The 57,671-nt window shown below is 26.8% G+C and carries 53 protein-coding genes and 1 pseudogene (1 of these 54 running past the window's edge); 35 read left to right on the top strand and 19 right to left on the bottom strand.

The window, feature by feature from the left end; genetic code table 11:
* Positions 1-166, top strand: the 3' portion of a protein-coding gene (locus tag H5J23_RS00270) for a Rid family hydrolase (protein WP_185890260.1). 200 nt of this gene lie to the left of the window's left edge; 166 of the gene's 366 nt are visible here — the last part of the coding sequence; its start codon lies off the left edge, out of view; the stop codon is at positions 164-166.
* A gap of 117 nt (positions 167-283) precedes the next feature.
* Here the strand turns inward: H5J23_RS00270 and H5J23_RS00265 are convergent, their stop codons facing one another.
* Positions 284-952 (bottom strand): hypothetical protein, encoded by a 669-nt coding sequence (locus H5J23_RS00265; protein WP_023051455.1) that lies wholly within the window; start codon positions 950-952, stop codon positions 284-286.
* Positions 953-960: 8 nt separating this feature from the next.
* Positions 961-1,125, bottom strand: a complete 165-nt coding sequence (locus tag H5J23_RS00260) for a hypothetical protein (protein WP_023051456.1) — start codon at positions 1,123-1,125, stop codon at positions 961-963.
* 191 nt (positions 1,126-1,316) lie between these two features.
* On the opposite strand from H5J23_RS00260, the gene H5J23_RS00255 reads away from it, so the two are divergent.
* Together H5J23_RS00255 and H5J23_RS00250 are read left to right on the top strand one after the other, a co-directional pair.
* Positions 1,317-1,859: an HdeD family acid-resistance protein gene (locus H5J23_RS00255; RefSeq protein WP_023051457.1), complete on the top strand. Its 543-nt coding sequence runs from the start codon at positions 1,317-1,319 to the stop codon at positions 1,857-1,859.
* A gap of 235 nt (positions 1,860-2,094) precedes the next feature.
* Entirely contained in the window at positions 2,095-4,314 is a 2,220-nt protein-coding gene (locus tag H5J23_RS00250) for a MobA/MobL family protein (protein WP_185890258.1), read from the top strand.
* A gap of 61 nt (positions 4,315-4,375) precedes the next feature.
* Here the strand turns inward: H5J23_RS00250 and H5J23_RS00245 are convergent, their stop codons facing one another.
* The 3 genes from H5J23_RS00245 to H5J23_RS00235 are packed head-to-tail and all read right to left on the bottom strand — an operon-like array spanning position 4,376 to position 10,833.
* Positions 4,376-7,552: an efflux RND transporter permease subunit gene (locus H5J23_RS00245; RefSeq protein WP_185890255.1), complete on the bottom strand. Its 3,177-nt coding sequence runs from the start codon at positions 7,550-7,552 to the stop codon at positions 4,376-4,378.
* Between the two features lies 1 nt (position 7,553).
* Positions 7,554-8,651 carry an efflux RND transporter periplasmic adaptor subunit gene (locus H5J23_RS00240; RefSeq protein WP_185890253.1) on the bottom strand — a complete coding sequence of 366 codons (1,098 nt, stop codon included), beginning with the start codon at positions 8,649-8,651 and terminating at the stop codon, positions 7,554-7,556.
* 10 nt (positions 8,652-8,661) lie between these two features.
* Positions 8,662-10,833, bottom strand: a complete 2,172-nt coding sequence (locus H5J23_RS00235) for a TolC family protein (RefSeq protein WP_185890250.1) — start codon at positions 10,831-10,833, stop codon at positions 8,662-8,664.
* A gap of 334 nt (positions 10,834-11,167) precedes the next feature.
* On the opposite strand from H5J23_RS00235, the gene H5J23_RS00230 reads away from it, so the two are divergent.
* From H5J23_RS00230 to H5J23_RS00205, 6 genes are all read left to right on the top strand, one after another.
* On the top strand, positions 11,168-12,595 hold the full coding sequence (locus H5J23_RS00230; protein ID WP_023052417.1) for a helix-turn-helix domain-containing protein: 1,428 nt from the start codon (positions 11,168-11,170) through the stop codon (positions 12,593-12,595).
* 103 nt (positions 12,596-12,698) lie between these two features.
* Positions 12,699-13,100: a hypothetical protein gene (locus H5J23_RS00225; protein ID WP_185890247.1), complete on the top strand. Its 402-nt coding sequence runs from the start codon at positions 12,699-12,701 to the stop codon at positions 13,098-13,100.
* Between the two features lie 80 nt (positions 13,101-13,180).
* A complete protein-coding gene (locus H5J23_RS00220; RefSeq protein WP_185890244.1) occupies positions 13,181-13,840 on the top strand; it encodes a response regulator transcription factor in 660 nt (219 codons plus the stop codon).
* Entirely contained in the window at positions 13,821-15,167 is a 1,347-nt protein-coding gene (locus tag H5J23_RS00215; RefSeq protein WP_023051609.1) for a HAMP domain-containing sensor histidine kinase, read from the top strand. The genes H5J23_RS00220 and H5J23_RS00215 overlap by 20 nt, the downstream gene beginning before the upstream one ends.
* Positions 15,168-15,206: 39 nt before the next feature.
* Positions 15,207-16,022: a nitroreductase family protein gene (locus H5J23_RS00210; protein ID WP_185890241.1), complete on the top strand. Its 816-nt coding sequence runs from the start codon at positions 15,207-15,209 to the stop codon at positions 16,020-16,022.
* A 115-nt stretch (positions 16,023-16,137) separates the two neighbouring features.
* The gene (locus H5J23_RS00205; RefSeq protein WP_185890239.1) at positions 16,138-17,040 is read left to right on the top strand and encodes a multidrug resistance efflux transporter family protein; all 903 of its coding nucleotides are present in this window, start codon (positions 16,138-16,140) and stop codon (positions 17,038-17,040) included.
* Positions 17,041-17,077: 37 nt separating this feature from the next.
* Here H5J23_RS00205 and H5J23_RS00200 read toward each other — a convergent pair whose 3' ends face one another.
* Together H5J23_RS00200 and H5J23_RS00195 are read right to left on the bottom strand one after the other, a co-directional pair.
* Entirely contained in the window at positions 17,078-17,254 is a 177-nt protein-coding gene (locus H5J23_RS00200; protein WP_156898026.1) for a hypothetical protein, read from the bottom strand.
* A 148-nt stretch (positions 17,255-17,402) separates the two neighbouring features.
* A complete protein-coding gene (locus H5J23_RS00195; protein WP_023051612.1) occupies positions 17,403-18,956 on the bottom strand; it encodes an ABC-F family ATP-binding cassette domain-containing protein in 1,554 nt (517 codons plus the stop codon).
* A 187-nt stretch (positions 18,957-19,143) separates the two neighbouring features.
* On the opposite strand from H5J23_RS00195, the gene H5J23_RS00190 reads away from it, so the two are divergent.
* From H5J23_RS00190 to H5J23_RS00180, 3 genes are all read left to right on the top strand, one after another.
* Positions 19,144-21,117, top strand: coding sequence for an LTA synthase family protein (locus tag H5J23_RS00190; RefSeq protein WP_185890237.1), 1,974 nt, complete (start codon positions 19,144-19,146; stop codon positions 21,115-21,117).
* An 83-nt stretch (positions 21,118-21,200) separates the two neighbouring features.
* Entirely contained in the window at positions 21,201-21,956 is a 756-nt protein-coding gene (locus H5J23_RS00185) for an SDR family oxidoreductase (RefSeq protein WP_185890236.1), read from the top strand.
* A 59-nt stretch (positions 21,957-22,015) separates the two neighbouring features.
* Positions 22,016-22,570: a YqaA family protein gene (locus tag H5J23_RS00180; protein ID WP_023051615.1), complete on the top strand. Its 555-nt coding sequence runs from the start codon at positions 22,016-22,018 to the stop codon at positions 22,568-22,570.
* A gap of 16 nt (positions 22,571-22,586) precedes the next feature.
* Here H5J23_RS00180 and H5J23_RS00175 read toward each other — a convergent pair whose 3' ends face one another.
* Positions 22,587-23,723 (bottom strand): ROK family protein, encoded by a 1,137-nt coding sequence (locus H5J23_RS00175; protein WP_040406015.1) that lies wholly within the window; start codon positions 23,721-23,723, stop codon positions 22,587-22,589.
* Between the two features lie 301 nt (positions 23,724-24,024).
* Here H5J23_RS00175 and H5J23_RS00170 point away from each other — a divergent pair, with 301 nt between their 5' ends.
* The 3 genes from H5J23_RS00170 to H5J23_RS00160 are packed head-to-tail and all read left to right on the top strand — an operon-like array spanning position 24,025 to position 27,854.
* Positions 24,025-26,040, top strand: a complete 2,016-nt coding sequence (locus tag H5J23_RS00170; protein WP_221892768.1) for a urocanate hydratase — start codon at positions 24,025-24,027, stop codon at positions 26,038-26,040.
* Positions 26,041-26,073: 33 nt separating this feature from the next.
* Positions 26,074-27,018 (top strand): formimidoylglutamase, encoded by a 945-nt coding sequence (gene hutG / locus H5J23_RS00165; protein ID WP_185890234.1) that lies wholly within the window; start codon positions 26,074-26,076, stop codon positions 27,016-27,018.
* A gap of 47 nt (positions 27,019-27,065) precedes the next feature.
* Positions 27,066-27,854, top strand: a complete 789-nt coding sequence (locus H5J23_RS00160; protein ID WP_185890232.1) for a diaminopimelate epimerase — start codon at positions 27,066-27,068, stop codon at positions 27,852-27,854.
* A 32-nt stretch (positions 27,855-27,886) separates the two neighbouring features.
* On the opposite strand, the gene H5J23_RS00155 is transcribed toward H5J23_RS00160, so the two are convergent.
* Both H5J23_RS00155 and H5J23_RS00150 read right to left on the bottom strand, forming a co-directional pair.
* A complete protein-coding gene (locus H5J23_RS00155) occupies positions 27,887-28,783 on the bottom strand; it encodes an alpha/beta hydrolase (protein WP_185890229.1) in 897 nt (298 codons plus the stop codon).
* Between the two features lie 61 nt (positions 28,784-28,844).
* A complete protein-coding gene (locus H5J23_RS00150; protein WP_185890227.1) occupies positions 28,845-29,471 on the bottom strand; it encodes an HAD family hydrolase in 627 nt (208 codons plus the stop codon).
* A gap of 151 nt (positions 29,472-29,622) precedes the next feature.
* Between H5J23_RS00150 and H5J23_RS00145 the strand changes: the two genes are divergently transcribed.
* The 5 genes and pseudogenes from H5J23_RS00145 to H5J23_RS00125 all read left to right on the top strand — a co-directional run.
* Positions 29,623-30,144, top strand: a complete 522-nt coding sequence (locus H5J23_RS00145; RefSeq protein WP_040406683.1) for a GNAT family N-acetyltransferase — start codon at positions 29,623-29,625, stop codon at positions 30,142-30,144.
* A gap of 22 nt (positions 30,145-30,166) precedes the next feature.
* Positions 30,167-30,340 carry a hypothetical protein gene (locus tag H5J23_RS00140; RefSeq protein WP_185890225.1) on the top strand — a complete coding sequence of 58 codons (174 nt, stop codon included), beginning with the start codon at positions 30,167-30,169 and terminating at the stop codon, positions 30,338-30,340.
* 709 nt (positions 30,341-31,049) lie between these two features.
* Positions 31,050-32,660 (top strand): group II intron reverse transcriptase/maturase, encoded by a 1,611-nt coding sequence (ltrA, locus tag H5J23_RS00135; RefSeq protein WP_185890222.1) that lies wholly within the window; start codon positions 31,050-31,052, stop codon positions 32,658-32,660.
* Between the two features lie 829 nt (positions 32,661-33,489).
* Positions 33,490-35,100, top strand: a complete 1,611-nt coding sequence (ltrA, locus tag H5J23_RS00130; protein WP_185890222.1) for a group II intron reverse transcriptase/maturase — start codon at positions 33,490-33,492, stop codon at positions 35,098-35,100.
* A gap of 108 nt (positions 35,101-35,208) precedes the next feature.
* Positions 35,209-36,282 (top strand): annotated as a pseudogene (locus H5J23_RS00125) (hydantoinase/carbamoylase family amidase); the annotation flags it as partial.
* 31 nt (positions 36,283-36,313) lie between these two features.
* Here the strand turns inward: H5J23_RS00125 and H5J23_RS00120 are convergent.
* Entirely contained in the window at positions 36,314-37,471 is a 1,158-nt protein-coding gene (locus H5J23_RS00120) for a M20 family metallopeptidase (protein WP_185890220.1), read from the bottom strand.
* A 12-nt stretch (positions 37,472-37,483) separates the two neighbouring features.
* Positions 37,484-38,656: a hypothetical protein gene (locus H5J23_RS00115; protein ID WP_185890218.1), complete on the bottom strand. Its 1,173-nt coding sequence runs from the start codon at positions 38,654-38,656 to the stop codon at positions 37,484-37,486.
* 244 nt (positions 38,657-38,900) lie between these two features.
* On the opposite strand from H5J23_RS00115, the gene H5J23_RS00110 reads away from it, so the two are divergent.
* The gene (locus tag H5J23_RS00110) at positions 38,901-39,596 is read left to right on the top strand and encodes a polysaccharide deacetylase family protein (protein ID WP_185890216.1); all 696 of its coding nucleotides are present in this window, start codon (positions 38,901-38,903) and stop codon (positions 39,594-39,596) included.
* Between the two features lie 37 nt (positions 39,597-39,633).
* Here H5J23_RS00110 and H5J23_RS00105 read toward each other — a convergent pair whose 3' ends face one another.
* A complete protein-coding gene (locus H5J23_RS00105; RefSeq protein WP_185890215.1) occupies positions 39,634-39,840 on the bottom strand; it encodes a hypothetical protein in 207 nt (68 codons plus the stop codon).
* Between the two features lie 172 nt (positions 39,841-40,012).
* Positions 40,013-40,267: a hypothetical protein gene (locus H5J23_RS00100; RefSeq protein WP_185890212.1), complete on the bottom strand. Its 255-nt coding sequence runs from the start codon at positions 40,265-40,267 to the stop codon at positions 40,013-40,015.
* 242 nt (positions 40,268-40,509) lie between these two features.
* Here H5J23_RS00100 and H5J23_RS00095 point away from each other — a divergent pair, with 242 nt between their 5' ends.
* Positions 40,510-41,418, top strand: coding sequence for a GGDEF domain-containing protein (locus tag H5J23_RS00095; protein ID WP_023050195.1), 909 nt, complete (start codon positions 40,510-40,512; stop codon positions 41,416-41,418).
* Between the two features lie 73 nt (positions 41,419-41,491).
* The gene (locus H5J23_RS00090; protein WP_023050196.1) at positions 41,492-42,730 is read left to right on the top strand and encodes a DEAD/DEAH box helicase; all 1,239 of its coding nucleotides are present in this window, start codon (positions 41,492-41,494) and stop codon (positions 42,728-42,730) included.
* A 276-nt stretch (positions 42,731-43,006) separates the two neighbouring features.
* On the opposite strand, the gene H5J23_RS00085 is transcribed toward H5J23_RS00090, so the two are convergent.
* Positions 43,007-43,600, bottom strand: a complete 594-nt coding sequence (locus tag H5J23_RS00085; protein ID WP_023050883.1) for a LysE family translocator — start codon at positions 43,598-43,600, stop codon at positions 43,007-43,009.
* A gap of 174 nt (positions 43,601-43,774) precedes the next feature.
* On the opposite strand from H5J23_RS00085, the gene H5J23_RS00080 reads away from it, so the two are divergent.
* Both H5J23_RS00080 and H5J23_RS00075 read left to right on the top strand, forming a co-directional pair.
* Positions 43,775-44,311: a helix-turn-helix domain-containing protein gene (locus H5J23_RS00080; RefSeq protein ID WP_023050882.1), complete on the top strand. Its 537-nt coding sequence runs from the start codon at positions 43,775-43,777 to the stop codon at positions 44,309-44,311.
* A 13-nt stretch (positions 44,312-44,324) separates the two neighbouring features.
* Positions 44,325-44,960 (top strand): class I SAM-dependent methyltransferase, encoded by a 636-nt coding sequence (locus H5J23_RS00075; protein ID WP_185890211.1) that lies wholly within the window; start codon positions 44,325-44,327, stop codon positions 44,958-44,960.
* A gap of 21 nt (positions 44,961-44,981) precedes the next feature.
* Here the strand turns inward: H5J23_RS00075 and H5J23_RS00070 are convergent, their stop codons facing one another.
* The 3 genes from H5J23_RS00070 to H5J23_RS00060 form a co-directional block, all read right to left on the bottom strand.
* Positions 44,982-45,335 carry a cupin domain-containing protein gene (locus H5J23_RS00070; RefSeq protein ID WP_023049864.1) on the bottom strand — a complete coding sequence of 118 codons (354 nt, stop codon included), beginning with the start codon at positions 45,333-45,335 and terminating at the stop codon, positions 44,982-44,984.
* A 70-nt stretch (positions 45,336-45,405) separates the two neighbouring features.
* The gene (locus tag H5J23_RS00065) at positions 45,406-45,642 is read right to left on the bottom strand and encodes a hypothetical protein (protein WP_023049865.1); all 237 of its coding nucleotides are present in this window, start codon (positions 45,640-45,642) and stop codon (positions 45,406-45,408) included.
* Between the two features lie 172 nt (positions 45,643-45,814).
* Entirely contained in the window at positions 45,815-46,573 is a 759-nt protein-coding gene (locus tag H5J23_RS00060; RefSeq protein WP_185890210.1) for an acyl-CoA dehydratase activase, read from the bottom strand.
* A gap of 177 nt (positions 46,574-46,750) precedes the next feature.
* On the opposite strand from H5J23_RS00060, the gene H5J23_RS00055 reads away from it, so the two are divergent.
* The 10 genes from H5J23_RS00055 (at position 46,751) to H5J23_RS00010 (ending at position 57,221) form a co-directional block, all read left to right on the top strand.
* Positions 46,751-47,899: a double-cubane-cluster-containing anaerobic reductase gene (locus H5J23_RS00055; RefSeq protein WP_023049867.1), complete on the top strand. Its 1,149-nt coding sequence runs from the start codon at positions 46,751-46,753 to the stop codon at positions 47,897-47,899.
* 45 nt (positions 47,900-47,944) lie between these two features.
* The gene (locus tag H5J23_RS00050; RefSeq protein WP_185890209.1) at positions 47,945-49,204 is read left to right on the top strand and encodes a sugar ABC transporter substrate-binding protein; all 1,260 of its coding nucleotides are present in this window, start codon (positions 47,945-47,947) and stop codon (positions 49,202-49,204) included.
* A complete protein-coding gene (locus H5J23_RS00045) occupies positions 49,204-50,082 on the top strand; it encodes a carbohydrate ABC transporter permease (RefSeq protein WP_185890208.1) in 879 nt (292 codons plus the stop codon). Before H5J23_RS00050 ends, H5J23_RS00045 begins: the two co-directional genes overlap by 1 nt.
* 1 nt (position 50,083) lies before the next feature.
* The gene (locus tag H5J23_RS00040) at positions 50,084-50,920 is read left to right on the top strand and encodes a carbohydrate ABC transporter permease (protein WP_185890207.1); all 837 of its coding nucleotides are present in this window, start codon (positions 50,084-50,086) and stop codon (positions 50,918-50,920) included.
* Positions 50,921-51,057: 137 nt separating this feature from the next.
* Positions 51,058-51,732 (top strand): response regulator transcription factor, encoded by a 675-nt coding sequence (locus H5J23_RS00035; protein WP_185890206.1) that lies wholly within the window; start codon positions 51,058-51,060, stop codon positions 51,730-51,732.
* The gene (locus tag H5J23_RS00030) at positions 51,713-53,017 is read left to right on the top strand and encodes a cell wall metabolism sensor histidine kinase WalK (RefSeq protein WP_185890205.1); all 1,305 of its coding nucleotides are present in this window, start codon (positions 51,713-51,715) and stop codon (positions 53,015-53,017) included. The genes H5J23_RS00035 and H5J23_RS00030 overlap by 20 nt, the downstream gene beginning before the upstream one ends.
* Positions 52,980-54,224, top strand: coding sequence for a TolC family protein (locus tag H5J23_RS00025; RefSeq protein WP_185890204.1), 1,245 nt, complete (start codon positions 52,980-52,982; stop codon positions 54,222-54,224). The genes H5J23_RS00030 and H5J23_RS00025 overlap by 38 nt, the downstream gene beginning before the upstream one ends.
* Positions 54,224-55,327 carry an efflux RND transporter periplasmic adaptor subunit gene (locus tag H5J23_RS00020; protein ID WP_185890203.1) on the top strand — a complete coding sequence of 368 codons (1,104 nt, stop codon included), beginning with the start codon at positions 54,224-54,226 and terminating at the stop codon, positions 55,325-55,327. Before H5J23_RS00025 ends, H5J23_RS00020 begins: the two co-directional genes overlap by 1 nt.
* On the top strand, positions 55,324-56,001 hold the full coding sequence (locus H5J23_RS00015) for an ABC transporter ATP-binding protein (protein WP_185890202.1): 678 nt from the start codon (positions 55,324-55,326) through the stop codon (positions 55,999-56,001). The genes H5J23_RS00020 and H5J23_RS00015 overlap by 4 nt, the downstream gene beginning before the upstream one ends.
* Entirely contained in the window at positions 55,998-57,221 is a 1,224-nt protein-coding gene (locus H5J23_RS00010) for an ABC transporter permease (RefSeq protein ID WP_185890201.1), read from the top strand. Before H5J23_RS00015 ends, H5J23_RS00010 begins: the two co-directional genes overlap by 4 nt.
* Positions 57,222-57,330: 109 nt before the next feature.
* Here the strand turns inward: H5J23_RS00010 and msrB are convergent.
* Positions 57,331-57,671, bottom strand: a 341-nt coding sequence (msrB, locus tag H5J23_RS00005) for a peptide-methionine (R)-S-oxide reductase MsrB (protein WP_185890200.1), incomplete at its 5' end; no start/stop codon positions are given.

The following is a 57,671-nucleotide window of genomic DNA, read 5'->3' as shown; positions in this document are numbered from 1 at the left end:
TATAGTAAAAGTTTCAATTTATATGAAAAATATGAATGATTTTATAAAAGTAAAAAAAGTTTATAGGAAATATTTAGAAAATATTAATCCCGCGAGAACATTATTAGAAGTTTCTCATTTACCAAAAAATTCTAAAATTATGATGGATTTAGTTGCAGCAAAATAAAAAAGAAAAGGAGACTAAAAATGAAAAAATTGTATAACCTACTTGGAATTGTGGTATTAGCAAATATAGGAATAATTTTTCTAAAGAGTATATAAAAAGCTAGATTAATCTAGCTTTTTATAATTCATCTAAAAATGATTTGTTATTAAAGATAAAATCACGTACTATAATAGATGTTTTAGGATGTTTTAGCATCTTTTGAAATATTTGTATATTGAGTTTAATGTTATTTAAAGTATTTAGATTTAAATTATTATTAAATTTAATTCCATAATATTTTGATATTTCAAAAAGCTTTGGCCATCTATTTCTACCATGAGAATTTTTTATTCCTACAGTGCTAACATTTGTCAGCATAGTACAGAATTGAATTTTAGCTCCTAAATTTAATAAATGGTTATAAAGTTTAGTGTTGTATGAAACAAAATGTGATGTATCTTTAGAAAAATTTTTAAATTCTTGTAAATTATTAGTATTTTTAAGTTCTTCTAAATAGATTATCTCTCCTGTTTTTAAATTAAACCCAATCTTAATAGCACTGATATAAAGAATATCTGAGGTTATATCTATATTATTACTCAAAGAAAAAAATATTATTTTTTTATAGTTTTTAGAAAGTTCTAATTCTTCTTGTTTTGTAGAAGATAAAGTTTTACTAGTCACTTTTTTTGATGTTGATATAGTTTTTTGATTATTTTGACTTTTAATATTTGATTTAAATTTTGAATTTTTTATATGAAAGAAAACTACTACTATGATAATAATTATAAAAATAATATACAGCATTTATAATCTTAAACTCTAGTTAGCTTTAATTTTAATAAGCTATCAGTAGAATTTTCAAAATTTATAGATTTTAATTTAAAATCTAATGCTTCTAATTTTGGTAGTAGTTCTTTTGTTATTTTTTCACATAATTCACTTTCTGATAAATACTCTCTTTTATTTAAGTCGTTCAAATAAATCCCTCCCGAAAAAATTATATATGTATATTTTATACTAATTTGTAGAAAAAATGAAGTTAAAATTTAAAAAAATTATATTTGCAAATTACGAAAGAAAAATAGGTAACAAGTTTCAAATAGTTAAAAAATAAAAAAATGATACAATTAATTTATCAGAATAATAATATATAAGGGTGGTTTTAAAAATGAATAATTTATCAAAAAATATTTACCTCACATTATTAGTAATTGGAATAATTTTTAGTTTAATTGGAGTGTTTGGTGTCTTTAATCCTTTAATGTTTTCTATTTATTTAATTGAAATTTTAGCTATATTTTTCTTTATGAATGGAGTTAAAAATTTAGTAAAAGGAATTCAGTTAATCAAAAATCCAAATGTTCATTGGAGTTTATTTATACTTTTAAGTATTTTAGAAATTATAGCAGCACTATCGCTTTTAATAACTCCATTTTCAAGTCAAATTTTTATAATAATTTACATTGGATTCATTATGCTATTAAAAGGAATATTTGTTGTATTTAATAGTTTGTTTCATAAAAATATTTTTCCGGGATTATCTAGTGTAACTTTTAGTAATGGATTGATAGATATCTTATTTGGAATTTTATTAATAGTAGTTCCATTTATATCACAACAGTTCATTTTTTTATGTGTAGCTTGGTATATTTTATTTAGCGGCATAAATTTAGTTATGATGAGTTTTTCAATAAAAAGAAATATTTTATAATAAATAAAAAATTAAAAAGTAGAATTTCTTATATATAGAGATTCTATTTTTTTAAATAGAATTAAAATAAAAATAAAGAAATTGATCATTAACCTTGTATAAATACTCAACAAAAGTCACCAGAGTGCACGCTTAATAGTTTCTAGTTTTTGCCAAGGCAAAATTCTAGAAACTGCGTGTCTTAATGATAGGTTTGACCTTTCAGGTGTCTTCGACTTTTTTAGGAGGTGAAATCATGGCAAATTATCATTTGAATATATCCTATGGTACAATTGGAAAAGGTGGACCACATATTGACTATATTCTAGGACAAAATAAATATGTTAATAAAGAAAATGAGGTTAAATATACTAATCACAATTTGCCTAATTGGTGCAAATCTCCTAAAGAATTTTGGATAGCTGGTGATGATAAAGAAAGAATAAATGGTACAGTGTATAAAGAGATTAGAATATCTCTTCCTAATGAATTATCTCATGAGAAGAATATTGAGCTTTTAAATGAATTTATAGCTACTATTCTAGAGGGAAAATATCACTATTCTGTATCTATTCATAGTAAAGAAAGTTCATACAAAAAAGATATTTTAAATACTCACGCTCATATAATGTTTTCTCCAAGAGAACTCGATGGAATTGAGCGAAATAAAGATATTTTTTTTAAAAGAGCTAATGCTAAATCTCCTGAGCTTGGAGGTTGTAAGAAAAATACAAGCTGGAATAATATAGAAAAGTTATTAGAGATAAGAAAACTTTGGGAAGATATACAAAATAAATATTTAGAAAATGAAAAAAGTAATGAGAGAGTTTCATGTGAAACTTTAGAAAAACAAAGAGCAATTGCTTTAGAAAAAGGAGATATTTTTTTAGCTAAATCCTTAGATAGAGACCCAGTTCAAATAGATGGTTATCTATTAAAAAAATCTAAAGATAAATTAAATGAAATAGATAAAGATAAAATAGAATATTTTAAAATAATTAGAGAAATAAAAGAATTAAAAGATGAAATTCTAAAATTAGAAAGATTAGAAGCTGAAAAATCTTTGAAAAAAGATACAATAAAAGAGATTGATTTAGAGTTAAATAGTTTTAGCGATAGTAAATACCAAGATATTTTAGATACCCATGAGAAGTTAGAAGGAACAAATGTGCAAATCTTAAAAGTTGAATATGAGCTTTTAAGCAGTTTTAATATGGAAAAAAATAGATTAGATTCTTTAAATCTATTATTGAAAAATTTAAACAATGATAAACTTAATTTAGAAAAGTATTTGGATCAATTTGAAGAAACAATACAAGAGAATGAATTTAAAGTTTATGCAGAGGAAAAATTAAAAAATAGTTTCAATACTATGTTTAATATATTTAATCAAAGCAACTATGAAATAAAAAAAGCTGAAAAGATCTTAAAAAATATTCCAAGACAGTTGGAAAACTTAGAAACTACAAGTTTAAATATTCTGACTAAAGGTGAGTATTCTAAGTTAAAGAAACAATTGGATTCCAATGAATTAAACTTAATGATATATAAAGCTGGTTATAAGTATAGAGATGGTAGCGAGAAGGAGCTAAATTTCTTTAAAAAAGAGATTGAGAGATTAAACGAGTCAAATAAAGTTATTTTATCTCAAATTGAGAAAATAAAAAGTGATTATTCCACTCCTGAAATGAAAAATAAAAAGATTAGAATAGAAAAAAGTATAGAGTCAAAATTGCTAAAAGAAAAAGAGTTGCAAGAATCTATTCTGTTAGATAGAAAAATAACAGTGCTTATGCTCCGTAAAAAACTCATTAAGGTTAATGGAAGTGATTTCGAGTGTTATTTATCTAAAGTTGAGTCAGAACGCTTTAAATCGCATTTAAAAGCCTCTAAGTCATCTAAAATTTATAATTATTTTAAAAATATGAAATTTGAAGATATAGAACAACTAGCTTTAAACAGTTTAAGTAAGGGAAGATACTTTAAAGCTATGAAAGAATATGAAATTTTAGATAAGAAAAGAATTGAGTTAGAAATAAAAAAAGATTCATATACAACATTCTCTAAAAAGTTATTGCATTTAGGATCTTTATCTAGAGTAAATAGAGAACTTAAAAGTGTTAATGAGTCTCTTTTAAAATTAGAAAAAGAGTTTAGAGAGATTCAAACATCAATTGGTGATAAAAAACTTCATGAAGAAATATTTAGAATTAATGATTTAAGAGATAGTATAGGTAATAGATATTATAAACAGAGAAATATGTTTAGAGAGAAATCTGAACTTAACGAATTTTTTATTAAAGAGACAAATAAGCTAAAAAGAGATTTAGATTCTGAAAAAGATATATCTAATAGATTTACTAAAGCATCTTTAAAAACAAATTATATTAATTTAAGAGGAAAAATCTTAGGTAACTATTTAGTTGATTTTGAAATAGAAAAAAAGAAAAGAAAAAGTTTTGGAATGGATTTTTAAAATATATAAAAATAAATCCACCTCAGAATAAATATGCTTAGAGGTGGATTTAAAATTAGTTTTATTTTATAATTAATTTATTTTCATCATATTCATAATTTTTAAAATTAACTTTATAGAAAGTTGCATAAATAACTGGAATAACTCCTAGAGCTAAAACTGTGTCTGTTGCTAAACCAAAGATTAATACAACGGCTAATGGTTGAAAAAGTGGACCTCCAAAAAAGTACAGAGGCATAAGCCCAACTAAAGTAGTTGCAACAGTTAGGAATATAGGTCTAAGTCTAGATTGACATCCAAATACGATTGCATCTTGATCACTTCTTTTTAACTCTTCTTTTTCAATTGTCATTTTATCAACTAAAATAATTGCATGATTTAAAACGACCCCAGCTAAGGATATAATTCCAATCATAGCCATAAATCCTAGTTGCGTATTTGTAATTAGAAGACCAATAGCAATTCCTAAAAGAGATAATGGAATAACAAGCATTATAGTTAATCCTTTTTTCATAGAATTAAATTGTCCTACAACTAAAACAAACATCATAAGTATCGCAAAAGGAACTTGTGCAAATAATGCATCTTGATTTTCTTTAGATGTTTTCATTATTCCAGATGGATAATACTTTATATTAGGACCCCATTCTTTTAGTTTTTCTTCTAGCCATGGTTCTACGAGTTTATTAACCTCTAAAGGGGTAGTATCATCTTTAACAGCTGCATCAATTTCGATAGAGTAAGCCATATTTCTTGTAGAAATATAATTTTGTCTAAAATCTAATTTTATATTAGCAATCTGTTTTAAAGGAACAGCTTTTCCAGAAGAGTTTATTAACTCAATAGATTCAATAGATTTAATATCATTTTTATAAGTATTTTTTCCTCTTAATACAACAGGAATGATTGTACTTTGAGGAGGAGCATTGAAATCTCTAAAAACAGTAGCATTATAACCTTGTAGAACAAATTGTAAATCTTTTCCAATTGTATCGTTATTAAATCCAGCTGCTTGAGCTTTTTCTTGATTTATTTCTATACTAATATCAGGTACTTCATTACCCCAAGCATCTGAGATAGAGTATGCACCAGGAGTATTATTAAGTTTATTTTTAAGTTCGTTAGCACATTTTTTAAGAAGTGTAATATCATTTGATGTTAAAACATATCCTAAATCTTTTTCTAAAGTAACTCCACTTCCTAAACCTTTGGTAACAATATCAATACTTGGATATTTATTTTTTAAGTAAGTGTTTATTTCAGTACTTATTTTAGGAATTAGAGTATAATCAGTTAAATTATACATTATATAAGCATATTCAGTTAAACGAGTTTCAGGAGTATATCCTGTAGAGAATCTTGGAGCTCCACCTCCTATAAAAGACCCCCAACTTAAAACTCCAGGTTTTTTATAAACTAAAGTTGTTCCACCAGTTGTTATGTAGTCCCAAAGTGTTGGAGGTAGTGGTTCTTGATCTCCAGTCGAATAATTTTTAGATATAAAATTATTGGCATCTTTAACCACTTCTCTTGTAAAGTTTATGTCAGTACCTTTAGGTAATCTTATGTATGTTGACATAACAGGGTCAGTTGAAGCTGGCATAAAATTGTTTGGAACAAGCCCAAGTAGCCAAAGTCCTAAAATAAATGAAATAGCAGTTCCAATAAGAGTTATCTTTTTATTTTTTAGAACTGTTAAAAGAATATTTCTATATATTAGATATGGTTTACTATTTAAGTCTTGTTTTTCTCCAGCTTTTATTTTAATAAAATCATAGCAAAGCAATGGAATCAAAGTTTGATTTATAAGCCATGATCCAATTAAAGCTAACATAACAACTATTGTTAATGGTCCAACATATTGTCCCATGTCCTCTTTATTCAAAATAATAGGAGAAAATGCCATTATTGTTGTTATAGAACTTACAAGTAAAGGAATAGCAAGAGTTTTAGCAGATTCTAAGCAAGCTTCCATTCTTCCTTTTCCATTTTCTAAAAGAACAATAATATTTTCAGACATAACAACAGCATTATCTACTAACATTCCAAGAGCAATTATAAGACCAGCCAAGGTAATTTGATTAATACCATAATCCATATAGTATAAACCAATTAAAGTAAATGCGATTGATGTTGGAGTAAGAGCAGCAACTATAAGACCAGATCTAATTCCTAAAAATGCTAGCATAACAAGAACTATTGTAATTACAGCTTGAAAAAGATTAGCAATAAAAGAGGTAACTTTTACTTGCACTAAATCAGGTTGATAATAAATTTCACCTATTTCTAAACCTATAGGAAGATTTTTTTTGAACTCTTTTAAAGTATTTTGAATTCCATTACTCATAACTAAAATATCTTCACCAGATCCTAAAGAAACTCCCAAAGTAATTGCATTATTCCCATTGAAATCTATTGAATATGGTGATGGTTCTTGATATCCTTTATAGATATTAGCAATTTCTTTAAGGTAAATACTTTCTTTTCCATCATTACTTGTAATAACGGTATTTTTAATATCTTCTATACTTTCAAAATTACCAGTTGGATTTATTTTTAATCTATCTTCATTGATAACAATATCCCCCCCCTTGATAATAATATTAGAATTATTTAAAGTTGTAAGAATAGTTTGTAAGGTAATTCCAGTTTGTGAAAGGAGTTTATTGTCGATATCAACATATATAGTTTGACTTTGAACTCCACTTATATCAATTCTTCCAATTTGTGGAACAGCAAATAAAAGTGTTTCTTTTAATTTTGTTGCAGTTTCATAAAGCTCTTCATATGTATACCCATCTCCACCCAATGCTAAAAGAGTTCCATACACATCACCAAAATATGTATTTATTTGTGGTGTTTGGACTCCAGTTGGCAAATAAGGAACAACGAAAGTATTAATTCTATCTCTTAACTCTTGCCAAACAGGCTGTAAATCTTTATATTCACTTTTTATATTTACATATACATTTGATTGTCCATCAACATTTTTGGATTCGACATAGTCAAGAGCATCCATATTTTGAACTTGATCAGCAATTCTCTTACTAACTAAATCACCAACTTGTTTCGCGTTTGCTCCAGGCCAATTAGTTGTAATTAATGCTACTTTAATTGTGAAACCAGGATCTTCAGCTTTTTCTGACTTATCGTAAGATACGTATCCAACTATTAAAAGAAGAATAAATAATAGATAAGCTGTAATTTTGTTCTTTATAGTTAATTCTGTTAAACTCATATTACATCTCACCTTTTATTAAAGAAACTTTTTGGTTTTCTAACACTTGATTACTTCCTTTTGTTATTACAAAGTCCCCGTGACTTAAGCCAGATGTTATAATAATTCCATTTGATGTTGGAGTATTTAAAACTTCTACTTTTTGTTTTTTAGAAATACCAATATTATTTACAACATCTGTAACAACATAAACATATTTTTCGTTACTAGGGCCTGTAATGATAGAACTTAAAGGAAGAGAGATTATATTTTCATCCTCTTCTAATGTATTTAAAGATATATTAGCAATCATTCCAACTTTTATATCTGAGGAATTAGCATCGTTTAATTTAGCTTTAACAGGGTATGTACTTCCATAACCAGTTGAAAGAGTTCCAATATTAGTTATAACTCCATCTATTTTTTTATTATTTAGAGATGATATAGTAATATTAACAATTTGTCCTTGTTTTAATTTCCCAACGATAGATTGTGAAACATTAAATTCAACACTTCTATCACCATCACTATTTAAGATAAAAATAGTAGTCTCAGGACTAACAATTTGATTAACTTCACTTTTAACTTGTCCAATAGTTCCATTTTCTGGTGCTTTTAATTGTGTGTAACTAAGTTTTAACTTAGCTAAATTTAAAGCTTCTTTTAAGGCATTTACAGTAGAAAAAGCAGATTTATATTGAGCTATAGCGCTATCATAAGATGCTTTAGAAATACTATTTTCCAAATAAAGAATCTGAGACCTTTTATAATTAGCTTCTGTTTCTGCAAAAGAAGCTTGTCCTTTGGCTAAATCTGCTAAAGCTTTTTCGTAGTTTAGCACATACTCAGTATTATCTAATGTTGCTAAAATTTCACCTTTTTTTACAGTATCTCCTAAATCAGCAATTCTTTTATTTATAGTTCCAGAAACTCTAAAACTTAGATTTGACAGAGCTTCTGATCTAATAGTTCCAGAGTATGTTCTTTTAACTGAATTTTCTTTCGAACCTACAACTTCATAAACAACTGGTTTTATATTTTCATTTTTATTATTACTTTCTTTTTTACCACAAGCTAAAACTGATAGTGTTAGTAAAAAAATTAAAAATTTATTTTTCAATGTGAGCCTCCTATTTTTCTAGTACTTCGTTTAAATTATTTAATATTTGTAATTTTTCATCAGAAGTCATTGTAATTGACGATTTACCATAAAGATTTTCTAATTTTAATGCTGAATTAATTAGATTAAAATTTTGAATAACATTATTTAATTCTTGAGAAAGTGCATTATTTTGTGCCGAAAGTAAATCTGTAACAGTAATTGTACCTTCAGAGTAAAGATTTCGTACTATATCTAAATTTTTCTTAGCTACAGTTGCAGAAGTTGAAGTTGAATAATTTTGAACATAATTACTTAAAAGTTCAGTATAAGTTTGTAAAACTTGCTGAACTAAATTATTTTTTGAATCTGCCCAAGAATATTCTAAAGATTGAATTTCACTTTCTATTTTTTTAGAGTTATAATATATTTCACCACCAGAAATAAGGGGTAATGTTGCAACTATTCCAGCTTCCCAATATTCATCTGGGAATTTTTTATTAGAATTTTCTCCCCATGGTGTAATCATATTGTCTTTATAATATTTTCCTGCTGCAGAAACTTTTGGTAAAAATCGTTCTCTTTTATTAGCGGATAGTTCTCTTTCTTTAGCTTTTATATTATTATTTAAAGATGCTAAAGAGTTAGAATTTGAAATAGCTCCTTGAACAAGAAAAGTTTCTATCTTTTTAGATCTATCAGATCCATATGAAAAATTTTTATTGAATGAATCACTTAAAACAAAATAAGTAGATACATCTTTTAATGACTCATAATTATAACTATTATCTGGTGGTAAGTTTAAAAGAGTGTTTAGATAAATCTCTTGATTTTTGATTTCACTTCCGATATTAGCTATATTAGCTAGGGAACTTGCAACATCAGATTCAAGTCTATAGACATCTTGAAGACCGCCAGCACCTACTTTATAATTTAATTTAGCAACTTCTAAACTTTCTTTTAAAAGAGCATAGTTGCTTTTTTGAATATCTAGTTGAGCATTTAATTGAAGTATATTGACATAAGTAGATGCTGTATAATATAAAATATTTAACTTTGTCTGTTCATATTGTTTTCTACTAGAATCAAGTGCAAGTTTTTCAATTTGAACAGAAGCATTAAGTTGATCATTGAAAATAACTTGAGAAAGTTCTAAATATGAGTTTACACTATTTGTAGGAGCTCCCATCTTAAAATTACTTGTTCTTTTATCAATAGCATTATATTGCACATTTGCATTTAACTGAGGTAATCTTGAACTATTAGAAATTTTCACATTATAAGAACTAGTTTCTAAATCTTGTTTAGATTTTAAAAGTGAAAAATTTGAATTTAATGCTCTTTCAACTGCATTTTTTAATGTAAGTTTAATTCTATCTTTTTCAGATATTTTCAAATTCGAAATATTTTGTAAAAAAATAAGATTTGGATATAGTCCAAGTTTGTTAGCTACATCTCCATTAAAAAAGATATTTTCTCTGGGTTCATTGACTTCAACTACTTTACCCAATCTATTGTTAGTTTTATAAAGCATATAATTTAATGATGCAGCTCTAATACGTTTTGAAAACTCTTTTTTCATATCAATACCAACATAAGCATATTTATTAAAATTTTCATTGAACGATATTAAAAATATAGGATTTTTACTTTCTTTTATTTTCTTTTCGTCAGTTTTATATATATTAATTTTTAAATTGTTTATATTAATATTTTTAGATAAGTTAGTAATGTTTGCTTCACTTATATTTGAAATAAAAATATCGATTTCATTTACTCCATTTACATTATTAAAGATTTGAAGATAGTTTTTTAAATCTAAATCACTGTAGACATAATTTAAATTATTTGATAATTTTTCTAAATTTTTTCCAAAACCTAAAGGTGCAGAATAAAATTTATTTTTGCTTAAATTTTTTATTTTATCGATAGAAGTATCAGTTAAAATAAAAAGACTATCAATTTTATTATCTAAATTAATAGAATTTAGTTGATTTTCTAGATTTTGATTATCAACATATAGAACTTTTAATATATTCGGCTGAAAATTAGTACCAGCAAAATTTTTAGTTAGTTCATCTTTTAGAATATTTAAGTAAGTATTTGACATTTCATCATTATTTTCTAAAATAACTGCAGTATTGAGTGTTTTAGAAAAAATAGAAATATTCATTATAAGTAATAAAAATAAAACTTTGATCACAGTATCCTCCTAAATTTAAATTTGACTAAATATTATATACTTTAAATTTAATGTTTGTATATTTGCAAAGAAATACTAAAAAAAATGTACTGTATTGCATAATTAAAAGTTCTTCTATTTATATGAGAAAAATGATATACTATTAAGACATATATATTATTAAAATTTTAAATATGATAAATTTGATAAGATATGTTTTGAAGAATTCTTTTCTTTAAGCATATCTTTATTTAATTATCATTAAGTAAGAGTAAAAAAATTAAAGAAGAGGGGTGAAAGGATTTACTTTTAGCAATTTAATATAGAAAAATAAAGCTAAAAGTGTTATCTAAAAATGTTTTTAAATAAAAAATCATTGAATATTTTAAATCTGTTTTTAAGTTTAAAGAGATACAGTTATTCAGAGTTAGAAACAGTTCTAAAAATAAAGAAAAGATCAATAACAATGAATATAAATACAGTAAATAGTTTTTTACACAACCATAATATAAATGGAATACTGAAAGAGGATGAAATTTTTTATATCGACGAGAAAGAAATTTTAAAAATAAAAGATTTATTATCACATGCACCTTTTAGTCCTATTGAAAGAAGAGACTATATTTTATTAAAACTTTTTTTTACTAATAAAGTGATATTAAGTAATAGTTTTATTGAATTAGATATCACAAGAAGAACGTTAAACTATGATTTAGAAAGAATAAAAGAATATTTAATAAAGTATAACCTTAAATTAGAAAGTTTACCTTCAAAAGGAGTTTTTCTTATTGGAAATGAAATAGATATAAGATTTTTATTTGCAAGTTATTTAACTAAGTATTTTGTAGAAAGAGATAGTTGTCATAATTTATTTATTAATTTGATTAACAGCATTTTTTCTAAAAAAGAGGTAAGTCTAGCTAAAAAGATAGTTTTAAATCTAATAAATAAAATGAATATTTCCCTTCCACCAGAAGATTTTTTTAAAATTGTTTCAATAATTTTGATTCATTCATTTAGAGAGATTAATTTTCCATGTTCATACGAGAAATATAGAACTTCTCAGGTTTTATTAGAAAATAAATATTATAATAAAGTTATAAATTTTTTAAAAACTCATGGATTAGAGGAATTAAAAATATACGAATTAGATACAATAGCGGAACTTCTTTTATCATTAGATATTGAAAGATATACAATGAATATTGAGAATGAAGTAAATTTATTTCTAAAAAACCTTGAATTTAAATTAAATATAACTATTCCAAAAGAACAAGATTTTTTAATGCAAGTTTCTAATGCGATAAGAATAGGAAAGTTTAAAGCAGAATTAAATTTTTTAGAGCATAAAGAGCTACATAAATTAGATAGAGAATATAAAAAATACTATGTAGAAATAAATAATGTAATCAAAGAAATTATTCCTAAATTTTATTTAGAGGATATCATATATCTAACTATACTTATAAAAAATAGCGTAGATATGAGTGATTTAGAACATAAAAAACCAAAAAATATAGCAATAATAGATAACTCTTTTAATCATATCTATGGAAAAATGTTATTAAAATATATAAAAGGAAATTATTATGTAAACATTTTAAAGATATTGGATAATTATCAATTAAAAGATTTTTTAAAAAATGAAAATGAAATAGATTTCATATTAACTTTAAATGACATAAATATAAAAAAGACAAAAGTTCCAACAATAAAGATGGATTTTAAGTATATATTAAATAATGTTTGCGAACTGGAGAAACATGGATTTTTAAAAAAATAATAGAGTTTTAATAATATATTTATTTTGACATATTTCTGTAACAAATCTTTGGTAATATTAATTTATAAAATAAAAAATAAATTAAAAAAGAGGAGTTAAGATTATGAAAAAAATATTATTAGTAGGAGCTTTTGTAATATCAGCAGTTTCATTTGCAAACGGACATACATCAATGGAGAATATGAATCATGGATTTATGAAAAATAATATGAATATTTCAAATATGGAAATGACTAATAAAGATATGAGTTGCAAAATGATGGATAAACAAAATGGAGGAAATCATATGATGGGAAAAATGGGTATGATGAATATGACTCCAGAATTAAAAAAGCAGATGCAAGATGATATGATAAAAATTCAAGAGAAACAATTAGAAATTAGTAAAATAATGAATACAACAAATCCAGATATGAAAAAAGTAGAAAAATTAAATAATGAGATTTATCAAATAAAAGCTAATCACATGACAAAAATGCAACAGAATATAATGAAAACAAATTAATTTATTATAAAAGACGGGAATTCCCGTCTTTTTATTGTATAATAAAATAAATTTTAAGGACTGTGTTAAAAGGAGTTTTTATGAGAAAAAAAGTTTTAATAATAGAAGATGAACACAATTTAGCAAATATAATAGGAAAAAGTTTAGGAAATGAAGGATTTGAAATAAAAATAGTAACTCAAGGAGATTTAGCTTTAGATGAATTTTATTCTTTTTCTCCGGCATTGGTTCTTCTTGATATAAATTTGCCTAAAAAAAACGGTTGGGATATTTGTAAAGAAATTCGCCAATACTCAAAAACACCTATAATTATAATGACTGCTAGAGATACAGAGTTAGATGAGATTCACGGGTTAGAACTAGGGGCTGATGATTATGTAACTAAACCAATTAGTACAAAAGTAATTATATTAAAAATAAAAAAACTTTTGAAAATGGAGGATAATAGTTTTTTTTATTTAGATAAGTTAAGTTTTGACTATAATACTTTTAAAATTATGGTAGAAGATAACGAAATAGTATTGTCAAAAAGAGAAACGTTACTTTTAGAATATTTTTTTAGAAATCAAGATATAATTTTATCAAGAGAAACACTGTTAAATGAAGTTTGGGGTTTTGAATTTAGTGGAGAAGAGAGAGCGGTAGATACATTAGTAACTCGTCTTAGAAAAAAAATGGGAGTGTATGGAGAACATATAAAATCAATAAGAGGTGTAGGATATGTATTTAGCAAAAATTAGACTTAACCTCTTTACTAAAATATTTGGATTTTCACTCTTTATAGTGTTGATAACAATTTTAATAAATTATTCTTTTAATGCTATTTTCTTAGAGAAGTTTTATATTTATAGAAAAAAAGAGTTAATGTTAAAAGTTATACAAAATGCAAAAATTGTTTACGAAACACAGTCTGAAAATAATTTTGAAAATTATGTCTATGATATAAAAGAATCTAAAGGAATAGATATAGATATAAAAAATTCTAAGAAGAGTCGTATGATGGGAAGTCATATGATGAGAAGAAGTGATAGTATAGATAATATTCCGTATAATAAATTTGTAGATAAAGAGTTATTAGGAAATGATGCTAAGATTTTATATTATGGTGAGGAGTTATCAAGAGATAGTGGAATATTTGTAAGTACTTCTTTATCGGTTATTCAAGCGCATAGTCATGAAAGTAACATATTTAATATTATGACAGCATTAGTAGCATTAGCTATATCTTTAGGAACAGGATTAATATTTTCTAAAAGAATTACAAAAGATATAGGATGTTTAAATGAAAAGGCTAGAAAAATTTCAAAATTAGATTTTTCTGAAAATATTGAAATTAATAGAAATGATGAGATTGGAGATTTAAGTAAAAATTTAGAAAAAATGTCAAAAGAGCTTTCGACATCAGTATCTAATTTAAAATCATTTGTATCAAATGCCTCTCATGAATTAAGAACTCCAATTGCTGTTATTTGTACTCATGCAACAGCACTCCTTGAGCATAAAGAAATTAAAGAAGACGAGAAAAGAAAGTATTATGAAATAATTTTAAAAGTTGGAAATGAAATGAAAGAATTAATTGAAAATTTATTAATATTATCTAAATTAGATAGTACAGTTTTTAGATTAAGAAATGAGAGTGTGAATTTAAAAAAAATTATAGAGGAAGCTTTGGAAAGATACGATATAATTGAATTAGAAAGAGATATAAATATAAATCTAAATTTAGATACAGAGAATGTACTTGGAGATTCAAGAATTATAAAATTAGTTTTAAATAATTTAATCCAAAATGCTTTAAAATATAGTATTATTGGTGGTGATGTAAAGATTTTCCAAAAATTTAATTACTTAGTTATAGAGAATACTTTTCAAGGAAAACTTGGAAATGAGATTGAAAAACTTCTTCAACCTTTTTCAAGAGGCAAAAATGCCGAAGATTTTAAATTTGATGGAATGGGTTTAGGCTTATCTATAGTATCCAAAGCTTTAAATTTAGCATCAATAAAATATGAGATAAAAGTAGATCAGAATAGATTTATAGTAAAATTAAAAATATTAGATAATTAGTTTAATAAAAAATAGATTTATGAAAGGAGCGTTTTTAAAATGTTTAAAGTAAATGATAAAATATGTATAGGTTGTGGAATGTGTGTAAAAGATTGTTTTGTACGAGATATTGAATTAGTTGAAGGAAAGGCAGTAATAAAAAATGTGACATGCTTTAAGTGTGGACATTGTGTAGCCGTATGCCCGGTAGCAGCGGTGTCTACAGATGAATATAGTATGGATGATGTAGTTGAATATAATAAAGAAAAATTTACTATTGAGCCTGATAATCTTTTAAATTTTATAAAATTTGAGAGAACAATAAGACAATTTAAGGAGAAGGATGTAGAGAACGAAAAGCTTTTAAAGATAATTGAAGCTGGAAGATTCACACAAACAGCTAGTAATGCACAAAATGTAAACTATATAGTAGTAAAAGAAGAGATTCAAGAGGTTAGAAAAATAACTTTAGAAGTTTTGAATAGTTTAGGAGGATATATTTTAGAGAATTCAATAAATCCTTTATATAAGAGATATGCCAAAATGTGGATAAAAATGTATAATGATTTTATAACAAATCCTTTAGGAGAAGATAATTTATTTTTTAAAGCACCAGCTTTAATAGTAGTTACTTCAGAGCATCCTTTAAATGCTGGATTAGCTTCAGCAAATATGAAGCTTATGGTTGATGCCTTAGGATTAGGAACTGTTTTTAGTGGATTTTTTACAAGAGCTTGTGAAGGTAATTCTAGAATAAAAGATTTTTTAGGAATCGAAGAGAAACAAACTGTAGTCACATGCATGGTTATTGGATATCCAAATGTAAAGTATTCAAGAACTGCTCCGAGAAAAGCTCCAAACATTATTTGGAAATAAAAAAATATTTTTTAGATAAAACTGTCGACTTAATTGTTGACAGTTTTATTATTTTAATAAAAATTCGATATATTGAAATAAAATATGTTATAATGAAAATAAAAAGGAGAGTTTTATGAGAGGATTTATACTAGGTATTATTTCAGCTTTATTTTTTTCATTAACATTTATTTTAAATGAGGTCATTAGTTCAACTCAAGGAAATTTTTTATGGACAGCTTCTCTTAGATATATTTTTATGTTAATAATTTTATTTATAATATTACTAACTAAAAAGCAGGTTAGTGAAGTATACAAACATATTTTAGAATTTCCAAAAGAATGGATATTTTGGAGTACAATAGGATTTGGATTTTTTTATTTACCTTTATGCTTTGCATCAACTTATGGTGAAGGATGGTTAGTTGCTTCAACATGGCAAATAACAATAGTAGCAGGAGCTTTAATGACTCCCATTATTTCTAAAAATCGACTTCCAATAAAATTTTTAAAACTATCATTAATAATTCTTTTGGGAATATTTATTATACAGTTTGAAAATTTTAAAATAATTCCTTTTAAAAATGGACTTTTGGGAATTATTCCAGTTTTTATAGGTGCTTTTGCATATCCTTTGGGAAATAGAAAGATGATGAATCTTGTAGGAGAAAGATTGACAGCTTTACAAAGGGTTTTTGGAATGACCCTTTGTAGTCTTCCTTTTTGGATTATAGTATCAATTTATGGTTTTTTTTCAAGCGGATATCCAAAATATAACCAAATTTTAAGTTCAATATTAGTTGCACTTTTTTCTGGAGTTATAGCGACAACATTATTTTTTAAAGCTACAGATTTAAGTAAAAATTGTCCGAATAGATTGGCTGTAATTGAAGCAACTCAAGCTACGGAAATAGTATTTACGATTATAGGAGGATTATTGCTAGGTAATAATTTACCTTCAATATTATCTATGGTAGGTATTATTTTAATAGTTGTTGGAATTATTTTTGGAAGTTTTTTAAAAGAAAAAGCCCATTGAATAGTTAATCTATTCAATGGGCTTTTTTGCGTAAGTATTAATTATTTGAGTAAATAAACATTGTTCCAGTAGCTGAAACAGGTTTAAAATTTGTTTTTGTATCTTGCGAAGTATATTTCATTAAAGTTCCAGTGGCAGGAACTAATAAATTTTTTTCAGTAGAATAAGCCATTAAAGATAGAGATAATATTGAACTTATTATTAATAATTTCATGATTTTCCTCCTTTTATAAAATTGTAATTATTACAAATTTAAATTAATTATAAACTAAAAGGCGAAAAAATGCAAGTTATTTTTAATTTTTTAAATAAAAAAACTGCTAATAAAAACTTTATTAGCAGTTTCGAAATTAAATCTAATATTAAATTATTTTTGTTGTCCAATCTTCAACATTCCAAATTTCAGTAGCAACATCCATATAGAAATCAGGTTCATGGCTTACCATTAATACTGTTCCGTTAAATTCTTTAATTGCTCTTTTCAACTCTTCTTTTGCATCTACATCTAAGTGATTTGTAGGCTCGTCTAGAATTAAGAAATTAATTTCACGATTCATAATTTTAGCAAGTCTAACTTTTGCATTTTCTCCTCCAGATAAAACACGCATCTGACTTGTAATATGATCTGTAGTTAAACCACATCTAGCAAGAGCTGCTCTAACTTCAGCATTAGTTAATCCAGGGAATTCATTCCAAAATTCATCTAAAGCAGTTATAGAAGAACTTTCTTCTTCTTGTTTAAAATAACCAATTTCTAAGAATTGTCCGTGTTCAATTTCTCCAGATAAAGATTTTATTCTTTTTAAAATTGTATTTAAAAGTGTAGATTTACCTAAACCATTAACACCTTTTATAGCAATTTTTTGGTTACGTTCTATTGTAAAATTAAGTGGTTTTGTTAAAGGTTCGTTATATCCAATAACAAGATCTTTTACAGTAATAATCTCTCTAGATGGTGTACGTGCAGTTTTAAATCCAAAAATTGGTTTTGGTTTTTCTCTAGCAATTTCGATAATTTCCATACGGTCTAACTTTTTTTGTCTATCTTTAGCTAGGTTTGTTGTAGCAACTCTAGCTTTATTTCTAGCTATAAAATCTTCTAGATGAGCAATTTCTTTTTGCTGTTTCTTATAAGCTGCTTCTATTTGTCTTTTTTTCAGTTCATACATCTCTCTAAAATAATAGTAATCACCAGTATATCTAGTTAAAACTGCATTTTCAATATGATAGATAACATTAGTAACTTCATTTAAAAATGGAATATCATGTGAAACTAAAATAAAAGCATTTTCATAACTTTTTAAGAAATTTTTTAGCCAAGTTATATGATCTTCATCTAGGAAGTTTGTAGGCTCGTCTAAAATTAGAATCATAGGATTTTCTAATAAAACTTTAGCTAAAAGTATTTTAGCTCTTTGACCACCAGAAAGTTCAGAAACATCTCTTTCTAAACCAATATCAAGTAAACCTAATCCAGCAGCGTACTCTTCAATTTTAGAATCTAAATTATAAAAATCTGCTCCTTCAAGGATACTTTGTATTTCTCCAACTTCTTCTAAAATTATGTCCATTTCTTCAGGAGTACAGTCTCCCATTTTTGTGTAAAGATCCATAATTTCTTGTTCTAACTCAAACATATGAGCAAAAGCAGATTTTAAGATATCTCTAATTGTTTTTCCTTTTTCTAAAGTACTATACTGATCAAGATATCCTGTAGTGATGTGATTACACCAAGAGACTTGCCCTTCATCAGGCATAAGTTTACCAGTAATAATATTTAAAAATGTAGATTTTCCTTCTCCGTTGGCTCCTACTAATCCAACATGTTCACCTTTTAAAAGTCTGAAAGAGGCATTTTCTAAAATAACTCTAGAACCAAATCCATGACTTACGTTTTTAACATCTAAAATACTCATAAAATTTAACTCCTAATATATTTAATTAATATTTTTTTTACGATACGCAATGCTCTAATTTTATCATGATTTTCAAATAAATGATACATACTTTTTTACAAGAGTTCAAGAAAGACTAGAAAACTTGTATTAATATAAAAAAAATGTTAAAATTTATACTCAATTAATTACGAGCGAGGTTTATTTTATGTTAAAAAACAATCAAAATAACTGTTTTATAATTTTAAAATTTTTTATAAAGCAGTATATCTATCTTTATTTTATGATGGTAATCAGTAGAATTTATTTTTTGTATAGAACTTTTCCGAAAGAAATAAAAATTCCAAAAGAAATAATTTATGAAGGATTTAAAGTTGGATGGATTTTCGATAACTCTATTATTGGTAGTTTCACCGTGATTACATCACTTTTATTTATAATTTTTTATATTCTAAATAAAAAAAATTATAGAGTAGCAAAGAATATCTACATAATCCCAACTAGTATTTTATTTTTAATCATTTGTTCTTTAAGTTTTGGAAATGTTGAATATTTTAGAGAATTTGGATTTAATGTTAATTCATCTATTTTAAACTACTTTGGAGACACGAATGAAATAGTAGCTACATTTTTTTCAGGAAACGACTATAACCCTATAACAAATTTATCAATTATTTTAATTTTAACAATAGGCTTTATAAAGCTAACTAAAAAAAATTTAGAAAAAATAAATTTAAGATTTGATTTCTTTGGGAATTTAAAGACTATGGTATCTATTTTAGTCATTATAACATTAGGAGTATTTTCATCAAGAGGTGGATTTTCAGAGGCAGTTTTAGACTGGGGAAGAGGATATTATTCAGAATATTCATATATGAACCAATTTGCTATAAATCCTATTTTTTCTTTAGGTAGATCTTATTACAATTTAAAAAAAGAGCAAAGAAAAGGACGAGCATTAGAAAGAACTTTTTCAATAGATGAACTTAAATATAATATAAGAGAAATAGTAAAAGATCAACAAGCACAATATATTTCTGATAAAAATCCATTACTAAGAATAACAGATACAAAAAAAAATCAGGAAAATTATAATGTTGTAATTGTATTGATGGAAAGTTTTATGTCAAAATATATTGGAGCTCAAGGAGCTGAAATAGATTTAACACCTAATTTTAATAAACTAGCAAAAGAGGGAGTTTTATTTAATAATTTTTATGCTACTGGAACTAGGTCTAATAGAGGTGTAGCTTCTGTTACAGTTTCATACCCGTCGCCTAAAGTAATTTCTGTAACTAAAGAATTTACAGCAGGTCAAAAGGCATTTTATTCGTTACCAAAAATTTTAAAAGAAAGAGGTTATGAAACATCATTTATATATGGTGGTGATGCTGAATTTGATAATATGGCTGGTTTTTTAAAGCTAAACGGCGTGGATAACATAATAGACGAAAAAAATTTTTCAAAAGATGATAAAACTATTAAATGGGGAGTGCCAGATAATAAATTATTTGAAAAAACTATCGATTATTTAAATAATTTAAAAAAGCCATTTTTTGCAACAATTTTTACTTTAAGCAATCATGCACCATATGATATAGATTCAAATTACAAACTTTTTAAAAATAATGAGTTTGGAGAATTGACTAACAGATTAAATGCCTTTCATTTTGCAGATATAGCTTTAGGAGAGTTTATAGAAAAAGTAAAGAAACAAGAGTGGGCTAAAAATACAATTTTTGTTTTTGTAGCTGATCATGGATTTAAAACAGATTCAAATTTTGATTTAAATTGGGAAAATTTTAAAATTCCACTTCTTTTATGGTCACCAGGAAATATATTTAATCCTGAAATTAAAGACATCACATCATCTCAAGTAGATATTCTTCCTACTGTAATGGGAGTTTTAGGAGGAGCCTATAAAAATTCAAGTTGGGGAAAAAATCTTTTTACTGTTTCTCAAGAGAGTTCATATGCTTATATAGTGCAAAATAATTTCTATGGAGTAATAAAAGACAATCTTCTTCTTATTGATGGTGATGGAGTTAAGCCAAAACTTGTTGATATGAAAAAAGGGGAATATTTAGAAGAAGGAGACCTTTTAAATAAATTACATCAAGTTACTAGAACTTATTTAGAGCTAGAAACATATCAATTAAAAAATGGAACTTTTGCAGATTAAAAAAATATTAATTCTTGATTTTTAAAAGGGAAATTTCTAAAAAATTAGAATAATAAAATAAACAACTAATTGGAGGTAGAAATATGAGTTTTAAAAATCAAATTGTTGTTATTACAGGTGGAGCAAAAGGTATAGGAAGAGGACTTGTAGAATCTTTTGCTAAGGAAAATGCAGATGTATATTTTTTAGATATGGATTTTGAAAGTGGTAATAAATTAGAGAATGAGCTTAATGATAAGGGATATCGTGTTCATTTTAGATTAGTAGATATAACTAAAGAGATAGAGCTAGCAGAAGTTATAGATAAAATTCCAAAAATAGATATTTTATGTAGTAACTGTGGAATATTTCCACAAAAAAAAATAATGGATATGAATGTTGATGATTGGGAAAAAGTTCAAAAAGTAAATGTAACAAGTACATTTTTAGTAGCTAAATATTCTATAAAAAAGATGATTGGAGCAAAATATGGAAGAATAATTTTAACATCATCAATAACAGGACCAGTAACAGGATTTCCGGGATGGAGTCATTACGGTGCGAGTAAAGCAGCATTGTTAGGGTTTATGAGATCAGCTTGTTTAGAAGTTGCTAAATTTGGAATTACAATAAATGCAGTTATGCCAGGAAATATATTAACAGAAGGATTAGTTCAGCAAGGAAATGATTATATTAATAGTATGAAAAAAAGTGTACCAGTAGGATTTTTAGGCGATGTTTCTGATATAGCTAACGGTGTTATGTTTTTTGCTAAAAAAGAAAGTAGATATATAACAGGCCAAACTTTAATTATAGACGGTGGACAAATTTTACCAGAATCTTTAGAGGCTTTAGCTTAATTTATTTACTATTTTTTTCCATAATGGTATAATTAAAAAAAATTCTTAAAGGATAGTTTATGTTTGAAATATTAAAAGAGTTTGGGATTTACGGAATAGCAATAGCTGGATTGTTAGAGGCAACAATATTGCCTATTCCAATGGAGACAATATCCGTACCAGTATATCTTTCTTCAAGAGAAAAAGTGGCGTATTTATTAATAATTTTATTAATTTGCTCTACTTTAGGTAGCATAATTGGTTATTTATTTTGGAGAAAAATTAGTGGACCAATTAAAAATAGATATTTAAAATCAGAAATATTTGTTAAAATAAAAAAAATGTATGAAAAAAATGCTTTATTAACATTGTTGACATCTGCATTTACACCAATACCTTTTGAAGGATATATTATAGCAGCAGGGATTCTTGAAATAGAATTTAAAACATTTTTATTAGGAGTAGTTTTTAGCAGAATCTTAAGACACTTTCCTCAAGGGGTATTAGTATATTACTATGGAGAAAAAGTAATAAAGGATATAGGTACTTACAGTATTATAATTATAATATCTATATTTCTAATTATTTTTATAAAAAATTTTATTGATAAAAAAATAAAAAAGGGCAATATTTAAAATAATATTGCTCTTTTTAAAATAATTCATCAATTATAGGAAGCATAGCGGCACCTAGGCAAATCCCCTTCTCTTGTAAATTTGAAAATTCGATTGTATTTTTTCCTCTAAAAAAAATATTATTACTATAAATTTTTTCTAATAATTCACTTTTAAAATTTTCTTTATATTTTGATAATTTTCCTGAAATAATTATTTTTTCAGGATTATATAAAAATATAATATTTTTAATCCCAATAGCTAAGTATTCGATATATTCATTAAAGAGATTAGAATAGTTTTCATTTATCAAATAATCATTTTTAAATATATCTTTTATTTTAGTGATATTGTTATCTAAGTTATTAAATTTTTCTAAAAGGGCAATTTCAGAGGCATATTTTCCCCAGCAACCTCTATTTCCACACTCACATAAAATCCCTTGAAAGTTTATATTCATGTGGTTAATTCTTGAAGCTTTGAACGAAAAATTTCCATAATCATCTTCTTCAGTAAAAGTGGACATATTCAAAATATCTCCAATATTTAAAACAATAAAATTTGGGAATTCTTTTCCTAAACCTAAAAATTTTTCACTTATAGCACATAAATTTGCCTCATTATCAATTAAAATTTTTTTATTATATTTTTGGGATAAATTTTGAATTTTATTCAAAGGAATTCTTAATGAAGATGTTATTTCAATTATATTATTTTCTTTGTCAACAATTCCAGGAACAGAAATTCCAATTCCAATAAGTTTTTTTTCAACTTGTTCATTTATTTCCAATAAAAATTCTTCTAAAATTTCATCTATTTTTTCTATTAGATTATTTTTTAAAAAATTTTCTTTAATAATAGTTTCTTTTATGATATCTCCTCTTTCATTTCCGAGAACTATTTTCAATTCTTTTAAATGTACAGAAATTCCAATACTATAAACAAAATTATTTTCCAGAGAATAATTTTGAGCTTTTCGTCCTGCTCCTGTTCCTACTTTTAAATCTTCCTTTATAATATTATCTTTTAAAAATTTATTTATAATTGTTTTTATGGTAGGAAAACTTATATTTAAATCATTAGATATATCTGCAATTGAAAGATTTTCTCTTTTTTGATATATATAATGAAAAACTTTTTTTTCATTATTTTCTTTTATTTTTTTTTGATACATAATATCCTCCGAGTACATTTTTAAAATCGATTTATCAATTATATGAATTTATTAATTATTTATATACCTTTTAAAAATTTCAAAGTCAATAATATATTTTTTTTAGAAATATATCTTCTCTCTTCTTTTTTTAAAACTTCTATTATAGTGATAGTTATATTTTTTATAAATAAAACATATTTAATTTTTATATTGTATTTTTTGAAAAAATAGAGGTATTAACAATAGCAGAAAGCAATCAAATTTTTTTATATAATTATTAAAGTCATTTTAAAAATATAAACTGTGGAGGTTTTAAATTATGTTAAATCAAGAGATTTTCAATGCTATGACTATTAAGTTAACTGCCTATGATATTCCTTTAGAAGTACCTAAATTTGATCCTAAAATTAGAAGAGCTCCTAAAAGAGTTGTACATTTAGAAAAAGATGAAATTGCATTAGCGTTAAAAAATGCTTTAAGATATATTCCAGAAGAGTTTCATGAAATGTTAGCTCCTGAATTTTTAGAAGAGCTTCATACTCATGGTAGAATATATGGGTATAGATTTAGACCTACAGGAAATATTCATGGAAAACCAATATTTGAATATGAAGGAAAATGTACTGATGCTAAAGCAATTCAAGTTATGATAGATAATAATTTAGATTTTGACATAGCTCTTTATCCATATGAGCTTGTCACTTATGGTGAAACAGGACAAGTTTGTCAAAACTGGATGCAATATAGATTAATTAAAAAATATCTTGAAAATATAACAATGGATCAAACTTTAGTTGTAGCTTCTGGACATCCAACAGGGTTATTTAAATCTCATCCTTCAGCACCTAGGGTTATAATAACTAATGGACTTATGATTGGAGCTTTTGATGATTATGATAACTGGGCAAGAGGTGCCGCTCTTGGAGTAGCTAACTATGGTCAGATGACTGCAGGAGGATGGATGTATATCGGTCCTCAAGGAATAGTTCATGGTACATATTCTACAATTTTAAACGCTGGAAGACTTTTCTGTGGAGTTCCTGCTGATGGAGATTTAGCAGGTAAACTATTTGTAACATCAGGGCTAGGAGGAATGAGTGGCGCTCAAGGAAAAGCTACAGTTATAGCTAAAGGAGTTTCTATAATTGCAGAAGTTGATTTATCTAGGATTCAAACTAGATTAGAACAGGGTTGGATAAATAAATTTGTTTCAACTCCTAAAGAAGCTTTTGATTTAGCTAAAGAAAAAATGGATTCAAAAACTCCATATGCTATAGCTTATTTAGGAAACATAGTAGACTTATTAGAATATGCAGATGAAAATAACGTTCATATAGATTTATTATCTGATCAAACATCTTGTCATGCTGTTTACGATGGTGGATATTGTCCAGTTGGAATAACATTTGAAGAAAGAACAAGATTACTAGCAGAAGATAGAGAAACTTTTAGAAAGTTAGTTGATGAAACATTAAAAAGACACTATAATGTAATAAAAAATTTAACTAATAAAGGTGTTTATTTCTTTGATTATGGAAATAGTTTCCTAAAATCTATCTACGATATTGGAGTTAAAGAGATATCAAAAAATGGAAGAGATGATAAAGGTGGATTTATATTCCCATCATATGTTGAAGATATTTTAGGCCCAGAACTATTTGATTATGGATATGGACCATTTAGATGGGTTTGTCTATCAGGAAAAAAAGAGGATCTTTTAAAAACTGATGCAGCAGCTCTTGAATTAGTTAATCCAAACAGAAGATATCAAGATAGAGATAACTACATGTGGATTAAAGATGCAGATGAAAATGGACTTGTTGTAGGAACACAAGCTAGAATATTCTATCAAGATGCTATGAGTAGAACTCAAATAGCTTTAAAATTTAATGATATGGTTAGAAAAGGTGAGATAGGACCAGTTATGTTAGGACGTGATCATCATGATGTTTCAGGAACAGATTCACCATTTAGAGAAACATCAAATATAAAAGATGGAAGTAACATTATGGCTGATATGGCAACACAATGTTTTGCTGGAAATGCAGCTAGAGGAATGACTATGATAGCTCTACATAATGGTGGAGGAGTAGGAATAGGTAAATCAATTAATGGTGGATTTGGAATGGTTTTAGATGGAAGTAGAAGAGTAGATGATATTTTATCTCAAGCGATGCCATGGGATGTAATGGGAGGAGTTGCAAGAAGAGCTTGGGCAAGAAACCCACACTCTATTGAAACTGTTATAGAGTTTAATAAAAATAATGAAGGAACAGACCATATAACTTTACCATATATTGTAAATGAAAGCTTAATCGAAAAATTAGTAAAATAAAAAATTAAATTTAAAATTAGGAGAAGATAAAATATGTACTGGAGTGGAAGAATAGATGGCGATGAATTAGATGTTCTTCGTATACATCAAGTTGTTAATGTTATGGATTTAGATGAGTTACTTAAAATTGATTTGAAAGAGAAAAAAGTTTGTTTTGTGAGTTTTAATTCTGATGAGGGAGTTAGAAGAAATTCAGGAAGATTAGGAGCAAAAGATGGATGGATTCATGTAAAAAAGGCTTTATCAGGATTCCCAATTTTTAGAGAAGATTTAAAGTTTTATGATTTAAAGGATCCTATAGAAGTTGTAAATCATGACTTGGAATCAGCTCATACAAAGATGGCTAAAATAGTATCTTCTTTAAAAGAAAGAGGTTTTCTTGTCGTAGTTCTTGGAGGAGGTCATGATATAGCTTTTGCAAATTATTCTGGAATTTTAGACTATGCTTTAAAAAAAGAAGATAGTCCAAAGATTGGAATAATAAATTTCGATGCTCATTTTGATATGAGAGAGTATATAAATGGTAGAAATTCTGGAACTATGTTTTTACAAATAGCTGATATTTGTGAAGAAAAAAAATTGAATTTTGACTACAATGTTTTCGGTATTCAGAAATTTTCAAATACTAAAAGACTTTTTGATAGAGCAGATAAGCTAGGAGTTAAATATTATTTTGCTGAAGAGATTAGAACTATTCCAAGCGACGATCTTTATTCAATTTTAAAAAGAAATGATTATATACATTTAACTTTATGTACAGATGTATTTCATATAACTTCAGCTCCGGGAGTAAGTGCACCACAAACTTTTGGTGTTAATCCAAGAAATGCTTTACCTCTTTTAAAAACAATTGCAAGATATTCAAAAAACTTAACAATAGATGTAGCTGAAATTAATCCAACGTTTGATTATGATGATAGAACATCTAGGTTAATGGCAAACATAATATACGAATTAATTCTTTGTCATTTTGAATAAAATACTAAAAAAATCTCTCCAAATATAATATATTTTGGAGGTTGAAGATGGATTTAAAGCAATTAAAATTTGTAAAAATAAACCCAGCAGGAAATATAACATTACTTTATGATATAAGAAATATAAATAAAGATGATATTCAGAAAATTTCAAAAATTTCTATGGGAAATTTAAATTTGTATGCAGAACAAGTTGGGTTTATTAATGATACACACCTTCAAATGATGGGAGGAGAGTTTTGTGGAAATGCTTGTCGATCATTTGCAGCTTATTTAGCATTTTGTGATATAAATTTCCAAAGAGAAAAAAATTATAAAATAACTTGTTCAGGTGAAGATTTAGAGTTAAATATAGATGTTAGATCTTCAAAAATAGCTAATGTATTTTTCTCCAAAATTAAAATGCCAAAAAATATTTCTATCCAAACAGTAAAGTTAGAGTTACAGAAAAGTGAGATTATAGAAATATGTGAAGTTATTTTCCAAGGAATAGTTCATTTTATAATAGAATTAAATACAGATAAGAAAGTTATAAATAGAATTAGAGATTATTGTGAAAAGAAAAAATATTCGGCTTTTGGAGTGATGTTTTTTAATTATAAAACTATGCATATGAAACCATATGTAGAAGTTCAAGGATTTAACGGAGTTTGGGAAAATAGCTGTGGGTCAGGAACAACTGCAGTTGGATATTATTTAAAAAAATATAAAAATATAGATTTTGCAAAAATTATTCAACCAGGAGGTTGGTTAGAAGTTTCTTATGAAAATAATGAAGTTTTTATAGATGGTCCTGTTGAAATAGTTGCTGAAGGTACTTCTTATATAAATATATAAAAACTAGAGAGGAGAAAACTCCTCTCTAGTTTTTATTTTGAAATTTTATTTAAAAAATTTATTATGATATTAATAACTTTAGGTTGACACCAATGAAAATCACCATGTCCAGCTCCTTTTATAAGGTATCTTTCAGCTTGAATATTATTTTCAATTAAAGATTGATATAATAGATCACTTTGACTAGGTGACACAAGCATATCTACAGTTCCATGCATTAATAAAAATGGTGGTGTTTTACTTGAGATATATGTTATTGGATTAGCTTTCTTAGCTTTTTCAAAATCAGCATTGACAGATCCGCCCTCTTTAAAAACAGAAACACCATTTAAAAATATAGCTTCTGGAGAAGATGGAGAGTTATGAGTTTTTTGAATAATACTAGAAAAATCAGCTGCTATTTTTGTTAAGTCTGAAATTCCATATAAATCAACGACGCCATTTATTAAACTATTTTCATTTAGATAATCACCTTTATCAAAATCTATAGAACCATTAGTTGTTCCAGTAATTGCAGCTAAATATCCTCCAGCAGACTCTCCCATTACAATAACTTTATTTTTATCAATATTAAATTGTTCAGCATGAGCTTTTAAATATCTTATGGCAGATTTTATATCTATTAGTGAATCAGGAAATTTACCTATTGGAAGAACTCTGTATTCTACACTAGCTACAACAAATCCACTTTCGGCTATAGTAACTTTTTGTTGAATGTAATTAGCTTTAGGCGAACGCATAAAACCACCACCAGGAATATAAATAACCAAAGGTAATTTTTTATTTTCTATTTCAGGTTTTAAAATATCTAATTTTAAATTTGTTATACCAAAGTATGGATCATAAGGTTGAGAGTATGAAATATCTGTATAAACTGTAATTTTTGGTTTTACAGTTTCAATTTCAATTAATTGACTTTCTGTTTTCATAATGTCCTCCTAAATATTTAAAGTTATATTAAGTAATATATTTAGAAAATTATAAATTCCTTTAAATTATTGACAAGATATCTAATGGTTGATTCAGAATGAAATCAGTTGTCATTTCAGAAATATCGATTGCTCCCCAAGAGGCTAGAGCAAATTTCATACCAGCTTTTTTACTAGCTATCTCATCAGCTATGGTATCACCAACATATATAATATTTTCTGGATTTAAATTTAAAAGCTTTGCTCCTAAAAGTAATGGTTCAGGATTAGGTTTATGAAGAATGGTATCTTCTGCAAGAACAGCACAGTCAATATATTTATCTAGTTTTGTAGGAATAAAATCAATTTCATATTGTTTTTTCATTTTAGAACTAGCTATTCCTATTTTAATTCCTTTCTTATATAAAATTTTAAAAACCTCATTAAATCCATCATATAAAACTGCACCTTCTTCAAATTCATTAACATATTTAACCCATTTATCATAAGAGGCTTCAATATTACTAAAGCCAAGCATCTTAATAGTTTGTTTGCCAGGATATGCACAATATTTGATAAGATTATCATAAGAAATTTCTTTTCCAAGTTCTTCTAAAATTAACTTTTGTAGTGGAATGATATTCATTTTTTGAGTATTCAAAATAGTTCCATCTAAATCAAAAAGAATGCCTTTAATAGTATTTTTCATGTAAACTCCTTTTTATTATTTTTTCTGAATTAATAGTAACATTCTCTAAAAAAAATTGGAATATATTTTTAATAAAAATAATTTTGTATTGACATTTGAGGCTCAATATAATAATATCATAAGAACAAAAATTTTAAAGGAGAGTGACTATATGAAGCTTGAAATGAAAAAATCTAACTTAAATGATGGAGTTGATGTTTACAAATTTCTTTGTGATTTAGGAATAGGAGAAAATGGATTTCATATGACCCCTCCAAGTGATGAAATAGAATTCAAAGAGTTATTAAAAAAATTTTTAAAAGATTCAGAGGAAATTCAGCCAATAGGGCGAGTAATGCAAGAAATATATTGGATGTATATTGATAATGAAATTGTAGGAATATTAAAATTAAGACCTCAATTGAATGGAAATTTATTAATAAATGGTGGAAATATGGGTATTAGTATTTCTCCAAAATTTAGAGGGAATGGATATGGTAAATTAATTATAAAAAAAGGAGTAGAGCTTCTGAAAGAAAAAGGTGTTTATAAAGTTTTAATAACAATTTATGAAAATAATATACCTTCTAGAAAAGCTGTAGAGAGTAATGGAGGAATATTGTATGATATTAATGAAGGCCTTTGTAGGTATTGGATAGATAATACAGTAGATATAGATAAGGAACAACTATAATTAAATGTTTGGAGGACGAGTTTTGAAAATTAATATTAAACGAATTATGAGCGACTTAGAAATTTTAAACACATTTAACACTACTCCCAAAAATGGCTGTAGTAGATATTCTTTTACTATTGAAGATACAAGAGCAAAGGAATACTTGATGGGTGAAATGAAAGCTATTGGTATGGAAGTGCGACACGTTTCGTAATGAAAAGTTACGACATGTTAAAAGTAGCTTAGGAATAAGGGAAATAACAGAGAACTATATTTTCGAGAAGTAGAATGAAGGAGTAACGCCCTGAAATGCTTCCTCTGATACTCCGATATGCGATTAGGTTCTAACTAAACTTAATGGTGTAAAGCTCGGTAAAGTCGGTTGAGAGTTATCCCTAACATGTAAAGATGAGGAAATGCGAACCAGAGGTGGTCGAGGTAATGATAGATCGGGAGTCAAATTTATAAGGTAAGAATGCACGAAGGTGCTGACAAAGTTTTGAATGTACGGCTCTAAAACTGAATACAACAGAAATGTTGTAACCGCAAAAATGTGGTGTAAGTGGCGATTAGTAAAAATTTCCGTTATGAAACTCGCTATACTGTTAAAGGCAGTATCTAGCTTACAGGGCTACAGAAACTACCTAAGTAGATTTAATGATAGAAAGTATGGAACGTGGAAAGCAAGACACAACAAGAACCTAGTTAGAGGGTTGGTGAATATAAGTTAAGGATTTAACGAAATTTCTTTAGTCTTGTGAGAGTAGGGGCACAGTACGGATGAAACCATGATAATAAGTGGTGGACGGATAGCCCCAAGTCAATAATTTTAAAATTGTTTTAATTTAGAATTAATAGATGAATGGTCGTAAACCAAGAAAATAAAGTTTCCTAATTCTTAGGAAGAGGGAGGCGTACAATCTATGAGTTTAATAGACTGCATAATTGAAGAATCAAATATTTACCAAGCGATTCACACGCTAAAAAGCAACAAAGGAAGTAAAACTCCTGGAGTGAATGGCGAAACCATAAGCGATATATTAAAAATTGAAGATGAAATAGTAAAACGAATTAAATACGATTTAAAGGGCAGATACACACCTGGAATGGTAAAAAGAGTAGAGATTCCAAAAGAAGATGGAGAGTTTAGACCGCTAGGAATACCTAATATCTATGATAGATTAGTACAGCTATGTTTTAAACAGGTATTGGAACCAGTAGTTGAGAAAAGTTTCCATAAAAACTCCTTTGGATTTAGACCAAGACGTAGTACGGAACATGCGATAGCAACTTGTTATCACATGGTCAATATAGCGAAACTACATTTTGTTGTAGATATTGATATAAAAGGATTCTTCGATAATATAAATCATAAAAAGTTGATAAAACAACTTCAGCGATTTAAATCTATTGATAAGAAAACCTTATCAATAATAAAACGTATGTTGAAAGTAGAAACTGTATTACAAAACAAAGATATTATTCAATCTGAGAAGGGAACTCCCCAAGGAGGAATACTTTCGCCATTATTAGCCAACATAGTCTTAAATGAACTTGACTGGTGGATATATAAACAATGGTTAGGATTAAAAACCAAAAGAGAATATTCCACTCTTGGAAATAAAGAAAGAGCTCTTAGAGATACAAACTTAACAGAAGTTAGAATTGTTAGATACGCAGATGACTTTAAACTCTTTTGTAGAGATAGAGGTTCTGCGGAAAAGATGTTCAAACTTGTTAAAGTATTCTTGAAAGATAGATTGAAACTAGAGATTTCTGAAAAGAAATCCAAAATAGTAAATCTAAGAAAAGAGTTTAGTATCTTTCTAGGAATAAAATTCAAAGCTGTTAAGAATAGAAAGAGATTAACTGTAAGGTCATATGTATCTGACAAAGCAAGAAAAGCTATCTTAAACTTAATCAGACAAGAGATAAAAGAACTTCAAAAAAGACGAACAGCCCTGCAAGTCTTAAAATTTAATTCAGTAATACTAGGAATCCAAAACTATTATCGCATAGCAACAATGGTAAATATGGATTTTAGAAAAATTGGCTATATAGTTAATAAATCCTTAATAAACAGAATAGGGAAACCTTCTGGGAAAAAGGATAATAAATACAAACTCCGCTATAAAGGGTACAACTTTCAAGTATGGAATGTAGCAGAAACCACAATCTTCACGCTACAAGCTATAAAGTTTAAAATACCTAAACTATTTTCAGCGAAAAAGAAAATACAGAAAGAAGAAAAACAAATTGAGATAATTGAAATCGAAGACCCTCAAATAAGGGCAATTTTGAGATTTCAAAAAAACTCAACTTGTGAAGTAACAGGAAAATATATCGCAGGAAATGACAACTTTTATGTTCATAGGCTAGTTCCAAAAGAACATGGAGGAAGTGATGACCTTGAAAATTTAATGTTGCTAGATTCTTCATTCAAAACCTTACTGAAAAGTGAAAATAGAGAGGATTACTATAAAGACAATGAGAACTATGCAAAAATATTAAAAACACTTTCTAAATATAAATAAAATTTAAAATTATGATGGAACGCCGTGTGCGGTGAAAGTCGCATGCACGGTGTGGAGCAGGGGAAAAGGTAGAGATAATCTCAAAGCCTTACCTATTGCTATGTGCGACACGTTTCGTAATGAAAAGTTACGACATGTTAAAAGTAGCTTAGGAATAAGGGAAATAACAGAGAACTATATTTTCGAGAAGTAGAATGAAGGAGTAACGCCCTGAAATGCTTCCTCTGATACTCCGATATGCGATTAGGTTCTAACTAAACTTAATGGTGTAAAGCTCGGTAAAGTCGGTTGAGAGTTATCCCTAACATGTAAAGATGAGGAAATGCGAACCAGAGGTGGTCGAGGTAATGATAGATCGGGAGTCAAATTTATAAGGTAAGAATGCACGAAGGTGCTGACAAAGTTTTGAATGTACGGCTCTAAAACTGAATACAACAGAAATGTTGTAACCGCAAAAATGTGGTGTAAGTGGCGATTAGTAAAAATTTCCGTTATGAAACTCGCTATACTGTTAAAGGCAGTATCTAGCTTACAGGGCTACAGAAACTACCTAAGTAGATTTAATGATAGAAAGTATGGAACGTGGAAAGCAAGACACAACAAGAACCTAGTTAGAGGGTTGGTGAATATAAGTTAAGGATTTAACGAAATTTCTTTAGTCTTGTGAGAGTAGGGGCACAGTACGGATGAAACCATGATAATAAGTGGTGGACGGATAGCCCCAAGTCAATAATTTTAAAATTGTTTTAATTTAGAATTAATAGATGAATGGTCGTAAACCAAGAAAATAAAGTTTCCTAATTCTTAGGAAGAGGGAGGCGTACAATCTATGAGTTTAATAGACTGCATAATTGAAGAATCAAATATTTACCAAGCGATTCACACGCTAAAAAGCAACAAAGGAAGTAAAACTCCTGGAGTGAATGGCGAAACCATAAGCGATATATTAAAAATTGAAGATGAAATAGTAAAACGAATTAAATACGATTTAAAGGGCAGATACACACCTGGAATGGTAAAAAGAGTAGAGATTCCAAAAGAAGATGGAGAGTTTAGACCGCTAGGAATACCTAATATCTATGATAGATTAGTACAGCTATGTTTTAAACAGGTATTGGAACCAGTAGTTGAGAAAAGTTTCCATAAAAACTCCTTTGGATTTAGACCAAGACGTAGTACGGAACATGCGATAGCAACTTGTTATCACATGGTCAATATAGCGAAACTACATTTTGTTGTAGATATTGATATAAAAGGATTCTTCGATAATATAAATCATAAAAAGTTGATAAAACAACTTCAGCGATTTAAATCTATTGATAAGAAAACCTTATCAATAATAAAACGTATGTTGAAAGTAGAAACTGTATTACAAAACAAAGATATTATTCAATCTGAGAAGGGAACTCCCCAAGGAGGAATACTTTCGCCATTATTAGCCAACATAGTCTTAAATGAACTTGACTGGTGGATATATAAACAATGGTTAGGATTAAAAACCAAAAGAGAATATTCCACTCTTGGAAATAAAGAAAGAGCTCTTAGAGATACAAACTTAACAGAAGTTAGAATTGTTAGATACGCAGATGACTTTAAACTCTTTTGTAGAGATAGAGGTTCTGCGGAAAAGATGTTCAAACTTGTTAAAGTATTCTTGAAAGATAGATTGAAACTAGAGATTTCTGAAAAGAAATCCAAAATAGTAAATCTAAGAAAAGAGTTTAGTATCTTTCTAGGAATAAAATTCAAAGCTGTTAAGAATAGAAAGAGATTAACTGTAAGGTCATATGTATCTGACAAAGCAAGAAAAGCTATCTTAAACTTAATCAGACAAGAGATAAAAGAACTTCAAAAAAGACGAACAGCCCTGCAAGTCTTAAAATTTAATTCAGTAATACTAGGAATCCAAAACTATTATCGCATAGCAACAATGGTAAATATGGATTTTAGAAAAATTGGCTATATAGTTAATAAATCCTTAATAAACAGAATAGGGAAACCTTCTGGGAAAAAGGATAATAAATACAAACTCCGCTATAAAGGGTACAACTTTCAAGTATGGAATGTAGCAGAAACCACAATCTTCACGCTACAAGCTATAAAGTTTAAAATACCTAAACTATTTTCAGCGAAAAAGAAAATACAGAAAGAAGAAAAACAAATTGAGATAATTGAAATCGAAGACCCTCAAATAAGGGCAATTTTGAGATTTCAAAAAAACTCAACTTGTGAAGTAACAGGAAAATATATCGCAGGAAATGACAACTTTTATGTTCATAGGCTAGTTCCAAAAGAACATGGAGGAAGTGATGACCTTGAAAATTTAATGTTGCTAGATTCTTCATTCAAAACCTTACTGAAAAGTGAAAATAGAGAGGATTACTATAAAGACAATGAGAACTATGCAAAAATATTAAAAACACTTTCTAAATATAAATAAAATTTAAAATTATGATGGAACGCCGTGTGCGGTGAAAGTCGCATGCACGGTGTGGAGCAGGGGAAAAGGTAGAGATAATCTCAAAGCCTTACCTATTGCTATGTTTGGTTTGATGGTATTGGAAACTTACATGGGCTTTTAAAAGGAAGTGGAGATAATAAAAAGATTGTTTTAAGTGGTTCACATATAGATACTGTTGCAAATGGAGGAAAATATGATGGGAACCTCGGAGTAATTGGTGCTCTTGAAGTTGCTAGAATACTTTCTAAGAGTGAAGCTAAAATTTATAATGATTATCAAGTTTCAATTTTTGTTGAAGAAGAAGGACCTCATTTTGGTACTAATTTAATAGGAAGCAAAGCTTTTTGCAAAAATTTTTCTACAGCTCATAGCAAGAAAATTAAAGATTCAGATGGAAATTCAATGTATGAAGTTATGAAAACAGCAGGATATAATCCAGAGGATATAGATAAGATCTCATTTGATTCTAATAAGTTTAAAGCTATGATTGAACTTCATATAGAACAAGGGAGAGTATTAGATTTAGAAAATAAATCCCTTGGAATAGTTAAAGGTATTGTTGGATTAAAATGGTTTAAGATAATAATAAAAGGTGAATCTAATCATGCAGGAGCTACACCTATGAAGTATAGATTAGATCCTGTAGCAGAAGGATGTAAGTTAATTTCAGAGATACCAAATATTGTAAAATCTATGGATGATAGTTCAATAGTAGCAACTGTTGGAAAAATAAATATATTTCCGAACCAAACTAATATAATTGCTAAATTTATAGAGTTCACAATAGATTTAAGAGGAATTGATGAGGAAAATTTATTAACTGTAATAGATGTAATAGGTAGCCAATTAGATGAACTAAAAGAAAAAGGTTTCTATTGTGAAATTGAACAAATAGCTGAAGCAAGGGGAGTAAAGTCTAGTTTAGATATTTTAGATATAATAGAAAATACTATAAAAATAAGAAAATATAATTATACAAAGCTTTATAGCGGGGCTAATCATGATACAAGTATTTTAGGACAGCATATCCCATCAGCGATGATATTTGTACCTAGTATAGATGGCAGAAGTCATTGTAAAGAAGAATTAACTAAGGAAAAAGATGTAGAAGCGGGATGTCAAATATTATGCGATACAATTGTTGAGTTATTAAAAAAATAAAAATACACGGAATATTCCGTGTATTTTTATTTTAACTTAAAAAATCTAAAGTATATTGAGTATATAAGGCTGTACCAATTTCTAGAGAATCTTCATCTATTGCAAATTTTTCATGATGATGAGGATAATTTGCATCTTTAGATGGGTTTCCAGCTCCAACAAAAGCTAAAACTCCGGGTACCTTCTCTAAGAAATAGCAAAAATCTTCTCCACCAGTAATTTTTTCCATTTTTATAATTCCATCTCTTCCAAGAATAGTTTCAACAGATTTTAAAGCTATCTTTGAGCAATTTTCATCATTTATACAAGGTGCAGTTCCATATGTATAATTAACTTGACCAGAAGCTCTATACGTATCACAAGTTCCCTTTGTAACTCTTTCTAATATTGATTTAAAATTATTTCTAATTTCAGGATTAAAAGCACGAGTTGTTCCTTTTAAAATAGCTTGATTTGCAATAACATTAAATCTTGTTCCAGAATGAAAAGAACCGACAGTTACAACACTAGATTCTAACGGACTAATCTCTCTACTTACAATTGATTGTAAATTCATAATTAAAGCTGAACCAACAACAACGGCATCAATAGTTTGATGTGGGAGCGATCCATGCCCACCTTTACCGTTTACAACAATTTCAAATATATCTGCTGATGCCATTCTAGGACCAGCTTCTACAGAAACTTTACCACAAGGAAGATCACTCCATAAATGAATTGCAAAACATCCATCTGCATTATCAATAGGTTCCTCTTCAAGCATTTTTAAAGCTCCTTGTGCAATTTCTTCTGCAGGTTGGAAAAAAAGTCTAACTTCACCAGCTAAAGTATCTTTTATTTCATTTAATACTTTAGCTGCTCCTAAAAGCATTGCAGAATGTCCATCATGACCACATGCATGCATCATGCCAATATTTGTAGAACAATACTCTACACCAGTGCATTCTTGAACTTGTAGGGCATCCATATCTGCTCTTAAAATAATTTTTTTACCTTTTTTATCTTTATTTATAAATCCAACTACGCCAGTACCTGCAATTACTTTAAATGGAATCCCCATTTTTGTTAATTCTTCTTGAATTCTCTTAGATGTTCTAAATTCTTGAAAACTTGGTTCAGGATATTTATGAAACTCCCTTCTCATGTTAATAATATAATTTTTATTTTGTTCTACAAGTTTTTTAATCATTTTTTATCCTCCTTATAGTAATTTTACAAATATTCCAGCTATAATAACAGAAACAATAGTTACAGAAACAAAGCCTCCAACTAACATTTTTGGTAACATAGCATCAATTAAAAACTGTTTTTCCTCTTCTGTTTCTCCTAGAGATTTAGCTGCTTCAACTGTTAAAGCATAATTTGCAGGAAATCCATATAAGGCATTTAAAGATATGGCACAAGACATTGGAGAAGATTCTTTTAAAATTTTACCAACTATAAATGAAAATATTAACATTCCAACAACACCAAATCCAATAATACCTATGAAAGGAATCAAAAGAGTTTGAAGCATTTCAGGAGTGGCTTTAGATAATCCGCCAAATATAAAAGCCATTAGACCGGTCATATAAAATCCAAAAGTTCCAGATACATTTAAAGGTTTTCTTTCAATAAAGCCACTTTCAGCACCAATTACTCCAGCAAATAAACAGATAACATATCTAGAAACAACTTCGTTAATAGCTTCTGTAAATAAAATTGCACCTCCAACTAAAAGAGCTAATTTTAAAAGAACAATATAAGTTGTTTGATATTCTTTTGGTAGAGGCGGAATCAATCGCTTAGTTTCCTCTTCTTCAATCTCTTTTTTATCAAGATTAATAGCTTCTCCTTTTCTAAATTTTTTCAAAAGACTTGTTCCTTCTAATCTTAGAACAAAAGCAGTTAAAGGATAACCTATAAATCCTTGCATAACATACATAACAACAGCTAAAACAGCAAGTTCAGGTAATCCTTTAGCAGTTGCAGCCTCAGACATAATAATTGAGGCAACCACCCCTCCACTAAGGGGTGGAGTTGCAATAACTAACATTTCCCAAGGAAAAAATAGTTTTCCTAAAACTAAAGTTCCAAAACAAATTCCCAATATTCCAAAAATAGCTATTGAAAATGACTTCCATTGTCTAATAAGTTCTTTTAAGCTTAACATAGTTCCTAAATGTGTAACAAGAAAAAGCATAGAACTTATAATAATTGGAGTTACGAATCCAGCTATTTCAAGAATATTTTCTGGAAATATTGTCCAATAACCAATTAAAAAAACAATAGCAGTAATAAAAACGGATGGAACAATAGCTTTAGTTTTTATAGAAATTATTTCACCAATAGCTAGAGCTCCCAAAACACAAATAATCGCTGTAATTAAATTCATAAAAAATCCCCTCCAAATAGTACCAAATAAAAAATATTATTGTTATAAATTTTTGTTATTATACACTGATATTATTAATTAAATAAAATATAAAAAATATATACTTATAGTATATTTCAAATAAAAAATATATTATTAAATTTTAAGATGTATTCAAAATAAAAGGAAGGTAAGTATTTTCAACGAATAGATAAAGAAAAGTATGTCTTTTTATTTTAAAATTTTTTAAGCTTCGGAGGTAGATATGAAAAAAAAATTAAAGTTATTTTCATTAATAACAATATTTTTTATTATTTTTAGAAATGGATTTGCAAGTGAAAAAATATATTCTCAAGGAAATAGTAAAATTAAAAAGATAGCTTTAACTTTTGATGATGGACCGAATGATACTTCTCTTCCAAAAGTTTTAGATTTATTAAAAGAAGAAAAGATAAAAGCATCCTTTTTTTTCATAGGAAAAAATATTTCAGATAGAAAATTAGAAGTTGAAAGAGTTCATAAGGAAGGTCATTTAGTTTTAAATCATAGTTATACACATTCAAATTTTGATAAGGCATCTCAAGAACTTATAATATCTGAAATAGAAAAAACAAATAAAACAATAGATGATATTATAGGTGTGACTCCAAAGTTATATAGACCACCATATGGTATAATTACAGAAAATGTAAAAATAGCTGTTAAAAATCTAGATATGAATATAGTTCTTTGGAATGTAGATGGAGAGGATTGGAATACAAAGAGATCATTAGATTACGTAGTAAATACTCAAGAAAAAGAAACAAAAAATGGAAGTATTATTCTTATGCATACACAACCAGATAAAGATACATCATATGAAGCTTTGAAAAAATTAATTCCATATTATAGAAGTAAAGGATATGAATTTGTGAAACTTGATGAATTGTTAAATATAGAGCCGTATAAAAGTTTAAAATAAAAAAGGATAAAATTCTAAATGAATTTTATCCTTTTTTTTATTGCATACTTGAAGTCATTAAAAATGTCATTGAAAGAAACCAAATAATCATACCAATAACTATCATAACCAAAGAAGCAATTAAAAAATTTTTTAAATTTTGATTAGTTTTATCAGAAACTAGCCATTTAATCCACATAATTATATTTACAATAGGAATCATCATAATTATTTGAATTATAATCCAATCTTTGACAGTCAACACTTTTTCGTTATCTTTTATATCCATTTTGAAGAGAGATATTTTGACAAATATTCTCTCACTCACCTCCATAATATATAGTTTATATTAAGATTATACAGTTAAACATAGCTATTTCCTTTAAGTTTAGAAAAAAATAAGCATCAAGACAAAATCTTGATGCTTGACTTTATAATTAGTTAGCAACTGTTTCAACTATTTCTTCAGTTGATACAATTTCAGAGTTTGGAATTATAACATCTCCACTTGTTTCTTCATTTACATCTGCTGCAACAGATTGTTCAATAGCTTCAATAGCACTATTAGTAGGAACTTTTTCAATAACAGTAGTCTGTTCAACTATAACTTCTTGTATAGAAACTTCTTCTTTTTCTTTTCCACACGCTGCAACAATTGTTAGTATTGCTAAAGATAATAAAATTTTTTTCATTTAGAACTCCTTTTGTTGTTAAATTTACGATATATTCTACAACTATTTTAAGAAATTGTATATTTGAAATTTTAGATCAAAAGTTTTGGTATAATTTTTCAACTTTATAATCTGTTCAATTGTTTACAATCATAACAAATAAAAATTAGTTTGATTTTTTATGGAACAAAAGTTATACTACTAATAGTAAGATTAAAAAATTGGACATAAAAGTTTAATCAAAATAATTAGGGGGATACAAAATGTTAGATGGACTACAATCTATTTTTAATACATTGTCAACTGGGGTTGTCGTATTAAATAATAAAGCTGAAGTTAAATTTTTAAATAAGTATATGATGAGTATAATGAAAAAAAAGCATTTAAAAAATCAACAATTAGGGGAACTTTTTGGAAATTTATTTACTTGTATTCATACAGAAGATAGTAATCAAAGATGTGGGGAAACCGAAAATTGTCCTGAATGTCCATTAAGAAAATCTTTAGGAGAAGTCTCTAAAGCTTCTCAAATTGTTGTTTTTGAAAAGGAATTCTACTTATCAGAAGAGCAACAGAAATTAAAAAAATTTTTTGGAATCAGTATGAAACCTGTAGTTGATTCAGACGAAGGTGAGGTATTAATTGAAGTATTTCCAATAAAGCATGATAAAGTTAGTGAATTTTATTTATATTATCAAAATATAGATGAAGTAAATAAAAAAGTATATAGAGATGTTTTAACAGGTTTGTATAATAGAAATTTTTATGAAGAAAAAATATCTAAAATTTATAATAATATGGAGCATCTTAGTGTAATTTTGCTAGATATAGATAATTTCAAAAGTTTAAATGATACAAAAGGTCATATTGAAGGTGATAAAATACTAAAAGCTCTTTCTAAAATAATAAAAGAAACTATTCATTCCGAAAGTTATGCAATAAGAATGGGTGGAGATGAGTTTTTAATTTTAGTAAAAAAAACAAAAGAAGAAGCATTAAATTTAGCTAAAATAATTTTATCAGAATTTGAGACTTTTAATAAAAGTGTAAGTATAGGAGTTGCTGAAAAAAAGATAGAACTAAAAACAATAAATGATTTATATAAAAAAGCAGATATGGCTCTATATACAGCTAAAAAAAATGGTAAAGGAACAATAGTGACAAATTATTAATTAATTTATATTATTTTCTTCAAAATAATGTTATAATAACAGATACACAAAAAATATTATAAATGGAGAAAATATGAAATTTAAAGAATTTAATTTTAAAACAGAAATAATGGCACAAATTGATGCTGTTGGATATAAAGAACCTACCCCAATTCAAGCACAAGCTATCCCAGTAATCTTAGAAGGAAGCGATATTCTTGGATTAGCTAAAACAGGAACAGGAAAAACTGCAGCATTTGTTCTTCCTATTTTAGAAAAAATAGCAACAACAAAAGGAAAAGGAAAAGGTGTAAGAGCTTTGATTATTGCTCCTACTAGAGAACTTGCAGAACAAATTAATAATACTGTTTTACAATTAGGAAAGCAGATTGGGATAAAAAGTTTAGCTGTTTATGGTGGAACATCAGTTAAAAAACAAGTAGACGTTTTAAAGACTGGAGTAGATATTGTTGTAGGGTGTCCTGGAAGAATTCTAGATCATATTAATCAAGGAAATTTAGGATTAACAAGACTTGAATTTTTAGTATTAGATGAAGCTGATCATATGTTAGATATGGGATTTTTAAAAGATATTGAAAAAATTGTAAAACATACTCCTAAAAAGAAGCAAACTCTTTTCTTCTCAGCAACAATGCCAAAAGAAATTAAAACTTTAGCATTTAAAGTTTTAGAAAAGGGACATAAAACAATTGAAGTAGAATACAAAGATCCTGTTAAATTAATTGAGCATGAATTATATCATATAGATCACGATGATAAAAAATCAAAACTTATAGAATTACTTGATGATTCGAGTATAGAATCTGTTATTGTTTTTACAAATGGAAAACACAAAGCTAGACATCTTAGTAAAACATTAGAAGTTAAAGGATTAAAAGCTGTAAATTTTCAAGGTAATTTATCACAAAATCAAAGAGATGCTGCTTTATCTGGTTTTAGAGAAGGAAAATATAATATACTTGTAGCTACTGATATTGCTGCTAGAGGCTTAGATATACCTCAAGTTACTCATGTTATAAACTTTGATTTACCTAAAACGGCTGAAGCATTTACTCATAGAAGTGGAAGAACAGGAAGAGCTAATAAAAATGGTATAGTAATTTCTTTTTCATCATTAGATGATAAAAAGATTTTAACAGAAATTTTAAAATTAAATAAGATAGAATTTGCTAAAGTTCATGGAAATGAGAAAGATTTATCTAAAAAGCCTATAAAAAAATATAATGAAAAACCTACTAATCCTCAAAATAAACCTAAATCTAATAGATTTAAGAAATCTTCAAATAAACAACAAAGCGCAAAAAAATCTTAAAAAAAAATCTTTCTATTTATTTAGAAAGATTTTTTTTTACAAATCATCTCGTATTATATGTATAATACGAGATGATTTGTAATGAATTTACTAAAGTTTTTTAATAAATTATAAAATATACATAAAAAAAGAGATTTTAATTAACTAAATACGAGATTATACAGATAAAAAAAGGAATCCAGTAGATTAAATTCATAGGATTCACTTTATTATTCCTTAAAATTATTTTCAAAAAATAATTATTTATTGTAATTTGTAATTTATAGTAAAAATCGACTATATACTTAATATTAATACAGAACCCATAGTTAAATATACTCCACTTGAAATATAAGTCATATATTTTTGGAAATTCCCTTTTATATTTTTTATAAAATGAGAAACAAAACTAGCCAAACAAATAAACCAGATAATTTCAACGATTAAATAAGCACTTCCTAATAATATTGCCTCTTTGGCATAATTATTAGTATTTACTACAAATTGTGGAATAAAAGTTACAAAGAAAAGTAAAATTTTAGGGTTTGCTAAATTAGTTATAACTCCTCTTATATAACAATCATTTTTTATAGGTTCTAATGAATTCGAATTATTAGTTTTTCTATTTTTTATAGTTATTATTCCAATATAAACTAAATAAAGTCCTCCAATAATTTTTATAATACTGAGCATGTTAGGAAATACATATAAAATTGAAGATAATCCAATTGCTGCAATAATATTATAAATCATTCCGCCAGTCATTATTCCTAAAGCTGATAAAATACCTTCTTTTCTTCCTAAAGAAGCTGAATTATTTAAAACATAGATTGTTGCAATTCCTGGTGTTGCTGCAATAATTAAAGATGAAAATAAAAAACTTAGTAGCATATTTTAGTCCTTTCTAGATATATTTGTCTGTAATATTAATATTATAAAGAGATATTAACATAAAATAAAAAAAATATCAACAAAATAGTGAATATTTTATTCATAATTATGAATTTTTGAGTTATAGTTATTTTTATGATATAATAAATAAAAAATATGAATAGGAGTTAACTAGTGGAAATATCTGAAAAAATCAAAAACTTAAGAAAAGATAAAGGCTTATCTATAAAAGAACTTTCTGAAAAAACAGGTCTCTCTGTTGGGTTTATTAGTAATTTAGAAAGAAATATAAATAGTCCATCTATAGCTAACCTTCAGTTAATATGTAAAGTTTTGGATATAAGTTTAATAGATCTTTTAAAAGAGGATAGAGAGTCTGTCATAACTTTAAAATCAGAAGATAGAAAATTATTATTTACTTCAAATAAAGAAGGAACTAAATACTATAATTTAATTCCTGATAATTCTGAAATTAATGGTAGTTATGTTGTAATTAATCCTAAATGTACATCCGAAAATGTAAGATGGAGTCATTCTCACGATGAAATTGGAATAGTTATCAAAGGAGAATTAGAGATAAACCTTTCTAATAGAAAAATTTATAAATTAAAAGAAGGGGATTCAATTTATATAAAGAAAAATACACCTCATAAATATAGGAATCCTGGGAATATTCCTGCAATTACTCATTGGTTCTCTATAAAAAAGTAAAAAGGAGAATAATTTGAACTCAAATAAATCTGTAAATTATAAAGAAAATACAATTAAATTTTTTGATAAAATGGCAAGTAAAAAACATGGAGACTCTTTTAAACACTATAATAATGTTTTAGATTGGTTAGATTTATTATTAGCAAATGAAGAATATACTCTTTTAGATTTAGGAACAGGAAAAGGAGATTTGTTGTTAAAAATAATAGAAAAAAATAAATTTTTAAAATTAATAGGTTTAGATATATCATCTGAGATGATAAAACTAGCTATTAGTAAAGGGATCTCTGCTAACTTTGTTATTGGTGATAGCGAAGCCATACCTTTAAAAAACTCTTCAATTGATATTATAACTTGTATAAATTCTTTTCATCATTATTCTAATCCTGAAAAATCAATATCTGAAATAGCTAGAGTCTTAAAATCTAATGGAACTCTTATTTTAGGAGAAATCTGGATACTACCTATATTTAGAAATATAATAAATTTTTTCCTTCCTTATATGAAAACAGGGGATTATAAAATTTACTCTTGTAAAGATATTATAAAATTATTTTCTCAACAAGGTATTATTTTAGTGGAAAAAAAATACGTTTTTCCTAGTAATTATACATATTTATTAAAAAAAGCTGAAGTAAAAAGAGGCTAATTTTAATTAGCCTCTTTTATATTAAACCCTATGATTGATTACAACTGCTATCATTTCTAGTTCATTTTCTCCAATATTAGTAAGAGAATGTTCTTCTCCATGAGATGTATAAACTACATCACCTTCACCAACTTCATAAGTTCCCTCAGCTTCTTGAACCTCTCCCTTTCCATTTAAAATATAGTAAACTTCAAAGTCATTCTCATGCTTATGAAAACCTATTGATGAACCTTTCTCTAAAATTACCCTACTAAAGAGCTTTCCCTCATCTTTTAGCTCAGACGCAGTTAAAATCTCAATCATTTTTAATTTGCCAATCCCACCTTTTAAACCGTCAATTTCATTAACTTTTAAATCAGATTTTTTCTTAATCATAATTACATCCTTCTTGAAATTTTATTTTTAGAATAACATTAATCAAATATAATTTCAAGAAAAATATCTATTAGTTAATAATCTCTAATAACTCCCAATCCTCTTCACTTCTTTTAAAGTATCTAATAACCCAATCATTTTCTAATTTTAACTTTAACTTTTCAATATACTTAAACGCATCTTCCGGTGTAGGAAAAAATTGTCTTGAATCTATAAAGTCATAGTTTTCATTATTTATAACCTGTATCCCTTTAAAAATTTCAACTTTATACTGTCTTTTTAGCTCTTGCTTCTTTACGTAATTCATAAAACCTCCGATTTAAATTTTATAAAATAACTAAATAAAAATAAAACAGCCTTGTTCTAGGTACAAGGCTGTATGATAAATCATTTAAAGACTTTATATTTTTAAAATATACACTTTGACAAAAAATACTACTTCATATCATTATATCGCATATTTGTAAAAAAGTATAGTTTTATATTTTTTGCATCAACGCTGCTCCGATAGCTCCTGCATAACGAGCTAAATCATGTGTATTTACTTTTTTCCCTAACTTTTTAGAAAGTTCCTCTATAAAGTATGGACTAGCACATAATCCACCAGAGAGAAAGTACTCTTCTGTTAATTTACTTCTACTTACAAGACCAACAACTTTATTCACTACTGAATCTATAATACCACAAGCTATATCCTCTTTAGCAGCTCCCCTTCCCATTAAGCTAATTATTTCACTTTCAGCAAAAACTGTACACATTGAAGATATCTCAACTTTTTCTCCAAGTGTTGCTAACTCATATAACTTATCTAATTTTACACCTAAAATATTTGCCATAACCTCAATAAAACGCCCTGTTCCAGCAGAGCACTTATCATTCATAATAAAATTTTCTACATTACCACCAGAAACTTCTATAACTTTGGTATCTTGTCCTCCTATATCTATAATTGTAAAATTAGTTTTTTTAGTTATATATTGAACCCCTTTACTATGACATGTGATTTCAGTAACAGTTTTATTAGCATATGGAACTGAAATTCTTCCATATCCAGTTGCTGTAACTTTACACTCTTCAAAATTATATCCTTCGTTTTCTAAATCTTTTTTTATTTTCTCAGAAGTTTCTACGCTACTCCATCCACTAGGAACAGAAAAAAATCTTTCCAGTATATCATTATGAAATATCGCAACTTTTGTAGCTGTAGAACCTATATCAATTCCAATTCTTATATCCATTTTGTTTTCAACTCCACACTCATATAATTTTTTTTATCAAATATATTTTATCATACTTTTATGTATTATTTTATAAAATAAATTTATAATGTTTAAAATTAGTTAGCACTATGCTCATTTTTGGTATATAATTATTTAGTACGTAAAATTCAATTATTAATATTTTAAGGAGATGAAATGAAAGTAGATTTAAACGAAGTTTTTGAAGAATTTGCTGAAGCTAGAAGAAATGGCTTTCTAAAGGTAAAAGAATTAAAAGATCAAGGAGCTCATATAGTTGGGACATTTTGTACATATACACCTAAAGAGATTATTTATGCTGCTGGTGGAACTCCAGTTACTCTTTGTGGTGTAAGTAATGATACAATTCCAGCTGCTGAAATTCATTTACCAAAAAATCTTTGTCCACTAATAAAATCAAGTTACGGATATGCTATCTCAGATAAGTGTCCCTATATGTATTTTTCAGATTTAGTTGTAGGTGAAACTACATGTGATGGAAAAAAGAAAATGTATGAATTACTTGGAGAAATAAAAGATACCTATGTAATGCAACTACCTCACTCACAAGATTCTGAATATGCAAAAAATATGTGGAAACATGAAGTTATAAAATTTAAAGAAAAACTTGAAACAAAATTCTCTACTTCTGTAACAGAGGAAAAACTACGTGAAAGTATAAATTTATGTAATAGAGAAAGAATTAGTCTTTCAAATTTTTATTCATTAGGTAAACTTATTCCTCCTCCTATATCAGGATATGATATGTTTACAATTTTAAATGGTGTTCTATATATTTTTGATAAAGAAGAACAAATTGCAAAACTTAATGAAATTACAGCAAGTCTTAAAGAGTTGCATGCAAATAATGAATGTAAAATATCAAAAACTGCTCCTAGAATTTTAATAACTGGTTGTCCCCTTGGAGGAGTTGCAGATAAAATTATAAAACAATTAGAAGAAGTTGGTGCTGTTGTAGTTGTATATGAAAACTGTGGTGGAACAAAAAATACTGAAAAGTTAGTTGATGAAAATGAGGAACCTATAAAAGCTATTGCTGATAAATATCTTTCTATACCTTGCTCTGTAATGAGTCCAAACAAAGGAAGAGAAGATATGCTTTCAAATCTTATTAAAGAATATAAAGTTGATGGTGTTGTAGAGATAATTTTACAATCTTGTCATACTTATGCTATTGAAACCAGAAATATAAAAAGACATGTCAATAACCTTGGGGTACCTTTTATATCAATTGAAACAGATTATTCAACATCTGATAAAGGACAAATTAGAACAAGATTAGAAGCTTTTGTTGAAATGCTTTAATTTTTAATTTTAATGAAAATACAATAATTATTAGGAGATTAAACTATGAAAAGAAAAATTTTAACTACGACACTTCTTGCTTTAGCAGGTATTTCATTTTTTACAGGATGTTCTAAAGAATCTTCTGAAAAAGCTTTAGAAAAAGAAAAAACTACTGAAATTAGCTTTATGATTCCTGACTGGGGTGTTCCATCTCAAGCTATGTTAGATGAATTTCAAAATGAATCTGGAATTAAGGTAAACATCGAAACTGTTTCATGGGATGATATTAGAAATAAAATAGCTATTGCTGCTAATGGAAAAAAAGCTGCAGCAGATGTTTTTGAAGTTGATTGGTCTTGGGTTGGTGAGTTTGATAGTGCTAATTGGTTAGAACCTCTAAATCTTACACAGGAAGATATGAATGATATCCCTAGTTTATCAACATTTATTGTTAATGGAAAAACACTCGCTGTTCCTTATGCAAATGACTTTCGTATAGCTTACTATAATAAAGATTTATATAAAAGTGCTAATTTAGAAGAACCTCAAACTTGGGATGATGTTACTAAAAATATGGAAACTCTAAAAGAAAACAATATTCTTAAATATCCATATACATTCCCTTTAAATGCTAATGAAGGAACAACTACATCTTTTATTTGGTTAACTTATCTAAGAGATGGAAAAGTTTTTAATGATGATAATACTATCAATAAAGAAAATGCCCTTAAAACATTAAATTTTATAAATAATATGGTTAAAAAAGAACTTATTAATCCTGCTAATTTAACAATGAGTGCTATTGATACATATAGAGAATTACTTTCTAAAGATGCTGCATTTATGGTTGGACCAACTTCGTTTATTGCAAGAGCTACAGACCCTAATCAATCTAAAGTTATTGGAGAAATAGATGTTATTCTTCCTCCTGGAGAAAATGGAAAAACTACTCAAACTATGGCTCTTACGGAAGCTGTAGGAGTATCGTCTCTTTCTGAAAATAAAGAGGCTGCTAAAAAATTTGTAGAATGGTATACATCAAAGAAAACTCAGAGAGCTTTCTTTAAAGAGATTAGTGCAATACCTACAAGAACCTCTGTTTTAAATGAAGTTATCGATGCTGGAGAGATTAAAAATCCTGGTGCAATGAAAGAAGTTTCTCTATTAGTTAAATCTCCTTTTCCAAATGGAGTTCCAGCTTATTATGCTGAAATGAGCAATGTAATTTATAATGCTGTTAACAAAATGGCAAGTGGAAATATTACTCCTGAAGTAGCTGTAGAAGAAATTGACTCTAAAATTAAGGATCTTTTAAAGAAATAATGGTAATAAAAATTAAACAAAATAAAATGTTTCCTTATTATTTAATTTTACCATCTTTTTTTATTATAATTTCTACAGTTTTATACCCTATTATTCTGACTTTGTTTTATAGTTTAGAATACTACAAGCTTACAAAGCCCTATGATCGAAAGTTTATAGGGCTTCAAAACTATATAGATATTTTTAAAGGTACTGAATTTTACTCTGCTTTTATTAATACTTCAATTATTATTATAGTTATACTAAGTTTAGGGATAATTTTTAGTTTTCTTGTCGCTTTAATACTTGATAAACAGAATAAATTTACTAGCCTATTAACTGCAATAGCCATAATACCTTGGGCTCTTCCTCCTGTTGTCAATGGACTTATTTGGAAATTTATATTTTATCCAGAATTTGGTTTTATAAATAAATTTCTTTATTATTTTAATTTCGTTGATACCCCAATATTGTGGTTAAATTCTAGATATGGTTCACTTATTATATTTGGAATTATTGTTGCTTGGAGAGCAATTCCATTTTGTTGTATTCTTCTTCTTGCTAATATTAAAGCCATACCTGAAGAGATATTTGAAGCTGCTGAAATTGATGGAGCCTCGTCTTTTCAAAAAATAAAAAACATAATGCTTCCAATACTATTTCCTACATTTCTTATAGTTATAACAAATTTAATATTAATAGGAATTAATGTTTTTGATGAAGCAATATCTCTTGTCGGTTTTCGTAAATTAGGAGAACCTTTTATGGTATATAACTATAATCAAACTTTTTCTTTTTTTAATATTGGATATGGAAGTGCTATTTCTTATACAATAACAATATTATGCGGTGTTTTAGGTATTATTTATATAATTTTTATTAATAAGAGGTGGAAATAATATGAAAATAAAAAAAGAAACAATTATTTATTGTATAGGTGTTATTATATTTCTTTTTTTAATATTAGGTCCTATATTTTGGTGTTTTATTATTAGTGTTGGTCATGAAAAAGATGTTCTTAATAATAGAAATAGTTTTTTTCCAACTTCTGTTAGTTTTTTTAATTATAAAAAACTTCTAGATATCTCTACAAAAGAAGGCAATAGCTTTCTTTTAGCTATGAAAAGCTCTCTTTTAACAAGCTTTATAACTGTGGTTTTAGGTACTCCATTAGCTATTGTAACTGGATATGCTTTAGCAAGATTTAAAAATAAAGTTATTTCTATATTTATGGGCCTTTTATTTTCTACATTAATCATTCCATTATTTACAACGATTATACCATTATATACAATTTTTTCTGAATATAACCTCTTAAATAATCTCTTTTGGTTAGCGATAGTTTATATCTCATCTTTTCTACCATTAGTTACATGGATAACTATGAATTATTTTAAAGAGTTTCCTATAGAAATTGAAGAGATGGCCCTTATAGATGGATGCACTAAGTTTGAAGTCATCACACATATTCTTATTCCTAATGTATACCCTATAATAATAACTAGTATGTTAATTATATTTTTAAAATCATGGAGTCAATATCAATTACCATTAGTTTTAGCAGCCTCTAGAGAGATTAAACCTTTAACAGTTTTAATTGCAGAATTCTCTTCAAAAGATCTTATACTTTATAGCCAAATAGCCACAGCAGGAATTCTTACCATAATTCCTCCAATGATTTTTTCTTTTATATTTAGAAATTATCTTATTTCAGGCTTAACTAAAGGGTCATCTTAAAATTATATCGATAGTCCACTTATTTTAGTGGACTATTTTTTATTACACACAAAATACACATAAAAAAAATAAAATAGATTATATTTATAAATTGAGATAAAATATATTAATATTTTAATTTAATTATAGGAGATTTTATGGAAAAAATTTTAATTATAGAAGATGAAGATTTTTTAAGAGATATCTTAAAAAGATATCTTGAAAAAGAAGGATATGAAGTTGCTGAAGCAAGTAACGGTGAAATTGGAATAAAAAAATTTTATGAAGATAATTTTGCTCTTATCTTACTTGATGTTATGTTACCTGGTATTCAAGGATGGGAGGTATGTAAGGAAATCAAAAAAATATCTGATACTCCTATTATAATGCTCACTGCTCTTGGTGATGAAGATGATGAAGTCAAAGGATTAGAACTCGGTGTAGAAGATTATATTGGAAAACCATTTAAACCTAAAGTTTTAGTGGCTAGAGTTAATTCATTAATAAAAAGAAAACGAATCTCCTCTCTAGAAAAAATTGGAGATTTAGAAATTGATAGAGAAAATTATAAAGTTCTAAAAAATGGAGAAGAATTGAATTTAGGAAATAAGGGTTTTGCTCTTTTAATGTACTTTATTTTAAATAAAGACTTAGTATTGACTAGAGAAAAAATTTTAAATAATATTTGGACTTTGGACTTTGAAGTTGATGAAAGAGTTGTTGATACACAAATAAAAATATTAAGAAAAAAAATTGGTGAAGGATATATCAAAACTGTTAGAGGAATTGGCTATAAATTTCAGGAGGTAGAAAATGAAAAGGATATCATATAAAATTTTTCTATTTTTAAATTGCTTAACTTATGGATTTATAGCCTTATATGTTCTTATTAATTATCTCTTTTTAGAAGATTATCAAATTGGTTTAAAAAAGAAAGAAATTATTTCTCTAGCAAAAGAATATAAAAGTGAAAACTATGAGGATTTTAAAGAAGAAGCACAACTCAATGCTATTTTTATAAAAGAAGTTTCTATTTATAAAGAAAAAAATATTAATGATAAGAGAAATATAAAACCACACCCTATGAAAATTGTTGAAAACGAATTATGGGATGAAGTTAAAAATGGAAAAGAAGTTTTAAATATTCAAATGGGAAGAGATAATATAAAACGAATTGTTTTAGCTAAAAAATTAAATGACGATAAAATGTTAATTGTAACTACATCTATTGCTCCTATTACTGACGTTATAAAATCAACTTTAAAATTTTTTATTTATATCATTCTTTTAAGTATTCCAATAAATTTATATATTGCTTATAAGTTCTCAATAAAAATGGGAAAACCTATTGAATCTGAACTTTTAGAGCTTAATGCTCAATTAAAAAATGAATTAGAAAAACAAAAAAAATCTGAAGCTTTTAGAAAAAATTTCATCTCTAATGTTACACACGAATTAAAAACTCCTGTAGCTATAATCGATGGATATAGTGAAGCTATTTTAGATGGTATTATTGAGCTAGAAGAAATACCAGATATTTGTAAAAATATTAATCTAGAAGCCTCTAATATGAATGCTTTAATTCAAGAGTTACTTTTTTATTGTAAAATGGAATCTGGGTATATTCCAATAAAAAAAGAATATATAGATTTAAAAGAAACTATTAAAAATATTTTAAAAAGATACGCCATAGATTTTAAATTAAATAATATAAATTTAAAAACTTCTTTAGAAAAAGTTGAAGTATATAGTGATAAAAAACTGTTAGATCGTTGTCTTAATAATCTTATTATTAATGCACTTGCATATGTTAATACAGAAAAAAATATTGAAATAATACTAAATAAAAATGAAATTATTATTAAAAATAGCAGTGAAATTTTAAAAGATGATAATTTAGAGGAATATTTCAAACCTTTTTCTAAGAAAAATGATAAAAAAGTCAGAAAATATGGTGGCACTGGATTAGGGCTTTCTGTTGTTTCAGAAATTCTTAAAAATCTTAATTTAGAATATAACTTTTATTATGAAGTTAATGAAAAAGTTGTGATTTTTAAAATTTTATTAAAAGGAGATGAAAATGAAAAAATATATATTGATAACTCTACTTCTGAGTAAACTCATTTATTCTCAAGAGGTTAGTTTAGACAAATTATTAAATGAAATCAATAAAACCTCTTATGAAAATCAAATATATAACATAAAAAATAATCAAAATAACTTTAAAGAAGATTATTATAAAACAGGTAGATATAATGGTGTTAAAGTTGACGGCGGAACTGAGTACAAAGATAAAGAAAATAGATATACTTTTGAAAGCAGCGTTAGTTATGGGGATTTTTATGTTCAAGGTGAAAAAGTTAAAAATGATGAAAATAAAGTTACTTATGGTGCTCAGAGAAGTTTAAAAGATTTAGTTTTTTCTAAAGATGATAGCGAGTTAAATAAATTAAAAGTAACAAGAGATATCAATAAAATTGATTTAAAGCAAGGAATTGAAACTCAAAAACTCTCTCTAATAAATCTATATAAAGATTATAAAGATAATCAATTTGAACTTAAACTTAAACAAAATGCTTTACAAACTTTAGAAAAAGAAAAAAAAATTCTAGAAAAATCTTATCAAATGGGATCTATACCTAAAATTGATTTAGATAGTCTCTTAGTAAGTTACAACAGTATAAGACTAGAGATTGATAAAATTGAAAATATATTAGATAAAATTATTGAAAGATTTTATTATGATTACGGTCTAAAACTTCAAGGAGCTAAACTAACTGATATCATTCCAAATAAAAATGATTTAGATAAATATATATCTTTAGTTGGAGAAAAAGACTTAAAAAAATTAAATCTTGAAAAAGAGATTACAAAAGAAAATGTTAAATATTTAAAATATGACAACAAAGTTCCTAATATATCAGTAGGAGTTGAAAGAAACACTTTAAATGATGAAAATAGAGTATTTTTAAAATTTTCCAAAGATATCTTTTATAAAGATATTGATCTTTCTAATGAACAAAGTTCTCTTATGGAAAAAGAAGTAATTTACAAACAAAGAGCAAATGAAATAATTGCTGAAAGATATAAAATTCAAGATAATTATTATACTTTGCAAAAAGATTATCTTGTTTTAGAAAATAGAGTAGATTTAGAAAAATCTAAGTATGAAATAAAAAAACTAGAAAATACTCTTGGAAAAGTTAGTTATACAGAAGTTATGGAGGCTTTTGATAATTATTTAGAACTTGAAGTATCAAAAGAGAAAGCTAAAAATTCTTTAAATGCTTATATCTATCAGATTTTAGTAAGGAGTGAAATTTAATGAAAATAAAATTTTCAATATTAACAATTCTAACAACACTATTTATTTTAGGAGCTTGTGGACAAAAAAGTGAAAATGCTCAATCAAAAATAACATATACTGCTGAAAGATCAAGACTAGATAAGGGAAACGGATTTATTGATGTCGATGGCAATGTAGAAGCAAATGATACAAAAAAAATCTTCGTAGACAAAAAATTAAAAGTAAAAAAAGTTTTCGTTCAAGAGGGAGATTTTGTAGAAAAAGGACAAATTTTAATGACTTTTGACGAAACAGAAAGAAATAATATAAAAAGAAATCTTGAAAAAGAACAATTAAATCTTTCTAAATTAAAAAGAAACTATACTGTTGAAAAAGAGTTACATAAAATTGGAGGAAGTTCTGCGAATTCAGTTAAAGACCTAAGTGAAGAGATTCGAACTTCAGAGATTAATATAGATTATTATAAAGAAGATTTAGAAAAAACAGCTGAAAAAATTGAAAGCCCTGTTAGTGGTACAATTACCACTTTATATGCTCAAGAAAATTATTCAGTTAATACTGATGATCCTCTTTTAGAACTTACAGATTTATCTGATATAAAAATTGTTTTAGAAGTACCTGAATATGAAGTTAAAGATATCAAACTTAATCAAAAGTTAACTATAAAACCTGAAGTTTTTGAAAAAAAGATATCTTATCCTGGAATAATAACAAAAATTTCTAGAGTGTCACAGGTTTCTAAAAATACCTCTGAAAATGTTCTTCAAGTTGAAGTTAAACCAACTGAAGAGATTCCTCATATAGTCCCTGGGTTTAAAGTTTCTGCAAGGATATATTTAGGTGATGAAGAACTAGGAATTATTATTCCTTCTACAGCCTTGCTTTTTGATGACACTAACTATTTTATTTATATTAGTGATGAGAATGGAAATATTCAAAAAAGAATTATTGAATTTAAAAATCTCAAAGGAGACAAAGTTATTATAACAAAAGGACTTTCTCAAAATGAAATTTTCATAACAAATCCTAATGACAATTTAAAATCTGGAGATACTATTGAGATTACTATATTTGAAAATTCTAATAACTCTTCTCAAAGAAAGGGGAAGAAAATGCAATGATAGAGATTAAAAATTTAAACAAATATTATATAAATGGCGAAATGAAGCTTCATGCTTTAAAAAATATCAACTTTTCCATAGAAAAAGGTGAGTTTGTTGCAATTATGGGAAGTAGTGGAAGTGGTAAATCAACTATGATGAATATTTTAGGGTGTTTAGACCATACTTTTGATGGGACCTATATTCTCGATAAAATTGATATTTCAAAACTTAAAGATGAAGAACTCTCAAAAATTAGAAATCAAAAAATAGGTTTTGTTTTTCAATCCTTTAATCTATTATCAAAACTATCAGCTTTAGAAAATGTTGAACTTCCTTTAGTCTATGCAGGAGTTCATCATAAAGAAAGAGTTGATAAAGCTAAGGCAGTTCTAGAAAAAGTTGGTCTTAGTGATAGATTAAATCATAAACCAAATGAACTTTCTGGCGGACAAAGACAAAGAGTTGCTATAGCTAGAGCCCTTGTTAATGAACCTGCTATAATTTTAGCTGATGAGCCCACTGGAAATCTTGATAGCACTTCTGAAAAAGAGATTATGGAACTTTTCAAAGAATTAAATAACCAAGGAAAAACCATTATAATAGTAACTCATGAACCTGAAGTAGGAAAATCTTGCAAAAGAGTTATTCGATTTAAAGATGGAGAGATAATAGAGGATGTGAGAAACTTATGAATTTCTTAGAAAGTTTAAAAGGTGCCATCCAAAATTTGAAAGGAAATAAGATTAGATCATTTTTAACAATGTTAGGTATTATCATTGGTATTTCATCTGTTATAACAATGTCTGCTATAGGAAAAGGTGGACAGCAAAATATAACTGGTGATTTAAAGGAAGGTGGATATGGAAAATTTACCATATCTATTGATAAAGACGATGAAGAATTTAGATGGAAATATCTTTTAGAACCTGAAATTGTAGATTCTCTAAAAGAAACAAATATTTTTAAAAATGTTAGTGCTAATATAAGTACTCGTGTATTTTTAGAGCTTGGAAAAAGAAGGGAAATAATTCAACTTATTGCTACTACACCTGACTACGAAAAAATTGATAAAGCTGAATATATTTTTGGAAGAAAATTTTTACCTTTTGAATATGAAAAGGGAGAAAAGATTCTAGTTATTGATAATTTAACAGCCAAGGATCTTTTTGGAAGTGCTGATAAAGCTATTGGAAAAGAGATGTCTTTTGCAGTTGGAAGGAAAAATAGCCCCATTACATATAAAATTGTGGGAGTTTTTAAAAACCCTCTTGAAGAACTTATTACAGTTATGGGTGGAAGAAGAATTCCTAGATTTATGAGGACTCCTTTAAATACCTATGATAAAGTTTATGATCTTTCAAAAGGTGGATATAATTCTATTATTGTTGAATCTAAAAATCCTGAAAATTTAGCTGCTGATATGAAAAATGCTAATATAATTTTAGAGGACATAACTGGAGTTAAAGGCCTTTATCAAGTTGAAACTATGAGTAATGCTGCTGCATCTTTTGATAATATTTTAAGTACTCTTAACCTTTTTATTACTTTTGTTGCTGGCATTTCGCTATTTGTTGGTGGAATTGGAGTTATGAACATAATGCTTGTAAGTGTTATTGAAAGAACTAAAGAAATTGGAATTAGAAAAGCTATCGGTGCAACAAATAAAGATATACTTATTCAATTTTTAATGGAATCTGTTATTTTAACTGGAATTGGGGGAATTGTTGGAGTTTTAATTGGTATTACTTTAGCCTTAGTTATTGGTTACTTTGTTAATATACCTCCCGTATTTTCTGTATTTTCAATAACTTTAGCCTTAGGAGTTTCAACTTTCATTGGAGTTATATTTGGAGTAACTCCTGCAAAAAAAGCTTCACAGCTTAATCCAATTGATGCTTTAAGAGCTGAGTAAATTTTTTAAAAATATTTTTATATAATAAAATCCATCATTTTTAAAATTAAAAAAAATTACTAAAATGATGGATTTATTTTATTATAACTTCATTTATTTTATTATAACTTTATTTTTTTTCTATAATACTTTTTAAATAACCATACCCTTTTTCTTCCATATTTTTCAATGGAATAAATTCGATAGCAGCACTATTTATGCAATATCTTAAACCTCCGAATTCTCTTGGTCCGTCGTCAAATACATGTCCTAAATGAGCTTTTCCAACTCTACTCACTACCTCAACTCTTTCCATATTGAAGCTACTATCTCTATGATAATTCACTACCTCTGGTGCAATTGGTTTTGAAAAACTTGGCCATCCACATTGAGAATTAAATTTATCTTTAGATGAAAAAAGTGGTTCTCCCGTTGTAACATCAACATAAATTCCTGACTCAAAAAAATCCC

Origin of the sequence: Cetobacterium sp. 2G large (assembly GCF_014250655.1) — a bacterium.
GTDB lineage: Bacteria > Fusobacteriota > Fusobacteriia > Fusobacteriales > Fusobacteriaceae > Cetobacterium_A > Cetobacterium_A somerae.
Note: the sequence above shows the minus strand (reverse complement) of the source record. Positions and strands in the feature narration are given on the sequence as shown.

Coding starts and splice junctions, on each gene's coding strand:
- H5J23_RS00255 (WP_023051457.1), top strand. CDS start 1,317: ATGAATAATTTATCAAAAAATATTTACCTCACATTATTAGTAATTGGA.
- H5J23_RS00245 (WP_185890255.1), bottom strand. CDS start 7,552: ATGAGTTTAACAGAATTAACTATAAAGAACAAAATTACAGCTTATCTA.
- H5J23_RS00035 (WP_185890206.1), top strand. CDS start 51,058: ATGGAAAAAATTTTAATTATAGAAGATGAAGATTTTTTAAGAGATATC.
- H5J23_RS00175 (WP_040406015.1), bottom strand. CDS start 23,723: ATGTATCAAAAAAAAATAAAAGAAAATAATGAAAAAAAAGTTTTTCAT.
- H5J23_RS00250 (WP_185890258.1), top strand. CDS start 2,095: ATGGCAAATTATCATTTGAATATATCCTATGGTACAATTGGAAAAGGT.
- H5J23_RS00210 (WP_185890241.1), top strand. CDS start 15,207: ATGTTTAAAGTAAATGATAAAATATGTATAGGTTGTGGAATGTGTGTA.
- H5J23_RS00205 (WP_185890239.1), top strand. CDS start 16,138: ATGAGAGGATTTATACTAGGTATTATTTCAGCTTTATTTTTTTCATTA.
- H5J23_RS00230 (WP_023052417.1), top strand. CDS start 11,168: ATGTTTTTAAATAAAAAATCATTGAATATTTTAAATCTGTTTTTAAGT.
- H5J23_RS00200 (WP_156898026.1), bottom strand. CDS start 17,254: ATGAAATTATTAATAATAAGTTCAATATTATCTCTATCTTTAATGGCT.
- H5J23_RS00170 (WP_221892768.1), top strand. CDS start 24,025: ATGTTAAATCAAGAGATTTTCAATGCTATGACTATTAAGTTAACTGCC.
- hutG (WP_185890234.1), top strand. CDS start 26,074: ATGTACTGGAGTGGAAGAATAGATGGCGATGAATTAGATGTTCTTCGT.
- H5J23_RS00020 (WP_185890203.1), top strand. CDS start 54,224: ATGAAAATAAAATTTTCAATATTAACAATTCTAACAACACTATTTATT.
- H5J23_RS00110 (WP_185890216.1), top strand. CDS start 38,901: ATGAAAAAAAAATTAAAGTTATTTTCATTAATAACAATATTTTTTATT.
- H5J23_RS00150 (WP_185890227.1), bottom strand. CDS start 29,471: ATGAAAAATACTATTAAAGGCATTCTTTTTGATTTAGATGGAACTATT.
- H5J23_RS00155 (WP_185890229.1), bottom strand. CDS start 28,783: ATGAAAACAGAAAGTCAATTAATTGAAATTGAAACTGTAAAACCAAAA.
- H5J23_RS00085 (WP_023050883.1), bottom strand. CDS start 43,600: ATGCTACTAAGTTTTTTATTTTCATCTTTAATTATTGCAGCAACACCA.
- H5J23_RS00015 (WP_185890202.1), top strand. CDS start 55,324: ATGATAGAGATTAAAAATTTAAACAAATATTATATAAATGGCGAAATG.
- H5J23_RS00050 (WP_185890209.1), top strand. CDS start 47,945: ATGAAAAGAAAAATTTTAACTACGACACTTCTTGCTTTAGCAGGTATT.
- H5J23_RS00225 (WP_185890247.1), top strand. CDS start 12,699: ATGAAAAAAATATTATTAGTAGGAGCTTTTGTAATATCAGCAGTTTCA.
- H5J23_RS00195 (WP_023051612.1), bottom strand. CDS start 18,956: ATGAGTATTTTAGATGTTAAAAACGTAAGTCATGGATTTGGTTCTAGA.
- H5J23_RS00040 (WP_185890207.1), top strand. CDS start 50,084: ATGAAAATAAAAAAAGAAACAATTATTTATTGTATAGGTGTTATTATA.
- H5J23_RS00025 (WP_185890204.1), top strand. CDS start 52,980: ATGAAAAAATATATATTGATAACTCTACTTCTGAGTAAACTCATTTAT.
- ltrA (WP_185890222.1), top strand. CDS start 33,490: ATGAGTTTAATAGACTGCATAATTGAAGAATCAAATATTTACCAAGCG.
- H5J23_RS00045 (WP_185890208.1), top strand. CDS start 49,204: ATGGTAATAAAAATTAAACAAAATAAAATGTTTCCTTATTATTTAATT.
- H5J23_RS00070 (WP_023049864.1), bottom strand. CDS start 45,335: ATGATTAAGAAAAAATCTGATTTAAAAGTTAATGAAATTGACGGTTTA.
- H5J23_RS00100 (WP_185890212.1), bottom strand. CDS start 40,267: ATGAAAAAAATTTTATTATCTTTAGCAATACTAACAATTGTTGCAGCG.
- H5J23_RS00215 (WP_023051609.1), top strand. CDS start 13,821: ATGTATTTAGCAAAAATTAGACTTAACCTCTTTACTAAAATATTTGGA.
- H5J23_RS00010 (WP_185890201.1), top strand. CDS start 55,998: ATGAATTTCTTAGAAAGTTTAAAAGGTGCCATCCAAAATTTGAAAGGA.
- H5J23_RS00265 (WP_023051455.1), bottom strand. CDS start 952: ATGCTGTATATTATTTTTATAATTATTATCATAGTAGTAGTTTTCTTT.
- H5J23_RS00055 (WP_023049867.1), top strand. CDS start 46,751: ATGAAAGTAGATTTAAACGAAGTTTTTGAAGAATTTGCTGAAGCTAGA.
- ltrA (WP_185890222.1), top strand. CDS start 31,050: ATGAGTTTAATAGACTGCATAATTGAAGAATCAAATATTTACCAAGCG.
- H5J23_RS00095 (WP_023050195.1), top strand. CDS start 40,510: ATGTTAGATGGACTACAATCTATTTTTAATACATTGTCAACTGGGGTT.
- H5J23_RS00220 (WP_185890244.1), top strand. CDS start 13,181: ATGAGAAAAAAAGTTTTAATAATAGAAGATGAACACAATTTAGCAAAT.
- H5J23_RS00030 (WP_185890205.1), top strand. CDS start 51,713: ATGAAAAGGATATCATATAAAATTTTTCTATTTTTAAATTGCTTAACT.
- H5J23_RS00180 (WP_023051615.1), top strand. CDS start 22,016: ATGTTTGAAATATTAAAAGAGTTTGGGATTTACGGAATAGCAATAGCT.
- H5J23_RS00115 (WP_185890218.1), bottom strand. CDS start 38,656: ATGAATTTAATTACAGCGATTATTTGTGTTTTGGGAGCTCTAGCTATT.
- H5J23_RS00185 (WP_185890236.1), top strand. CDS start 21,201: ATGAGTTTTAAAAATCAAATTGTTGTTATTACAGGTGGAGCAAAAGGT.
- H5J23_RS00120 (WP_185890220.1), bottom strand. CDS start 37,471: ATGATTAAAAAACTTGTAGAACAAAATAAAAATTATATTATTAACATG.
- H5J23_RS00090 (WP_023050196.1), top strand. CDS start 41,492: ATGAAATTTAAAGAATTTAATTTTAAAACAGAAATAATGGCACAAATT.
- H5J23_RS00060 (WP_185890210.1), bottom strand. CDS start 46,573: ATGGATATAAGAATTGGAATTGATATAGGTTCTACAGCTACAAAAGTT.
- H5J23_RS00145 (WP_040406683.1), top strand. CDS start 29,623: ATGAAGCTTGAAATGAAAAAATCTAACTTAAATGATGGAGTTGATGTT.
- H5J23_RS00190 (WP_185890237.1), top strand. CDS start 19,144: ATGTTAAAAAACAATCAAAATAACTGTTTTATAATTTTAAAATTTTTT.
- H5J23_RS00065 (WP_023049865.1), bottom strand. CDS start 45,642: ATGAATTACGTAAAGAAGCAAGAGCTAAAAAGACAGTATAAAGTTGAA.
- H5J23_RS00160 (WP_185890232.1), top strand. CDS start 27,066: ATGGATTTAAAGCAATTAAAATTTGTAAAAATAAACCCAGCAGGAAAT.